The 57,151-nt window shown below is 43.1% G+C and carries 56 protein-coding genes, 11 tRNA genes, 1 pseudogene and 1 riboswitch (1 of these 69 cut by a window edge); of the genes and pseudogenes, 29 read left to right on the top strand and 39 right to left on the bottom strand.

Annotation, left to right across the window (positions count from 1 at the left end; all coding sequences use genetic code 11):
• Nucleotides 1-1,200 carry the 3' portion of a BaiN/RdsA family NAD(P)/FAD-dependent oxidoreductase gene (locus BLR15_RS08725; RefSeq protein ID WP_092986643.1) on the top strand. The gene continues 54 nt to the left of window position 1, outside the view, so the window shows 1,200 of its 1,254 coding nt (coding positions 55-1,254); its start codon lies beyond the left edge, outside the window; it ends in the stop codon at nt 1,198-1,200.
• Between the two features lie 51 nt (nt 1,201-1,251).
• On the opposite strand, the gene BLR15_RS08720 is transcribed toward BLR15_RS08725, so the two are convergent.
• The 5 genes from BLR15_RS08720 to BLR15_RS08700 all read right to left on the bottom strand — a co-directional run bounded on the left by BLR15_RS08720 (nt 1,252) and on the right by BLR15_RS08700 (nt 7,160).
• Entirely contained in the window at nt 1,252-1,578 is a 327-nt protein-coding gene (locus BLR15_RS08720) for an antibiotic biosynthesis monooxygenase (RefSeq protein ID WP_092986641.1), read from the bottom strand.
• Between the two features lie 150 nt (nt 1,579-1,728).
• Complete coding sequence (leuS, locus tag BLR15_RS08715) at nt 1,729-4,143, bottom strand: leucine--tRNA ligase (protein ID WP_092986639.1); 2,415 nt, start codon at nt 4,141-4,143, stop codon at nt 1,729-1,731.
• A gap of 266 nt (nt 4,144-4,409) precedes the next feature.
• Nucleotides 4,410-4,874, bottom strand: coding sequence for a methylated-DNA--[protein]-cysteine S-methyltransferase (locus BLR15_RS08710; RefSeq protein ID WP_218118662.1), 465 nt, complete (start codon nt 4,872-4,874; stop codon nt 4,410-4,412).
• Between the two features lie 5 nt (nt 4,875-4,879).
• A complete protein-coding gene (locus BLR15_RS08705; RefSeq protein WP_092986635.1) occupies nt 4,880-6,430 on the bottom strand; it encodes an ABC transporter permease in 1,551 nt (516 codons plus the stop codon).
• Nucleotides 6,390-7,160 carry an ABC transporter ATP-binding protein gene (locus BLR15_RS08700; protein WP_092986633.1) on the bottom strand — a complete coding sequence of 257 codons (771 nt, stop codon included), beginning with the start codon at nt 7,158-7,160 and terminating at the stop codon, nt 6,390-6,392. The genes BLR15_RS08705 and BLR15_RS08700 overlap by 41 nt, the downstream gene beginning before the upstream one ends.
• Nucleotides 7,161-7,264: 104 nt before the next feature.
• Between BLR15_RS08700 and BLR15_RS08695 the strand changes: the two genes are divergently transcribed.
• Nucleotides 7,265-7,828: a tRNA 5-(aminomethyl)-2-thiouridylate-methyltransferase MnmM gene (locus tag BLR15_RS08695; protein WP_092986631.1), complete on the top strand. Its 564-nt coding sequence runs from the start codon at nt 7,265-7,267 to the stop codon at nt 7,826-7,828.
• A 22-nt stretch (nt 7,829-7,850) separates the two neighbouring features.
• On the opposite strand, the gene BLR15_RS08690 is transcribed toward BLR15_RS08695, so the two are convergent.
• Complete coding sequence (locus BLR15_RS08690; RefSeq protein ID WP_092986629.1) at nt 7,851-8,651, bottom strand: alpha/beta hydrolase; 801 nt, start codon at nt 8,649-8,651, stop codon at nt 7,851-7,853.
• Nucleotides 8,652-8,733: 82 nt separating this feature from the next.
• On the opposite strand from BLR15_RS08690, the gene BLR15_RS08685 reads away from it, so the two are divergent.
• Nucleotides 8,734-9,246: a gamma carbonic anhydrase gene (locus tag BLR15_RS08685; protein WP_092986651.1), complete on the top strand. Its 513-nt coding sequence runs from the start codon at nt 8,734-8,736 to the stop codon at nt 9,244-9,246.
• A 102-nt stretch (nt 9,247-9,348) separates the two neighbouring features.
• A complete protein-coding gene (locus tag BLR15_RS08680; RefSeq protein WP_092986627.1) occupies nt 9,349-10,335 on the top strand; it encodes a proline dehydrogenase family protein in 987 nt (328 codons plus the stop codon).
• A 42-nt stretch (nt 10,336-10,377) separates the two neighbouring features.
• On the opposite strand, the gene BLR15_RS08675 is transcribed toward BLR15_RS08680, so the two are convergent.
• Both BLR15_RS08675 and BLR15_RS08670 read right to left on the bottom strand, forming a co-directional pair.
• Entirely contained in the window at nt 10,378-11,787 is a 1,410-nt protein-coding gene (locus BLR15_RS08675; protein WP_092986625.1) for an FAD/NAD(P)-binding protein, read from the bottom strand.
• Between the two features lie 97 nt (nt 11,788-11,884).
• A complete protein-coding gene (locus BLR15_RS08670) occupies nt 11,885-12,790 on the bottom strand; it encodes a nuclease-related domain-containing protein (protein WP_092986623.1) in 906 nt (301 codons plus the stop codon).
• A 359-nt stretch (nt 12,791-13,149) separates the two neighbouring features.
• On the opposite strand from BLR15_RS08670, the gene BLR15_RS08665 reads away from it, so the two are divergent.
• Nucleotides 13,150-13,374 (top strand): hypothetical protein, encoded by a 225-nt coding sequence (locus BLR15_RS08665; RefSeq protein WP_092986621.1) that lies wholly within the window; start codon nt 13,150-13,152, stop codon nt 13,372-13,374.
• Between the two features lie 72 nt (nt 13,375-13,446).
• Here the strand turns inward: BLR15_RS08665 and metK are convergent, their stop codons facing one another.
• Both metK and BLR15_RS14275 read right to left on the bottom strand, forming a co-directional pair.
• Entirely contained in the window at nt 13,447-14,628 is a 1,182-nt protein-coding gene (gene metK, locus BLR15_RS08660; protein WP_092986619.1) for a methionine adenosyltransferase, read from the bottom strand.
• 87 nt (nt 14,629-14,715) lie between these two features.
• A riboswitch (SAM riboswitch) is annotated at nt 14,716-14,818 on the bottom strand.
• A gap of 76 nt (nt 14,819-14,894) precedes the next feature.
• Nucleotides 14,895-15,650, bottom strand: a complete 756-nt coding sequence (locus tag BLR15_RS14275) for an Ltp family lipoprotein (RefSeq protein ID WP_245696710.1) — start codon at nt 15,648-15,650, stop codon at nt 14,895-14,897.
• Nucleotides 15,651-15,969: 319 nt separating this feature from the next.
• On the opposite strand from BLR15_RS14275, the gene pckA reads away from it, so the two are divergent.
• From pckA to BLR15_RS08630, 5 genes are all read left to right on the top strand, one after another.
• Nucleotides 15,970-17,544, top strand: a complete 1,575-nt coding sequence (pckA, locus tag BLR15_RS08650; protein WP_092986617.1) for a phosphoenolpyruvate carboxykinase (ATP) — start codon at nt 15,970-15,972, stop codon at nt 17,542-17,544.
• A 229-nt stretch (nt 17,545-17,773) separates the two neighbouring features.
• Nucleotides 17,774-19,594, top strand: a complete 1,821-nt coding sequence (locus BLR15_RS08645) for an oligopeptide ABC transporter substrate-binding protein (RefSeq protein WP_092986615.1) — start codon at nt 17,774-17,776, stop codon at nt 19,592-19,594.
• Between the two features lie 375 nt (nt 19,595-19,969).
• Nucleotides 19,970-21,010, top strand: a complete 1,041-nt coding sequence (locus BLR15_RS08640) for a quaternary amine ABC transporter ATP-binding protein (protein ID WP_092986613.1) — start codon at nt 19,970-19,972, stop codon at nt 21,008-21,010.
• Nucleotides 21,000-21,839: an ABC transporter permease gene (locus BLR15_RS08635; protein WP_092986611.1), complete on the top strand. Its 840-nt coding sequence runs from the start codon at nt 21,000-21,002 to the stop codon at nt 21,837-21,839. Before BLR15_RS08640 ends, BLR15_RS08635 begins: the two co-directional genes overlap by 11 nt.
• 25 nt (nt 21,840-21,864) lie before the next feature.
• On the top strand, nt 21,865-22,788 hold the full coding sequence (locus BLR15_RS08630) for a glycine betaine ABC transporter substrate-binding protein (RefSeq protein WP_092986609.1): 924 nt from the start codon (nt 21,865-21,867) through the stop codon (nt 22,786-22,788).
• A 57-nt stretch (nt 22,789-22,845) separates the two neighbouring features.
• Here BLR15_RS08630 and BLR15_RS14060 read toward each other — a convergent pair whose 3' ends face one another.
• Complete coding sequence (locus BLR15_RS14060) at nt 22,846-23,022, bottom strand: hypothetical protein (protein WP_176754110.1); 177 nt, start codon at nt 23,020-23,022, stop codon at nt 22,846-22,848.
• A gap of 32 nt (nt 23,023-23,054) precedes the next feature.
• Nucleotides 23,055-23,519, bottom strand: a complete 465-nt coding sequence (locus BLR15_RS08625) for an NUDIX domain-containing protein (protein WP_092986607.1) — start codon at nt 23,517-23,519, stop codon at nt 23,055-23,057.
• A gap of 79 nt (nt 23,520-23,598) precedes the next feature.
• Between BLR15_RS08625 and yidD the strand changes: the two genes are divergently transcribed.
• Complete coding sequence (yidD, locus tag BLR15_RS08620) at nt 23,599-23,847, top strand: membrane protein insertion efficiency factor YidD (RefSeq protein WP_092986605.1); 249 nt, start codon at nt 23,599-23,601, stop codon at nt 23,845-23,847.
• 20 nt (nt 23,848-23,867) lie between these two features.
• Here the strand turns inward: yidD and menE are convergent, their stop codons facing one another.
• The 5 genes from menE to BLR15_RS08595 are packed head-to-tail and all read right to left on the bottom strand — an operon-like array spanning nt 23,868 to nt 29,909.
• A complete protein-coding gene (gene menE, locus BLR15_RS08615) occupies nt 23,868-25,238 on the bottom strand; it encodes an o-succinylbenzoate--CoA ligase (RefSeq protein WP_092986603.1) in 1,371 nt (456 codons plus the stop codon).
• Nucleotides 25,239-25,281: 43 nt separating this feature from the next.
• Complete coding sequence (gene menB, locus BLR15_RS08610; protein ID WP_176754111.1) at nt 25,282-26,103, bottom strand: 1,4-dihydroxy-2-naphthoyl-CoA synthase; 822 nt, start codon at nt 26,101-26,103, stop codon at nt 25,282-25,284.
• A gap of 11 nt (nt 26,104-26,114) precedes the next feature.
• Entirely contained in the window at nt 26,115-26,900 is a 786-nt protein-coding gene (menH, locus tag BLR15_RS08605; protein ID WP_092986598.1) for a 2-succinyl-6-hydroxy-2,4-cyclohexadiene-1-carboxylate synthase, read from the bottom strand.
• Entirely contained in the window at nt 26,890-28,551 is a 1,662-nt protein-coding gene (gene menD, locus BLR15_RS08600; protein ID WP_092986596.1) for a 2-succinyl-5-enolpyruvyl-6-hydroxy-3-cyclohexene-1-carboxylic-acid synthase, read from the bottom strand. Before menD ends, menH begins: the two co-directional genes overlap by 11 nt.
• Complete coding sequence (locus tag BLR15_RS08595) at nt 28,548-29,909, bottom strand: isochorismate synthase (protein ID WP_092986594.1); 1,362 nt, start codon at nt 29,907-29,909, stop codon at nt 28,548-28,550. The genes menD and BLR15_RS08595 overlap by 4 nt, the downstream gene beginning before the upstream one ends.
• Nucleotides 29,910-30,036: 127 nt before the next feature.
• Between BLR15_RS08595 and BLR15_RS08590 the strand changes: the two genes are divergently transcribed.
• From BLR15_RS08590 to BLR15_RS08580, 3 genes are all read left to right on the top strand, one after another.
• Nucleotides 30,037-30,960 carry a 1,4-dihydroxy-2-naphthoate polyprenyltransferase gene (locus tag BLR15_RS08590; RefSeq protein ID WP_092986592.1) on the top strand — a complete coding sequence of 308 codons (924 nt, stop codon included), beginning with the start codon at nt 30,037-30,039 and terminating at the stop codon, nt 30,958-30,960.
• A gap of 205 nt (nt 30,961-31,165) precedes the next feature.
• Nucleotides 31,166-31,933 (top strand): hypothetical protein, encoded by a 768-nt coding sequence (locus BLR15_RS08585; protein ID WP_092986590.1) that lies wholly within the window; start codon nt 31,166-31,168, stop codon nt 31,931-31,933.
• A 125-nt stretch (nt 31,934-32,058) separates the two neighbouring features.
• Complete coding sequence (locus BLR15_RS08580; RefSeq protein ID WP_092986588.1) at nt 32,059-32,322, top strand: hypothetical protein; 264 nt, start codon at nt 32,059-32,061, stop codon at nt 32,320-32,322.
• A 67-nt stretch (nt 32,323-32,389) separates the two neighbouring features.
• On the opposite strand, the gene BLR15_RS08575 is transcribed toward BLR15_RS08580, so the two are convergent.
• Together BLR15_RS08575 and BLR15_RS08570 are read right to left on the bottom strand one after the other, a co-directional pair.
• On the bottom strand, nt 32,390-32,872 hold the full coding sequence (locus tag BLR15_RS08575) for a hypothetical protein (RefSeq protein ID WP_092986586.1): 483 nt from the start codon (nt 32,870-32,872) through the stop codon (nt 32,390-32,392).
• Between the two features lie 25 nt (nt 32,873-32,897).
• Nucleotides 32,898-34,004: an alanine racemase gene (locus BLR15_RS08570; RefSeq protein ID WP_092986584.1), complete on the bottom strand. Its 1,107-nt coding sequence runs from the start codon at nt 34,002-34,004 to the stop codon at nt 32,898-32,900.
• Nucleotides 34,005-34,171: 167 nt separating this feature from the next.
• On the opposite strand from BLR15_RS08570, the pseudogene BLR15_RS08565 reads away from it, so the two are divergent.
• Both BLR15_RS08565 and BLR15_RS08560 read left to right on the top strand, forming a co-directional pair.
• Nucleotides 34,172-34,828 (top strand): annotated as a pseudogene (locus BLR15_RS08565) (ABC transporter ATP-binding protein); the annotation flags it as partial.
• A 263-nt stretch (nt 34,829-35,091) separates the two neighbouring features.
• Nucleotides 35,092-35,304, top strand: a complete 213-nt coding sequence (locus BLR15_RS08560; protein WP_092986582.1) for a hypothetical protein — start codon at nt 35,092-35,094, stop codon at nt 35,302-35,304.
• A gap of 204 nt (nt 35,305-35,508) precedes the next feature.
• Here BLR15_RS08560 and BLR15_RS08555 read toward each other — a convergent pair.
• Both BLR15_RS08555 and BLR15_RS08550 read right to left on the bottom strand, forming a co-directional pair.
• Nucleotides 35,509-35,579, bottom strand: a tRNA-Thr gene (locus BLR15_RS08555).
• A gap of 105 nt (nt 35,580-35,684) precedes the next feature.
• Entirely contained in the window at nt 35,685-36,917 is a 1,233-nt protein-coding gene (locus tag BLR15_RS08550) for an MFS transporter (RefSeq protein WP_245696700.1), read from the bottom strand.
• A 98-nt stretch (nt 36,918-37,015) separates the two neighbouring features.
• Between BLR15_RS08550 and BLR15_RS14265 the strand changes: the two genes are divergently transcribed.
• Genes BLR15_RS14265 through BLR15_RS08535 form a run of 3 tightly spaced genes read left to right on the top strand, consistent with a single transcriptional unit; the run spans nt 37,016 to nt 37,878 of the window.
• Complete coding sequence (locus tag BLR15_RS14265; RefSeq protein WP_143003947.1) at nt 37,016-37,327, top strand: helix-turn-helix domain-containing protein; 312 nt, start codon at nt 37,016-37,018, stop codon at nt 37,325-37,327.
• On the top strand, nt 37,311-37,595 hold the full coding sequence (locus BLR15_RS08540; RefSeq protein WP_143003946.1) for a hypothetical protein: 285 nt from the start codon (nt 37,311-37,313) through the stop codon (nt 37,593-37,595). The genes BLR15_RS14265 and BLR15_RS08540 overlap by 17 nt, the downstream gene beginning before the upstream one ends.
• Nucleotides 37,573-37,878: a hypothetical protein gene (locus tag BLR15_RS08535; RefSeq protein ID WP_092986574.1), complete on the top strand. Its 306-nt coding sequence runs from the start codon at nt 37,573-37,575 to the stop codon at nt 37,876-37,878. Before BLR15_RS08540 ends, BLR15_RS08535 begins: the two co-directional genes overlap by 23 nt.
• 103 nt (nt 37,879-37,981) lie before the next feature.
• Here BLR15_RS08535 and BLR15_RS08530 read toward each other — a convergent pair whose 3' ends face one another.
• The 13 genes from BLR15_RS08530 to BLR15_RS08470 form a co-directional block, all read right to left on the bottom strand.
• The gene (locus BLR15_RS08530; RefSeq protein WP_092986572.1) at nt 37,982-39,166 is read right to left on the bottom strand and encodes a thiolase family protein; all 1,185 of its coding nucleotides are present in this window, start codon (nt 39,164-39,166) and stop codon (nt 37,982-37,984) included.
• Between the two features lie 33 nt (nt 39,167-39,199).
• The gene (gene fadB, locus BLR15_RS08525) at nt 39,200-41,458 is read right to left on the bottom strand and encodes a 3-hydroxyacyl-CoA dehydrogenase/crotonase FadB (protein WP_092986570.1); all 2,259 of its coding nucleotides are present in this window, start codon (nt 41,456-41,458) and stop codon (nt 39,200-39,202) included.
• Between the two features lie 47 nt (nt 41,459-41,505).
• Complete coding sequence (gene fadE, locus BLR15_RS08520) at nt 41,506-42,711, bottom strand: acyl-CoA dehydrogenase FadE (protein ID WP_092986568.1); 1,206 nt, start codon at nt 42,709-42,711, stop codon at nt 41,506-41,508.
• Nucleotides 42,712-42,763: 52 nt separating this feature from the next.
• On the bottom strand, nt 42,764-44,275 hold the full coding sequence (fadD, locus tag BLR15_RS08515) for a long-chain-fatty-acid--CoA ligase FadD (RefSeq protein WP_092986566.1): 1,512 nt from the start codon (nt 44,273-44,275) through the stop codon (nt 42,764-42,766).
• A 24-nt stretch (nt 44,276-44,299) separates the two neighbouring features.
• Nucleotides 44,300-45,859 carry a fatty acid degradation protein FadX gene (fadX, locus tag BLR15_RS08510; RefSeq protein WP_092986564.1) on the bottom strand — a complete coding sequence of 520 codons (1,560 nt, stop codon included), beginning with the start codon at nt 45,857-45,859 and terminating at the stop codon, nt 44,300-44,302.
• A 655-nt stretch (nt 45,860-46,514) separates the two neighbouring features.
• Nucleotides 46,515-46,602, bottom strand: a tRNA-Ser gene (locus tag BLR15_RS08505).
• 39 nt (nt 46,603-46,641) lie between these two features.
• A tRNA-Glu gene (locus BLR15_RS08500) sits at nt 46,642-46,713 on the bottom strand.
• 5 nt (nt 46,714-46,718) lie between these two features.
• A tRNA-Asn gene (locus tag BLR15_RS08495) sits at nt 46,719-46,790 on the bottom strand.
• A 12-nt stretch (nt 46,791-46,802) separates the two neighbouring features.
• Nucleotides 46,803-46,873: transfer RNA gene (locus BLR15_RS08490), tRNA-Gly, on the bottom strand.
• A gap of 14 nt (nt 46,874-46,887) precedes the next feature.
• Nucleotides 46,888-46,960: transfer RNA gene (locus BLR15_RS08485), tRNA-His, on the bottom strand.
• A gap of 15 nt (nt 46,961-46,975) precedes the next feature.
• Nucleotides 46,976-47,048: transfer RNA gene (locus BLR15_RS08480), tRNA-Phe, on the bottom strand.
• Nucleotides 47,049-47,069: 21 nt separating this feature from the next.
• A tRNA-Asp gene (locus tag BLR15_RS08475) sits at nt 47,070-47,145 on the bottom strand.
• A 16-nt stretch (nt 47,146-47,161) separates the two neighbouring features.
• A tRNA-Met gene (locus BLR15_RS08470) sits at nt 47,162-47,235 on the bottom strand.
• Nucleotides 47,236-47,476: 241 nt separating this feature from the next.
• Between BLR15_RS08470 and BLR15_RS08465 the strand changes: the two genes are divergently transcribed.
• On the top strand, nt 47,477-48,451 hold the full coding sequence (locus tag BLR15_RS08465; RefSeq protein WP_092986562.1) for a tRNA dihydrouridine synthase: 975 nt from the start codon (nt 47,477-47,479) through the stop codon (nt 48,449-48,451).
• 19 nt (nt 48,452-48,470) lie between these two features.
• A complete protein-coding gene (locus BLR15_RS08460) occupies nt 48,471-49,013 on the top strand; it encodes a DUF1697 domain-containing protein (protein ID WP_092986560.1) in 543 nt (180 codons plus the stop codon).
• Between the two features lie 18 nt (nt 49,014-49,031).
• Here the strand turns inward: BLR15_RS08460 and BLR15_RS08455 are convergent, their stop codons facing one another.
• A complete protein-coding gene (locus BLR15_RS08455) occupies nt 49,032-49,760 on the bottom strand; it encodes a MerR family transcriptional regulator (RefSeq protein ID WP_092986557.1) in 729 nt (242 codons plus the stop codon).
• A gap of 142 nt (nt 49,761-49,902) precedes the next feature.
• Here BLR15_RS08455 and BLR15_RS08450 point away from each other — a divergent pair, with 142 nt between their 5' ends.
• The 4 genes from BLR15_RS08450 to BLR15_RS08435 all read left to right on the top strand — a co-directional run bounded on the left by BLR15_RS08450 (nt 49,903) and on the right by BLR15_RS08435 (nt 52,343).
• Nucleotides 49,903-50,487 carry a thermonuclease family protein gene (locus BLR15_RS08450; RefSeq protein ID WP_092986555.1) on the top strand — a complete coding sequence of 195 codons (585 nt, stop codon included), beginning with the start codon at nt 49,903-49,905 and terminating at the stop codon, nt 50,485-50,487.
• Nucleotides 50,488-50,613: 126 nt separating this feature from the next.
• Entirely contained in the window at nt 50,614-50,982 is a 369-nt protein-coding gene (locus tag BLR15_RS08445; RefSeq protein WP_092986553.1) for a GntR family transcriptional regulator, read from the top strand.
• A complete protein-coding gene (locus BLR15_RS08440; RefSeq protein ID WP_092986551.1) occupies nt 50,975-51,655 on the top strand; it encodes an ATP-binding cassette domain-containing protein in 681 nt (226 codons plus the stop codon). Before BLR15_RS08445 ends, BLR15_RS08440 begins: the two co-directional genes overlap by 8 nt.
• Nucleotides 51,642-52,343 (top strand): hypothetical protein, encoded by a 702-nt coding sequence (locus tag BLR15_RS08435; protein WP_092986549.1) that lies wholly within the window; start codon nt 51,642-51,644, stop codon nt 52,341-52,343. Before BLR15_RS08440 ends, BLR15_RS08435 begins: the two co-directional genes overlap by 14 nt.
• Nucleotides 52,344-52,475: 132 nt before the next feature.
• Here the strand turns inward: BLR15_RS08435 and BLR15_RS08430 are convergent, their stop codons facing one another.
• A complete protein-coding gene (locus BLR15_RS08430) occupies nt 52,476-52,817 on the bottom strand; it encodes a winged helix-turn-helix transcriptional regulator (RefSeq protein ID WP_092986547.1) in 342 nt (113 codons plus the stop codon).
• 128 nt (nt 52,818-52,945) lie between these two features.
• Here BLR15_RS08430 and BLR15_RS08425 point away from each other — a divergent pair, with 128 nt between their 5' ends.
• Nucleotides 52,946-53,791 carry a VOC family protein gene (locus tag BLR15_RS08425; protein WP_092986545.1) on the top strand — a complete coding sequence of 282 codons (846 nt, stop codon included), beginning with the start codon at nt 52,946-52,948 and terminating at the stop codon, nt 53,789-53,791.
• Nucleotides 53,792-54,056: 265 nt separating this feature from the next.
• Here the strand turns inward: BLR15_RS08425 and BLR15_RS08420 are convergent, their stop codons facing one another.
• Nucleotides 54,057-55,484: a Na+/H+ antiporter NhaC family protein gene (locus tag BLR15_RS08420; RefSeq protein WP_092986543.1), complete on the bottom strand. Its 1,428-nt coding sequence runs from the start codon at nt 55,482-55,484 to the stop codon at nt 54,057-54,059.
• A 117-nt stretch (nt 55,485-55,601) separates the two neighbouring features.
• Nucleotides 55,602-55,757: a hypothetical protein gene (locus tag BLR15_RS14055; RefSeq protein ID WP_176754109.1), complete on the bottom strand. Its 156-nt coding sequence runs from the start codon at nt 55,755-55,757 to the stop codon at nt 55,602-55,604.
• A 123-nt stretch (nt 55,758-55,880) separates the two neighbouring features.
• On the opposite strand from BLR15_RS14055, the gene BLR15_RS08415 reads away from it, so the two are divergent.
• The 3 genes from BLR15_RS08415 (at nt 55,881) to BLR15_RS08405 (ending at nt 56,569) form a co-directional block, all read left to right on the top strand.
• Nucleotides 55,881-55,955, top strand: a tRNA-Asn gene (locus BLR15_RS08415).
• Between the two features lie 3 nt (nt 55,956-55,958).
• A tRNA-Ser gene (locus BLR15_RS08410) sits at nt 55,959-56,047 on the top strand.
• A gap of 267 nt (nt 56,048-56,314) precedes the next feature.
• On the top strand, nt 56,315-56,569 hold the full coding sequence (locus BLR15_RS08405) for a hypothetical protein (protein WP_092986541.1): 255 nt from the start codon (nt 56,315-56,317) through the stop codon (nt 56,567-56,569).
• Between the two features lie 84 nt (nt 56,570-56,653).
• Here BLR15_RS08405 and BLR15_RS08400 read toward each other — a convergent pair whose 3' ends face one another.
• On the bottom strand, nt 56,654-56,983 hold the full coding sequence (locus BLR15_RS08400) for a hypothetical protein (RefSeq protein ID WP_143003945.1): 330 nt from the start codon (nt 56,981-56,983) through the stop codon (nt 56,654-56,656).
• Nucleotides 56,984-57,151 lie beyond the last annotated feature (168 nt).

The raw sequence follows: 57,151 nt of genomic DNA, 5'->3' as shown, positions 1-57,151 counted from the left end.
GCCGCTTCTGAAAATGGCAAAAAAGTTTTACTTATCGAGAAAAATAAAAAGCTTGGACAGAAGCTGCTCATTTCAGGCGGCGGACGCTGCAATGTAACGAACCGTCTGCCCTACGAAGAAATCATCAGCCACATTCCCGGTAACGGCAAGTTCCTTTACGGCCCGTTCAGCATTTTTGATAATGAAAATATTATTGACTTTGTAGAGACACGCGGCGTAGACCTTAAAGAAGAAGACCACGGCCGGATGTTTCCGGTCACTGACAAAGCAATGGATGTACTGAATGTCTTTTTAAAAGAACTGGATAAGAACAACGTGACAATCCGGTACAGTACTATAGTAGTAAAAATATTGACTGAAGGGAATGCAATTACCGGCGTCCGGCTGAATGACGGGGAAATTATAAAAGCTTCCAATGTGATCATCACCACCGGAGGAAAAAGTGTGCCCAATACCGGTTCCACCGGCGACGGCCACAGATTCGCTACGGAAGCAGGCCATAATATTACAGAATTATTCCCGACCGAGGTGCCCATCACATCCTCTGAGAACTTTATTAAAGAAGGCAGATTAAAAGGTCTGAGCCTCGATAATGTCGCCTTGTCCGTTCTCAGGAAAAATGGCAGGCCGAGAATTACACACCAGATGGATATGATCTTCACCCATTTCGGCGTGTCCGGGCCGGCGGCACTCAGGTGCAGCCAGTTCATATTCAAAGAGCAGAAAAGCCAGAAACGTAAAGATATTGCCATGATGATCGACTTCCATCCAGAAGTGAAAAAAGGCGCACTTCAGGAAAATCTCGATGCACTGCTTAAGGAAAGTCCGGATAAATCCATCAGAAATATACTTAAAGGGATGATGCAGGACCGTCTTGCAGAATTCCTGATTGAATATAATGACATCGACGGCGATGCGACCAGCCATCATCTTAAAAGTGAAGATAAACAGAAGATAGTTGAGTTTCTCAAAGGATTCACATTTAAGGTCGACGGTACACAGTCCATTGAAAAAGCATTCGTCACAGGCGGAGGCGTCAATCTGAAAGAGATCACTCCACAGACGATGGAAAGCCGGATGGTCGACGGCCTCTACTTTGCAGGAGAAGTACTGGATATCCACGGCTACACCGGCGGCTATAATATCACAAGCGCCCTCGTGACCGGATACGTTGCCGGCCACAGTGCAGGTAAATCATAAAAATCACAATAAACCCCGTCACTCACACAATTGAATGACGGGTTTCTGCCGTTACTCTGCAGGATGATGCTGATATGCAATTTCATAAATACGGATTTCATTGTCGATGATCGGATTATCCGCCGGTTTCTCCCCGCCGGATTTGGCATCATGTGCTTTCTGGTTTTTACGGCTGTCTCTCCATGCTTCAAAAGACGCATGATCCTTCCAGTTTGTAGAAATCAGCAGTTCATCGTGATCTTCCGGATTTTCATTCTTCAAAACTTCCATCAGTTCGAAGCCTTCAAAAGTATGGACGGCTTTAGGTTCCTGGAACTTTGCCGCCACTTCATCAATCCGGCCTTTTTTAATGCTTAACGCGTTTACCACTTTAATCATTTTCAATCATCCTTTCGTAAAGGTTCTATATCAAACGATAACATAATCGCAGTGATTTCTTTGATGACAAAAGTTACGAAATTCTAAAAGGTACTGTATATGAGATGTTCGGAAAAATGAAAAAGGCAAGGTCAAAGACCTTGCCTTTTCTTAGTTTGCCACTATATTAATCAGTTTGCCCGGTACCGCAATCACTTTTCTGACAGTTTTATCCTTGATGATTTCCTGGATTTTATCAGTTTCGATGGCGATGCTCTCCAAATCCTCTTTTGATGCATCTGTCGGTACATTCATCTTCTCACGTACTTTACCGTTGACCTGAATGACGATCTCAACTTCTTCTTCAATCAGTTTATTTTCATCGAAAACCGGCCATACTTCGTAGGCGATCGTCCCTCCGTGACCGAGTCTGTCCCACAGCTCTTCGGCAATATGGGGTGCAATCGGTGACAGCATCTTGACAAAGTTTTCAATATATTCTTTCGAAATCTCTTCCTGCTTATTACACTCATTGACGAATACCATCATCTGGGAGATTGCAGTGTTGAAATCAAGAGTTTCGTAATCGTCGGAAATCTTCTTCACCGTTTCGTGATAGACTTTATCGACAGCCGGTGTTTCTTTATTTACAATTTTATCCTGGATCTCACCGGTATCTTCATTGATGATGAGTCTCCAAACACGGTCGAGGAAACGTCTAGAACCATCAAGCCCCGTCGTACTCCACGCGACTGAAGCATCCAATGGCCCCATGAACATCTCATACAGTCTCAATGTATCCGCACCATGTGAATGAACGATATCATCAGGGTTGATGACATTGCCTTTTGATTTACTCATTTTCTCGTTGCCTTCCCCGAGAATCATGCCCTGGTTGAACAATTTCTGGAACGGCTCTTTCGTGTGCACAACGCCGATATCATAAAGTACTTTGTGCCAGAAGCGTGCATACAGCAGGTGCAGTACCGCATGCTCTGCCCCGCCGATGTACAGGTCAACCGGCAGCCAGTGTTTCAGTTTTTCAGGGTCTGCCAATGCTTCATCATTGTGAGGATCGATAAATCTCAGGTAATACCAGCAGCTGCCTGCCCACTGAGGCATCGTGTTCGTCTCACGGCGTCCCTTGACGCCGTCTTCTCTCACGACTTCCACCCAGTCCTGATTGTTGGCAAGCGGTGATTCACCTGTACCCGACGGTTTTATCTCATCCATATAAGGCAGTTCCAAAGGAAGCTCGTCTTCAGGCACTGTTGACATTGTACCGTCCTCCCAGTGGATGACTGGAATCGGTTCGCCCCAGTAGCGCTGGCGTGAGAACAGCCAGTCACGCAGTTTATATGTCGTTTCTTTTCTTCCGAAATTGTTCTCGTTCAGAATCTCGAGCGACTTTTCAATCGCTTCTTCGGTGCTTAGACCGTCGAGTGCTCCCGAATTCACATGTGGACCGTCGCCTGTAAACGCTTCTTCATCGATGTTGCCGCCTTCAATCACTTCGATGATCGGCAGATCGAATTCTTTCGCAAATTCATAGTCGCGCTCGTCATGTGCAGGCACTGCCATGATTGCTCCAGTACCATAAGATGCAAGAACGTAATCAGAAATCCATATCGGCAGTTTTTCACCGTTGAACGGATTGATTGCGTAAGCACCTGTAAAGGCACCTGTTTTTTCTTTCGCAAGATCGGTACGTTCCAGTTCGCTCTTCATCGCCGCTTTATCCTGATAAGCTTTGATTGTTTCTTTTTGTTCTGCTGTCGTGATTTCATCCACAAGTTCATGCTCCGGTGCAAAAACGGCATATGTCGCGCCGTAAATTGTGTCCGGACGTGTTGTAAATGCTGTGAACTCTTTATCCGTGCCTTCAATTTTGAAATCGATATTCGCACCTTCGGATTTTCCAATCCAGTTGCGCTGCATATCTTTAAGAGATTCCGGCCAGTCCAGATCTTCAAGATCTTCGAGCAGACGGTCGGCATATTCCGTGATTTTCAGTACCCACTGGCGCATCGGCTTTCTTACTACCGGATGACCGCCGCGTTCTGACAGACCATCGATGACTTCTTCATTCGCAAGTACTGTGCCCAGTGCCTCACACCAGTTCACCGGCACTTCGTCGATGTAGGCAAGTCCTTTATTGTACAGCTGGATGAAAATCCACTGTGTCCATTTGAAATAATGAGGATCTGTCGTATCGATTTCACGGTCCCAGTCATAGCTGAAACCGAGTTCTTTGATCTGTCTGCGGAAATTATCGATATTCTTTTCGTTAAATTCACGTATATCATTTCCTGTATCAATCGCATACTGCTCCGCCGGCAGGCCGAAAGCATCCCAGCCCATCGGATGAAGGACATTGTATCCCTGCATGCGTTTCATACGTGACAATATATCTGTCGCCGTGTACCCTTCCGGGTGTCCGACGTGAAGTCCGGCTCCGGACGGATACGGGAACATATCCAGCGCGTAAAACTTCTTCTTGCCATATTCTTCATCTGTTTTGAATGTTTTATTATTTTCCCAGAATTCCTGCCACTTCTTTTCAATCTCTCTGTGATTATAAGCCATTATGACCCTCCTATTGTGTGTAAAAAAGTATATAAAAATCCCATGTTTAATAAAACATGGGACGATCTATCTGACCGCGGTACCACCCGCATTCACTTAAAAAGTGCATCTCAAAAATATTCAATTCACAGGATACAGACAAGTTCACGGTCCGCTGATACCGGTTTTCACCGCCACCGGTTCTCTTGAAACAGCATCGCATTACTACTTCTGTACAAGTACTAATATATGTTATTTTTTAAATATTAGCAAGTGTATAAAAACATTTAAATCAATTGCAACCCTTCAATCGTCAGCAATTTCGACTTTTTATCCAGACCGCCCGTGTAGCCGCCGAGGGTCCCGTCACTTGAAATGACCCTGTGGCACGGCACGATGATCGACACCGGATTTTTGCCGTTCGCATTGGCGACAGCCCTTGAATAGTTCGCGCCGCCGCACCTTTCAGCGAGTTCCTTATAACTGATCGTCCGGCCGTAAGGGATCTCCCACAGTTCATTCCAGACTTTCTGCTGGAACTTCGTCCCGCTGTATCTATAATTGACCGGTACTGTAAACTCACTTCTCCGGCCTTCAAAATACTCATTCAGCTGATCGATACAAACATTTATCACTTCAGACCGCTCATCACTCTTTTCAGGCGCTTCTGCATAATCGATCCTGATAATCTCTTCATCCTCATCGACGATTTTCAGCCATCCAACCGGAAATTCCTCGTAAACAACTGCCATTTTCATCACCCCTTATAAACAATCTTCAATCCTCTGTGATATATATTTTTCACCGTTTTTGTCACTATAAAGTAAATTCCCGCACTGAGTGCAAGCATCACCACTCCCATTATACCAGTCATCCGATGATTTATATCACCATCTGCATCAATGAATACATTCGACATGAACCCTGTTGAAAAAATTAAAATCAGAATTACAATCATCATAATGATCGAGGCACCGGTATCCATCCGTTCAGTCGGCTTGTTGGTGTTGACCACCGGGAATTTCGCACCGAACCACATGCCGATAGGAATGACAGCAAGCGCAGTCATCAGTATAAAGACAAGACTGTAGAAAAGTCCGGCTGCGGAAACATCTGTAAACAAAAAGACCCCCAGCGACATCAGCATATAGACCGGAACGATCGTTATGAAATTATATATGAATTTAGAATCCACTATGTCCGCCGCCTTCAGAGGCAATGCCCGCATCATTGAGTAATGTCTCGCATCCCTCGCGGTATTTGAAGCAGAAACGAATATCGAGATGATGACAGTACCCGTAATGGATACAGAGATGATCACCCCGTCCATATTCATCTCAGGATAACCATCGGAAGCCACCGGATTATATGCCACAAAATAAACGACAAACGGAATGAAGTATTGCGGTAAAACTGCCGCCCATTCCTTAAAGTCTCTCAATGTCATTTTAATATCTTTTTGCAACAGTGCACCTTTGACAGAATTAACGTCGAGGGACGTACTGCCTGCTTTCCTGCTGCGCCCTGAAGTGGTGATCCATCCTTTTAAAAATCCATTTTTAACCACCTGTGTCAGACTCACAAAAATGATGATGGATAAAATAATACTTAATAATGTAAATACGGTAAATTCCAGAAGATTCACATTGTAAATAAAGCCCTCATATAACCCTGCAGGATTCGGCAAATACTTGATTACCGTTTCAATATTGACGACGCCAAACGTAATGATAAGATACGGCAGAACTGCCGCAAAACCGCCGATAAACGTCAATATCTCCGATACTTTCTTAGGACTCGCAACTTTTGTCACCAGGAATACAATTATGTAGCTTAGTCCGAGTGTCAGTATACTGAGCAACATGAAATATAAGATTGCTGATACCAGCGGTAAAATGCTCGAATATCTGAAAGTGAATGCTACGCCGACAATCAAACCGATCGGTATTGTGACCGGCAGGATGCCCGTAAACAGCTGCATGATGAATTTCGCCCGCAGCAGTTCGACTGCTTTGACCGGAAAAGTAAGATATAACTGCATGTTTTCATTCATGAACATATCTTTTACTATCCGGTTGACGGTGATCAGCGACAGTATAATCATGATGAGCACAGATATCATCACCATTATGGATGAAAGAATGCTCTCTTCTGCCAATAACAGAAAATTAAACATAGTGATGATGATTAACGGCAGAAAAATCACTGCGAATAAAGCGATGATGACCAGAGATACAATCGTCTGCGTGCGTAAATTTTTTAAATAATTAACCGCCGATTGAATCTCGACTTTCAGAATCGGAAACATTCACTTCCTCCTCCCCGATCAGCGCTAAAAAGACATCTTCAAGTGAACCGGATACAAGACCGCTTTTTGTTCTCAGCTCGGAAAGTGTACCTGTCGCTTTTTCTTCCCCTTCATAAATAATCAATATCCGATCGGCAATCTCTTCTGCGAGCCCGAGTGTATGTGTCGTTAAAAAGACCGTATTGCCGTCATCCACATATTTCTTTAAATAGCTTTTCAAATTGCGGTTACTCTTCGGATCAAGCCCGACGTTCGGTTCATCCATGAAAATGACTTTTGGCTCATGCATCAGAGCACCGGTAATTACAAGCTTCTGACGCATCCCGTGGGAATATTCCTCAACCAATGTACCGAGCGCGCCGCTTAAATCGAACAGTTCCAGCAACTCTTTAGATTTGTCCTCATAATTTTCCTGAGACATTTGATAGACGCTCGCCACAAAATCCAGATATTCCTTGCCTGTCAGTTTCCCCATGATATCCGGCGTATCCGGAACAAAACTCAATTCCCTTTTTAGTGAAACACTGTTTATACCCGGCTGTTGCCCGAGTATTTCAATATCACCGGAAGATTTCTCAGTAAGACCCGTCAGCATTTTGATCGTCGTCGATTTACCCGATCCGTTCGGTCCGAGAAAAGCGAACAGCTCACCTTCGTTCACTTTAAAACTCAAATTGCGTACAGCATGCTTATGGCCGTATGTCTTCGACAAATTGCGCACTTCAATCATATTTACCCTCATCTCCTGACCTGTTACATAAAATGATATATGCCTTATGTCCATTACACAATGCATATGGTAAAATCCATTTATAAAGAAGAGGTGGACCCCATATGCTTGAAAGAATTCTTCCAAAGGCAAAATCACTGATCGAAGAGATCGCAGAAGAAAATGATATTTTGATAGATGCCACATGCGGCAACGGCCATGACACAAAATTCATGGCCGAACTGGCCGGCCCTTCCGGAAAAGTATACAGTTTTGATATCCAGGAAGAGGCAGTCAATAATGCAAAAAAACTGACTGAGGGCATGACCAACATACAATTCATACAAGATTCACATGCCAATGCCGAAGATTACATAGGCAGTAATGTGAAAGCGGCAATGTTCAACCTCGGCTACCTGCCTAAAGGTGATAAATCCATTACGACCAGAAGTGAATCCACTTTAAAGGCGGTCACCCGGATACTCAACACTCTCGTACCCGGCGGCAGAATCGTGATCGTCGTCTATCACGGCCACCCAAATGGCAAAGAGGAAAAAGATGCGCTGTACGATTTCCTCTCCGGCCTGCCCCAGGATGAAGCGAAAGTTCTCGAATACCGCTTCATCAACCAGCGGAATAATGCGCCGTTCATTTTCTGCATAGAAAAAACTCATACTGCCGGGAATTAATCCGGCAGTATGAGTTTTTATTTTATAAAAGTCCGATTCTGAAGAGCTGCGAATCAAAGAATCTTTCAAGGTAATAGTATGGAATTTCAGTGTCTTCCCGCTGAAATATGCTGTGGTCTTCACTGTCCAGCATAATGACATGAAGTTCCCTGCTCATCAATTTTTTAACATAATTAGATGAGATGAAAGGTTCTATGATTTCATTCTCATTGCTGAATATGGCCATGACAGGCACATCAGGGAGCTCATCAATATTTTCTGCAGTGTTCTTCATCTGGTTGATGACGGTCTTATACCAGTGATAGCTCACTTTTTTGACAAGTAATTCATCATTTTCATAACGTTCCAGGTAGTTTTTATCCGAAGTGAAGTATTTCATTTTGATGCCCGGGTTAAACTTCGTTTCATCACTCGTCGCTCTTACACTGGTCATCAATGTATTTTTCCTGTTCATGAATGACTGCTTGAATGACAGTAGCGGATTCAAAAGAATGACACCGTCAATATTTATATTGTGCTGTTTAATCAATTCCAGCGCAATCAGCCCGCCGAGCCCCTGGCCGATGACGAATGTCGGCAGATGATATTCCTTCGTCTTCTCAAACCATTCCAGCACTCTGTCCACATATTGGTAGAAGTCGGTAATGTGCCCCTTGTGCACTCTTGTCGTCTGGCCGTGACCCGGCAGATCGCCTGTAATGACATGATAGCCTGAACTTCTCAATTGACTGATTAAACCGTTGTAATACTCATGATGCTCGAGCATATCATGAATGACGACAACGACCCCTTTCGGTTCATACTCCGTTTCCCATTTCCACATTTAAGGCAAGTCTCCTTCAATCCTTTTGTAATTCTCTATGATATAATTATTATAACAACAAAATGGAGAAAGGATAGTGGAAATGAAACTGAATTATAAGGGAATGTCACCACAAATACATGAAAGCTCTTTTGTAGCGCCGAACGCGACAGTAATCGGCGATGTAACCATTGATGAGTATGCCTCAATCTGGTTCGGCAGTGTTTTACGCGGCGATATTGCACCCATCAAAATTGGTAAACATAGCAATATCCAGGACTTGTCGATCTTACATGAAACACCTGATATGCCTCTCATAATAGAGGACTACGTCACTGTCGGCCACAAAGTGACACTGCACAGCTGTACACTCAGAAATAATGCATTGATAGGAATGGATTCAACCATTCTCGACGGTGCGGAGGTCGGTGAAGGTGCTTTCATCGGTGCCGGCAGTCTGGTCACCCCCGGCACGAAGATTCCTCCGAAGACACTTGCGTTTGGAAGACCGGCAAAAGTGGTAAGAGACTTAACGGACGAGGATATAAGTGAAATGGAAAGGATCAACAACACGTATACAAATCACATTCCACATTATAAAAATGACAATGACTAAAAAATTCAAATTATATCCATAATTTTCTAAAAATGATTGTCTACCTTTTATATAAAGGGGTACAATATATATGTTGAACATTATTAAAGTAGGAGAGGTTTTATGCCAGTATTAAGAGATATTTTCATACATCTTTCAGAGAACAAAATTTTAAATGACACTACCAAAAAAATTGGTTTGAAATTTGGCGCCGATAAAGTGGTCGGCGGCATTAAAGTGGAAGACACGATCGAGCGTATTAAAGACATCAATAACCAGGGTATGAGCGTCACGTTTGATAATCTCGGTGAATTCATCACAGAGAAATCCGACGCATTATGGGAAAAAGGCAACATCATCGAAATGATCAAAGCAATCGATGAGAATAATGTGGATGCTCATGCATCAGTAAAATTATCTCAAATAGGTCTTCATATCGACTATGATTTCTGCCTTGAAAATACACGTGAAATATTGACCGTGGCAAAACAGGCGGATATGTTCGTCAATATCGATATGGAAAACTATGCCGCATACGATGATACAATCCGTCTGATTGATACCGTATTGGAAGAGTTTGATAATGTCGGGACTGTCATACAGTCATACTTATTCAGCTCAAGAGAAGATGTCATCAAATATAAGGACCAGAGACTCCGTCTCGTAAAAGGGGCGTACAAAGAAGTACCCGAAGTCGCTTTTCAGGATAAAAGAGATATCGATGCCGCCTATTTGAGACTCATAAAAACACACCTGCTCGAAGGCAGGGGGTTTACTTCCATTGCGACGCATGACCATAACATAATAGAAGAAACGATTGATTTCATCAAAGAAAACAATATCCCTAATGATCAGTTTGAATTTCAGATGTTATACGGCTTCAGAAAAGACTATCAGAGAAATCTCGTTCAGCGTGGATATAATACAGTCGTTTACGTTCCATTCGGCTACGACTGGTATGCATATTTCATGAGACGTCTCGCAGAGCGTCCTCAAAATATCAACCTTGTAGTCAAAGGCATTACAAAAGACAAGCGTTTCCAGGCCGGCACAGCCATTGCTGCCGGTGCAGCCGCATTGATTGCCGCCTATCAGCTGTTCAGAAAGTAAATAAAACCCTGCTGTCCGTAAAAAAACGGCAGCAGGGTTTTGTCATTGTTCCATAATCCGTTCAACCATCAGCTTCGTATTCTTTACCAGTATATTCACCGTATTTGACATATAGTCGGAGCTGAAAGTCAGATGTCCGATCGCATACATATGATTCAACGTCCCATATCGCGGGCTGATCACCCTGTGCTGTTTATCGACGAGCAATCCGCCGAGTTCGCTTGGCGCAATCAACATACGGTCGACAAGATTCACAATTAAAGGTGCAGGTTCTTGTTCAATATCCTTTATCGGACCTGTCGCATTGATCAGATAATCCACCTTGAATGTTTCATCCCTGTCAGTTTTCACTTCAAACCGTCCGTTTGTTTCCACTGCTTCGATGCCGTCAATGATGCGCACTCTGCCCTCTTCGGCCCAGTCGACCAGCTGACGTGCAACTTCAGGCGGCATCGGCGAGTGATTTTTATCGATCAGCGGATGGACTTCTTTCATGAACTTTCTTTTATCCGATTTTGAAAAGTACGGGAACACTCTGCTGAACAGCGGATTGACAGCGATGATCAAATATTGCAGTTTCCCTACAGCATCGGCATGGAGCAGGTCAAACTTCAAATCTTCCAAAGTACTTTCGGGATGACGATAGAACAGTTTTTCATCCACCCCCTGCTCCGCCATCTCCTTTTTGAAAAGTTCTATGATTTTATCCAGTGAAATCATATCATCCTCTATATATGAATCCACCTCGGCCCCGGTAAAGTATTTTATATTTAGATCATGACTTGTCCCCCTTACCGAAGGCATGTCGCCGCTTCTTGAAAACAAATGAACTGCATCTGCCGACTGTTCAATCATCAAATATCTCACACAGTCGATGGCAGACAATCCGGTCCCGATCACTCCGACCGAGCCTTCAGGATCTGTAATATTTTGATTGAGAGGGTAAGGATTGTGGATGTAATTATCCATGCCCTTCAAATGATACGGGTCGTTGTAGCTCAACTGGCCCGTCGTCAGAAACACAGCATCATATTCATCCGTCTTATAGTCGGATATGACTGCGAAAGTTTCCTTCTCCTCGTTGTATATGACATCTATCACCAGATCATTGATCAGCCGGACATTTGAATGCGCGACGGCTGCACGCCGGAACATATCGGCAGAATAATCACCGAAATGTTTCCTTGAATTAAAATGTTCAACCGGCAGCCCACGGGATACGAGCCACTCGTCAAAACTATAAGGGACATTGGTCATCGACATTTCATCAGAAGGTATATTGAGCAGCAGAACTTCACTGTCTTCGATATACGGCTTTCCCCGCCCCATATGATCCTCCGAATCAAAAATATCAATTCTGTATGACGTATCAAAATTCGTATTATTGACGATATGGTGCAGGACGGCATTGCCGGCGACGCCCCCTCCGATAACAGCTATTCTTTTCTTCATTACTCCGCCTCCGGTATCTTTTCCGTAAAGAATTTTTTATAAAATAAAACCCCATACACGAAGTATAGGGTCATTGAGATGAATCAGCAAAATGAATCTATGGATTCAGTGTTAAAATTGCATCTTCAATTTCTGCCAGGTCTTTGACGGTGTACTGGAATCTGCCGTGGAAAATATATTTCAGGAAAAACTCTTCCAATGCGTCTTTACCGACCAGCACTTTGACATTATCATCAGAGTAATTGGCAATTGAATAATTTCCGCCATCTTTGGGATTGAAGTATATCAAAGGTACAACATCATATTGCAGTTTCAATATATTTTTCAGTTTCTCCGCAGATAATTTTGTCTCGTCAATTATCGGATTATAGTGATTCACAGATATATTTTCAGGATCTGATTTATCAAAAATCAATGTCTGTTCCTGAGTTTTATCCAAATTCAACAGTTCAAAGAAAGACTCGATATATGGCAGTTCTTCAAAATTGTTTTCACTGATGCCGTGAAGGATGTGTCCACTCCAGTATTTTGAATCGATCAGATACAGACCTGTGCGGGTCAGTACGAGATGATCAATTTTTCTTGTGTTTGTAAAGTTGCGGCTTGGAAGATACACATTCGACAATATCAGCATGTCGGCATCGCGGATTTTTCCTTCATCGACCAGCTTTTCTTTCAACTGGATCAGCGCCAGATCCGTCAGGTACTCTCCCTTGTCCACTGTAAACTGATGCAGACTTTCAAGCTTGTTATTCAGTAAGTTTGTATCATTGTGGTATTTTTCATTGAGAGTCGAAACTTCCTTCTTATGAGTCAGATGTTCCTCTTCCCGTTCATTCTCATATTTATCAATCAGACTTTGTTTTTCTTCATTGTATGAGTCCTGAACTTTATTGATATCATTACGATGTTTGAAATAATACACTAGAAATACAATAACCAGAATTAATAATACAGCTGCTACAGCTATAAAAATCGGATTTGTGAAAATCTCAGTGTTCATACGCATATCTCCTATTCCGTTTGTATTTTCGATATCTTTCTCCTCTAATATTATAACAATACTGCGAATAGTTATCGATACAAAAGAAAGGAATTATTTTATCAAATTTTCACACCTTAAAATCCTAAATATTATAAAAATGGCAGAATCGTTGATATGACAGCTTTGAAAGACTTTTTAAATAACATATTACACTTTTGGTTTGCCGATTTTTATACCATATCATTTAATTTTTTCAATATAATATGTTTTAATAATCAACACATGGGTAGTGTTACTATAACTTGCTATATAGAGATAAAGAATTAGCAGGGTTACTCATTAATTATATTAGGAAAATTAATTAGGAGGCTTTTACTATGGAACTTAAAAAATATCTATTGGCAGGCGGCCTTGCATCAGTAATGGTACTTGGTGCATGCGGCGGCGGAGAAAGTGAAGAAGATCCAGCAGCAGAAGATCCGGCAATGGAAGAAGGCGCTGAAGATCCAGCGATGGATGACGAAGAAGAAGAAGATGAAGAAGAAGATCCAGCAATGGATGACGAAGAAGAAGATGAAGAGGAAGAAGACGAAGGTATGTAATCTTCAACCCCAATTTAAAATTAGAAACCCGGAGCAGAATTGCTCCGGGTTTATTTATGTCTTGATTCTTGATTATTGATTTAAAAATGATTTGATTTTTTCCACTTTATCCAGTGCTTCCCAAGGCAGGCTGATATCTTCACGTCCAAAATGTCCGTAACTTGCGGTATCCTTATAAATCGGACGTTTCAGATCAAGCATTTCAATGATACCGTCCGGTGACAGATCGAACAATGCTCTGATCGCTTCTACTATTCTGTTCTCTTCAACTGATGATGTTCCGAATGTGTCAACCGAAATCGATACAGGCTGACTGACCCCGATTGCATATGCAAGCTGGATTTCACATTTATCAGAAAGTCCGCTGGCAACGATATTTTTAGCAATGTATCTTGCAGCGTATGCAGCAGAGCGGTCAACTTTAGTCGGATCTTTGCCGCTGAAAGCGCCGCCGCCGTGCCTTGCATAGCCGCCGTATGTGTCGACAATGATTTTTCTGCCTGTTAAACCTGCATCCCCCTGAGGGCCGCCAATCACAAAGCGGCCTGTAGGATTGATGAAGTATCTGGTCTCTTCGTCCAGCAGCTCCGCCGGAACAACCGCTTCTATGACATGTTCGAGCAGATCATCGTAAATCTGCTGTGTAGATACATCTTCACTGTGCTGTGTAGAAACGACGATCGTATCCACACGCTTCACTTTATTGTTCTCATCGTATTCGACGGTGACCTGTGTTTTACCGTCAGGACGCAAATAGTTCAATGTATCATTTTTCCGGACTTCTGATAGCCGGCGTGATAATTTGTGGGCCAGTGATATCGGCAGCGGCATCAATTCAGAAGTTTCATTGGAAGCGAAACCGAACATCAGCCCCTGGTCCCCTGCTCCTGTCGTAATTTCATCCGTCGTTCTCGTCTCTATCGCGTTGTCCACGCCGACTGCGATATCTTCCGACTGCTCATCAATGCCTGTCAATACTGACATCGTTTTATAGTCATAACCGTATTTTGCATCGATATAGCCGATCCCTTTCACCGTTTCCCTGACGATTTTAGGAATGTCCACATAAGTTTCAGTGCTGATTTCTCCTACAATCATTGCAAGCCCTGTATTTACGACAGTTTCACAGGCAACCCGTGCGTCTTTATCCTGTTTGATAATTTCATCCAGTATCGCGTCTGAAATCTGGTCTGCAATTTTATCCGGATGCCCTTCTGTCACCGACTCTGATGTAAATAAATTCTTTTCACTCATTCTGTATATGTCTCCTTTAAGTTATTCGTTATCTCTTAAAACAAAATAAAGCCTTCTCCCTGACATAGAGAAAAGGCTTCGCTCTTCCCCTTATCGATCAGAATAATCTGCATTCTTTAGCACCTTTCTTTAATAAAAGAGGTTGCTGGGCTTCGACGGGTCTGCTCCCTCCACCTGCTCTTGATAAGAGATAACTTAAATTAAATATACTAGAGTGCGGACGACAATTCAAGGTGTTAATGCCGGAGTTTCATCGATATCCCCCATTAGTCCAGATTATCCACCGCATACTGAGCTTCTTCAGCTGTAAACTGTTCACCATACTCTGAAACCAGCTGGTCATAAACAGCCGCATTCGACATGCTCATCATATCGCGGTAAGTCTCTGCGGACTCAAGTCCATTTGCCTTCCAATCCCATTCTATATTGTCTATGGCATATTGTGCGGCCTCAGGCGGGAAGTTCTCTCCATACTCGGACACAAGCTGATCGTAAATCCCCGCTTTTGACATCGACATGATTTCAGCATATGTGTATGCACTGTCCAAAGCCACCTCCCACTCTCTTGGTACATCTCCGTTTTGTGAAGCTGTTTCCATCTCTTCTTCATCATCGACGTTCTCTTCAGCTGCTTGTTCCTCAGATTCTGTTTCTGCAGAAGACAATTCTTTTTCCAAGTCTGAAACCTGATTCATGAGCGCCTGGTTTTCATCATAGACTTCATTATTTTCCTCTTCCAGGGTTTCAATCTCAGACCGGAGGGCATCATTTTCCTCCTTCATATTTTCGATTTCCATCTCGAGTTCTTCTGCAACATCATCGTTGCCGCTCTGTGATTTCAGCACCTCATTTTCGTCCTGTAATCCGTCAACTTCCTCTTCAAGCTGTTCTTTATCAGATTCAAGCTGTGAAATCTGCTCTGACAATTCATCTGATGATACCGCATCAGATTCCGCTTCCCCGCCGCATGCACCAAGAACCATTACCATCGCAAAACCGACTGCAAATAAAAGCCTCTTCATTTTACTTGCTCCTTTTCTATATATTTACATCTAATTATATACTATTTTCATTTAAATATAAGATAATAGCCCACATTCTTGATAATATTTCACATTTGGTATATAACTCATTCATAATCGCTGCAAATTTTCTGCTTTTTCAAAGATTTTAATCGTGTAAATTAACCACTTTCAACAAGACTGAGCTTAACATTTTAAAATGCAGATAGTATCATTAATCTAAAGTTAATAATGTACTGATTTAATGTGTCACCTCATTTATTAATGTGTTATACTATTTGCAATTGGTACATTAAAATAAACTCCTGGAGGCATACATATGGTCAACCATTCCGATTTAATCTCAAAGTTAGTATCCAAAGATACAACAGAAGTCCAACTTTCTGCGCCACAACTTGTTACCGCTTCATTAAGAAGAGGTGAAGGCGCTTTAACTGATACAGGCGCTCTAAAAGCAGAAACCGGCAAATACACAGGACGCAGTCCGAAAGACCGCTTCATAGTGGAAGATAACGTATCCAGCCACAAAATTCACTGGGGTGAAGTAAACCAGCCGATTTCAGAAGAGATTTTTGATAATCTTTTTGAAAAAGTGATTGATCATTTAAATTCCAAAGATGAAACTTTTGTGTTCAAAGGATATGCCGGTGCTGATGAATCCACCCGCCTGGACCTGCAGGTCATCAATGAATTCAGCTGGCACAACCTGTTCGTTCAAAATCTCTTCATCCGTCCGGACACTAAAGAAGAGGCACTCGGTATCGATCCACAGTTCACCATCGTATCTGCACCGACCTTTAAAGCAGATCCTTCAGTTGATGGCACGAACTCCGAGGCATTTGTCATCGTCTCACTAAAAAAAGGTGTCATTTTGATCGGCGGTACGGAGTATGCGGGAGAAATGAAAAAATCCATCTTCTCCATTATGAACTACCTGCTGCCTGAAAAAGGTGTCATGAGCATGCACTGTTCAGCGAACGTCGGCGAAAACAAAGACGTTGCCCTATTCTTCGGCCTGTCTGGCACAGGCAAAACGACTTTATCTGCAGATCCTCACCGTGATCTGATCGGTGACGATGAGCACGGCTGGAATGACGAGGGTGTCTTCAATATCGAAGGCGGCTGCTATGCAAAAACGATCGATCTCTCTGCAGAAAAGGAACCTGAAATTTTCAGTGCCATTAAATTTGGAACAGTACTCGAAAACGTTGTTCTGGACGAAGAAGGCACCCCGGATTATGAAGATAAAACATTGACTGAAAATACCCGTGCAGCCTACCCGCTCCACTATATCGACAATGCACGCATTCCGTCAGTAGCCGGACATCCTAAGACGATTGTATTCCTGACAGCAGATGCATTCGGTGTCCTTCCTCCAATCAGTAAATTGGACAAAGATCAGTCGATGTATCACTTCCTGAGCGGATTCACATCGAAACTGGCAGGTACGGAAAGAGGAGTAACAGAACCTCAGCCTGTATTCTCTTCATGCTTCGGTTCACCGTTCCTTCCTTTGGAAGCAACGGTATACGCCAAAATGCTGGGCCGTCTCATCGATAAGCACGATGTCAACGTCTACCTGGTCAATACCGGATGGACCGGCGGCGGTTACGGTATCGGTAAACGTATGGATCTGACACACACACGTACTATGATCCGCCGTGCCATCAGTGGTGAACTGGAACTTGGAGAATTTGAAAAAGATGATACATTCGGCCTGAATGTTCCTGTATCCGTTACAGGAGTACCTGATGAACTGCTGATGCCTAAAAATACATGGCTGGATAAAGAAGGCTATGATGAGAAAGCGAATAATCTGAAAGAATTATTCAAGGAAAACTTTGATAAATTCGGAGAACAGTCGACAGAGATTGCTCAAAAAGGCGGATTTTAATAGTTTAATAATTACAATCAACCTTCCATTTAATCTTATTTAAATGGAAGGTTTTCCTTTCTTACTGCCCAGAAATAGGATTCTCCAATAAGATATCAAAGTCTTATAAGCTTTCACCCCTTATTTTTATCTCTTTAAAATTATTAGAAAATTTGAAATAATAGTGTACTTTACATGAGTTTGTGATAACATTTATATGAAAGCGATTTCAAAACGAGGGGAGAATTACATGAAACAAGGATTCAGTATTAGAATGCTGCTTTTATTTTTTACAATGAGCCTGCTTCTTACAGCATGTGGTGACGATCCGCCTGAGCCTGAGACTGGTGATAATGCCGCCGCTGACGATGAGACTGTAGAAAACGATGAATCGGATGGGAATGAACTGTTTGACTATGAGGACTTTCCGCAGACTGTGTCGAATACCGGGGATCCCACAGGTGAAGGTACACTCAATATCGGTTATTCATCCAGTACACCTTTTGAAGGTACGCTGAATTATAATTTTTATACTGGTACACCAGACATGACTATGCTTGGGTTCTTTGATGAATCAGTGTTCACTTCAGATGAAAATATGCAATTTACAAATGAAGGTGCGATTCATTTTGATATGAATGAAGAAGACAGCACTGTAACCTTCACCGTTGCCGAAGACGTATACTGGCATGATGGAGAGCCTTTGACCATCCAGGATTATGTCGCTTCGTACGAAGTAATAGGTCATCCTGATTATGACGGTGTAAGAGGAACAACAGACGGGTTCACTCTTATTGAAGGATATGACGAATATAAATCCGGTGACGCGGATGAAATCTCAGGAATAGAAGTGATTGATGATGACACCGCTGTGTTTACATATAAGGAACTTGCACCATCCCTCACTTCGGGTGGTTTCTGGTTTTATGCTTTCCCGGAACACCACTATGAAGGTGTCGATATTGAAGATATGGCTTCAGCACCTGAAACAAGGGAAAATCCAATCGGTCTCGGACCGTATAAAGTGGATTCAATCGTGACAGGAGAAACGATATCACTGACCAAATTTGAAGATTACTGGAGAGGTGAACCACAGCTTGACGGTATGGAAGTCAGTGTGATTCCGCCCTCCTCCATTGCCAATGCGATGGAAAGTGGTGAAATTGATGTCGCTGCATCATTTCCTTCAACACAATTTCCTGATGTACATGACATGGAAGGTGTCGAATGGCTGATGCAGCTTCAGAACTCTTATGGATACATCGGTTTCAAACTCGGAGAATGGGATGAAGAAAATGGACAGGTGGATTATAAACCGGATGAGATGAAAATGGGAGATGTCAATCTCAGACGTGCCATGTGGCATGCGATTGAACTTGATGCCATGGGAGAAAATTTCTTCAACGGACTTGCTTGGAAAGCATCTTCAGTAATGTCACCTGTTCACGAAGGATTCCATAAAGATGATCTTGATGTTCCAGAATACGATCCTGATGAAGCAAACCGTATTTTGGATGAAGCCGGCTATGAAGACATAGACGATGACGGATTCAGGGAGACACCTGACGGAGAACCGCTTGAAATCAGCTATCTTGCAATGTCAGGCGGTGATGTCGCAGAACCATTTGCAAACTATTTGATGCAGTCCTGGAGAGCTGTAGGCCTCCATGTCAGACTTGTCGATAACCGGTTGACAGAATTCAACACTTTTTATGATATGGTGGAAAACGACGATTCAGATATCGATATTTACGAAGCATCATGGAATGTCGGTACTGACGTAAACCCTGACCAGTTCTACGGTGCCGATGCCCCATTCAATTACACACGCTATGAATCAGACGAAAGTACAGAACTTTTGACTCAGGGTAACTCACAGGAAGCACTGGATATAGATAGACGGATTGAAATTTATGATGAGTGGCAGGAACTGATGATAGAAGAAATTCCGGTGATACCAACGCTGAATTTCTCATACGTCACACCCGTGAGTGAGGATGTAATGAATTGGAGTGAAGAAACAGGATTTGATGAGGAAACACACTTATACAGAGTAGGATTCAGTGAATAGGAATAAATCATACTTTCCTGGCATAACTGAACCGCTGCCCTTCAAGTAGACACTAAAATAATAAAACAATTATGCAACAGCCTGTACCCGAAATCATACCGGTGCCAGGCTGTTTAATTGTTGTAATCGTTTGTGGTTATAGAAGTCAATATACTGCGCGAAATCATAACAGCATTAAATGGAAAATTTTTTATAATAAGTAACCACATTTGCACGGTTACTTTTAAATAGTAATATTTAAATGTTAACTAGTAATTTTTTACTAAGCTGGTTTGATTTATGTATTTCACTGTGTTACGTTAAATAAGGTCAAGAATTAATCACAATATATGTTCATTGCACATAAATCTAATCATCAAGCAAGGAATGATAATTTTGAGTGTTATTGAAATCAAGGATGTCACAAAGATCTTTGGTGCCTACACCAAAGAAGTGGAAGAATTATTACATAAAAATAAAACCAAAAATGAAATTTTAAGTGAAACCGGATCGACTGTAGCTGTAAAGTCAGCGGATCTGACGATTGAGAAAAGTGAAGTTTTCGTTGTCATGGGGCTGTCAGGCAGCGGTAAATCCACCCTGATACGTTTAATCAACCGTCTCATAGATCCAACGACCGGTGACTTGATGGTTAAAGGTAAGAACGTTTCAAAATTGAGTACTTCTGAATTAAGAGAATTCAGAAGAGAAAACTTCAGCATGGTTTTTCAGAGCTTTGCACTGTTTCCTTTTAAAACCGTTTTGGATAATACCGCTTTCGGTCTTGAAGTACGGAATGTTCCAAAGAAAGAAAGAATGGAAAAAGCTGAGCATGCACTGAAACTGGTTGGGCTGGACGGTTATAAAGATCAAAAACCAAGCCAGCTTTCCGGCGGTATGCAGCAGCGGGTCGGCCTTGCCCGGGCGCTTGCCAATGATACGGATATTCTGCTGATGGATGAAGCCTTCTCTGCACTTGATCCTCTGATCAGAAAAGAGATGCAGAATGAACTGCTTCAGCTGCAGCAAAAAATGCAGAAAACAATTGTCTTCATCACTCACGACCTGGATGAGGCGCTGAGTATCGGCGACCGCATCGCTCTGATGAAAGACGGAGAAATCGCACAGGTCGGTACACCGGAAGAAATCGTTACAAATCCTGCAAACGACTACGTTAAAGCATTCGTTAAAGATATCGACCGCTCGAAAGTACTGAAAGTGAAACATATTATGCGGCCGGCAACCCCCCAGGAAAACACCGATGCCAACCCTGCGATTGATTCTGAAGATCTTTTATACAAGTCATATGAATCATTTAAAAACGGCATCACAGAGTTAACAGTGAAGGAAAATGACGAAGTTGTCGGCATAGTGGAGTTTAATAAAGTATTCGAAGTTCTTGCTGTTGGAAATGAGGTGGAAGAAGATGTTAGATAACATACCTCGCCTCCCACTTTCCGAATGGACTTCAGATTTTGTCAGATGGCTCACCAGTGCATTCAACTTCATCTTCGATCCGATAAATAATTATCTGGGCACTTTGATGAACTGGATAATCGCCGGGCTGGAATTCATTCCGCCTGTATTATTCATTCTCATCGTCATGGCGTTATCCGCCATCTTTATGAAGAAAAAAGTGCTCTCCCCTATTCTTATCGGTATTGGACTATTGTTCATATATAACCAGGGATTATGGGAAAATCTGATTGATACGATGACTCTCGTCATCATTGCCGGCTTGATTTCAATCATCATCGGTGTGCCGCTTGGAATTTTAATGTCCAGGAGCAATACTTTTGAGATGATTATTAAACCCATACTCGACTTGATGCAGACGATGCCTGCTTTCGTATACTTAATACCGGCAGTGGCATTTTTCGGTATCGGTATGGTGCCGGGTGTATTCGCATCCGTCATTTTCGCATCGCCGCCGACCATCCGTTTGACAAATCTGGGTATCAGACAGATTTCGGAAGAATTGATTGAAGCCAGTAATTCATTCGGTACAACACCGATGCAGAAATTACTTAAAGTACAGCTTCCTCTTGCCAGACCGTCAATTATGGCAGGAATTAACCAGACGATCATGCTTGCACTTTCCATGGTTGTCATTGCATCAATGATCGGTGCGCCAGGACTGGGCACTGAAGTATTGAGTTCACTACAGAGAGCTCAAGTAGGACCGGGATTTGTTGCCGGACTGGGAATAGTTATCTTGGCAATTATCATAGATAGATTTACCCAGACCAGCAATTCAAATAAATAATATATTTTATAGGAGGAGTTTATTTATGAAGAAATGGCATCTATTATTTTTAACGGCCGTTCTTTCACTTGTGCTGGCTGCCTGCGGCGGCGCAGACGAATCTGACAGTGGTGAAGAAGGCACTGATGAGAGCGCTGAGTCTACAGAGGAAAATGGTTCAGAAGGCAGCAGTGACTTAGGTGAAGAAGACATCACTCTATCTTACGTTGAATGGGATACAGAAATTGCTTCCACTCACGTAATGCAGAAAGTATTGGAAGACGAAGGGTATAACGTTGAAATTACACCGCTTGATAATGCTGTAATGTGGCAGTCAGTTGCTACAGACGAAGCAGACGGCATGGTGGCAGCTTGGCTGCCGCTGACTCACGGTAATCTTTATGAAGAGTACGAAGATCAGATTGTAGACCTTGGTCCAAACCTGGAAGGTGCGGCAATCGGTATGGTAGTCCCTGAAGATTTCCCTGTTGATTCAATCGCAGACTTAAGCGATGAAGCGAACCAGACAGTTACTGGTATCGAGCCAGGTGCTGGTGTTGTACAGGCAGCTGAACGTGCTGTAGGTGAAGATTACGATAACCTCAGCGATTGGGAAGTTCAGACTTCATCATCTGGTGCTATGGCGACAGAGCTCCGCTCTGCAATTGAAAATGGCGAGGAAATCGTTGTTACAGGCTGGTCACCACACTGGAAATTCCAGGAATTCGACCTTAAATATCTTGAAGACCCGGAAGGTACTTTCGGTGAAGCTGAAACGATCAACACAATCGTCAGACAGGATTTAGAGGCAGACAGCCCGCATGCTTACAGCGTTCTTGATAACTTCTTCTGGGAAACAGAACAAATGGAAGAAGTCATGCTTGAAATCGAACAAGGTGCTTCACCTCAGGAAGCAGCAGAAGCCTGGGTTGAAGATAACCAGGATGTAGTTTCAGAGTGGACTGAGTAATACAAGTTAACCCCTTGACATCATTTACAGATGTCAAGGGGCTTTTTATTGTTGAAATCATATTCTTTTCGATTTGATAGTCAATTTCAACTGCTTGAAATCGGATTTTGCATCCATTTTCGATTTGACATGCATTTTGTACTGCTTTAAATCGATTTTCAACGCTGAATTCGATTTGAACAACAGTTTAAACAAGTACAGATCGATTTGACAGTCCCAATTAGATTTGAGCAAGTATTTTTATCCGTTCAAACCGAATAAAAGCCTCACCCGCCACCGAAAAATTCATCTTCCCTGCTCATTTCATACAAATAATGGATGCACTCATCATCAAGCAGCACGCTTCTGTCTTCTTCATGTATTGCTTCAGCGTCATCAAACAATTCTGGCCCGTGCGTCTCAAGGTACTCACATTTAAAGAACAGATCTTTCACTTCGATATAATAGACTGCCTTGTTAAAAGGTTTTTTTGCATGGACGGTGTACGTTCCGACAAATTTCAGGCTTTCGGCGGCGGCACCTGTCTCTTCAAACAGTTCTCTCTGGACCGCTTCTTCCAATGTTTCGCCTGATTCAACCTTGCCGCCGGGAAATTCAATTCCACGTATTTTATGACGGGTAAACAAGTATTGATGATTAAACATTGGAATTGCCAGCACATGTTTCGTATTTTCAACATGCTCTTTTATAAATGTCACTTTTCTGCCTTCAAAATCCGTAAACTCTTTCATTTCATCAACATCCTTTGTTTGCTTAATCTCAATTTACCCGATATCATATGTGTAAATTAATAAAAAACTTGGTGAAACTATGAAAAAAATCCTGATTATATTATTCCGCTTTTATCAGAAAGCCATCTCACCGATGTTCCCGCCTTCATGCAGGTTCTATCCGACATGCAGCAATTACGGCATCGAAGCAGTCCAGGAACACGGGGGGCTGAAAGGCGGCTATATGGCGATAAAACGTATACTCAAATGTCATCCGTTCCATCCTGGCGGCTTTGACCCTGTCCCTCTGAACCCTAAAAACCATATGGATGAAAATAACGGAAAATAGCCCGCACAGCCGGGCTGTTTTTATTTTATATAATGCTCAAAGTTCTGCTGCCTGGATACTTTGCCGGTTGAAGTCATTATGATGTGATCGACAAAATGTATTTCTTTCGGCATTTTGTACCGTGCAAGTGTCGCGTTCAGATGGTTCAATATATCTTCTTCAATGTTCCTATCACCATGCACAAGCAGTACAGGCGTTTCGCCCCACTTCTCATCTTTCACTTTAACCACCACGCAGCCCTCGACACCGTCGACCTCATGTACCCTGTCTTCAATCTCTTTCGGGTAAATGTTTTCTCCGCCGCTGATGATCAGATCTTTACGGCGGTCCAGAATGTATAAATACCCTTCTTCATCTATATGTGCAAGATCCCCGGTTTTGAAATATCCGTCTGCCTGTGCCATCGGTGCATTCAAATATCCCGGAGTCACATTATCCGCCCTGACCAGCAGTTCATCATTATCATCGGTCTTAATGCTCACATTTTTCAAAGCTTTACCCACCGTGCCGTCCAATATTTTTTTATCATGATACGGAATGGAGACGATCTGTGAGCATGTTTCCGTCATGCCGAATGAGTTGTATACAGGCAGCCCGTTATCCAGCGCTTCTTTCAACACCTTCTTAGTCACGCCGGCACCGCCGAGTAAGATGCCTTTCAGATGGCTTCCGAAATCATTGCTGACGGCGATCAGTCTCTCGAGCATGATCGGCACGAGGCTTGTATGTGTCACATCATTCGTTTTCAGTAAAGTAACGATTTCTGCTTCATCAAACTTATCCACGAGAATATTTGTGCATTGGGCGATTACCGACCTGAGTACGATCGACAGGCCAGAAATATGGAAAATAGGGTTGATCTGCAGCCATACACTGTCAGAATCGTAGCCGAATCTGCTTTCGCAGCCTTTTGCCGAAGCATAGTGATTCAAGTATGTCTGCTTCACCGCTTTGGCCCGTCCCGTCGTCCCTGAAGTGAACATGATGGACAAGGTATCTTCTTCTGAAAAACCGGCTTCAAAGTCCACAGGCTCCAGCTGATCGAGCACTTCCAATCCAATGACTTCAAAACCGTCAATCTCAAATGGCTTTGTGGCAATAATCGTCGACACATTGACGTCTTCCAGCTGCACTGTGATTTCACGATTCGTCAGCCTTGTATTGATAAATACAATTTCCACCTTGGCCTGCATCAGCGCATGAATCAGTTTCAACGACTCGAGCGAATTATATATATAGACTCCGATCCGCTTCTCACCAAGTGACTTTATTTTCCCGGCAAGGGAGTGTGCTTCTTCATACAGAACTTTATATGTCATTGTCTCTTCACCGTATTTTACCGCGGTTTTTTCAGGCACATCCTCATATGCTTTTTTCAGCCAGTTTTCCATGTCCTACACCTCAAAAAAACCCATCCGTAAGATGGGTTTGATATTATGGGAATTTCGGGAATTGATCGAAATCCGGTTTCCTTTTCTCTTTGAATGCGTCACGGCCTTCTTTCGCTTCGTCTGTCGTATAGTAAAGAAGTGTCGCGTCCCCTGCCATCTGCTGGAGTCCTGCAAGCCCGTCCGTATCAGCATTCATCGCAGCTTTCAGGAAGCGGAGCGCCGTCGGTGAGTGTTCCATCATTTCCTCACACCATTTGATTGTTTCATCTTCCAGTCTATCCAGCGGTACAACCGTGTTCACAAGGCCCATGTCCAGTGCTTCATCCGCATTATACTGACGGCATAAATACCAGATTTCACGCGCTTTTTTGTGACCGACGATGCGTGCAAGGTATCCTGAACCGTATCCTGCGTCGAATGAGCCGACTTTAGGACCTGTCTGGCCGAATCTTGCGTTGTCCGCAGCGATAGTCAGATCACACACGACGTGCAGTACATGACCGCCTCCGATTGCATAGCCCGCTACCATTGCAACAACAGGTTTAGGGATGACACGGATCAGACGCTGAAGATCCAGTACGTTCAATCTTGGAATATCATCGTCGCCGACATAGCCGCCGTGTCCGCGGACCGACTGGTCGCCGCCGGAACAGAACGCCAGGTCGCCTTCACCCGTCAATACGATGACGTTGATATCCTGATTATCACGCGCGCGCGTGAATGCGTCTATCATCTCTGACACCGTACGCGGTGTAAATGCATTTCTCACTTCGGGGCGGTTGATTGTAATCTTGCCGATACCGTTGTAATATTCGTACTTGATTTCTTTGTATTCTTTAAGTGTTTCCCACTCTCTAGCCATAATTAGCCTGCCTCCTATTTTAAGAACTCTGTTATTATTGTATCAAACTTTTCTGCCGATTCTAAATGAATATTATGCCCGGCGCCTCCGACTGTTTCCAATCTCACCTTTTCTATAGATTCTGCCATCTTTTTATTGACAGCCACAAATTTCCGATCGTCCGAACCGGTGATCAGAAGTACCGGCATTTTAAGGTTTTCAAGCCGTGACCAGTACGACGGCTGCACACCGGTGCCGTATTTAAGCAGGCTGTCCGCCACTTCTTTTGGCTGCTGTCTCTCCCGCATTGAGCGCTGCGCCTTGAAAACTTCCTCTGACAGATGTTGCTGGCTTTTAAATAAACCCATACCTTCCCAGTCGTCGAGGAATTTCTGATAGTCTTCCGTGATTTTCCTTGCCCGCTTCCGGTCAATTTCCAGGCGCTGCGCTTTTTCTTCTTTGTCCGCAAGGCCCGGCGAAGCACTTTCAAGTATTAACGAATGAACTTTTTCAGGATAGAGGACGCCGAATGACAAGGCTGTCCTGCCGCCCATGGAATAGCCAATGACATGCACTTTATCCAGATGCAGACTGTCCAGTATCTCACTTATACCATGTGAAACATCTTCCATATCGTAATCATGCCTGACGCTCCCAGATCCTCCGAAACCCGGCAGATCAACATAGAGCAGGTTATACTCATCGCTTAAATTTTCACCGATACTTTTCATGCTTTCTAAATCGGACATGAAGCCGTGCAGCAGCAGCACGGTTTCTGAATGATTGTCATCTTCAAAATAAAAGTGCATATCAAGTGTCAAAACGTTTCACCAGCTGTGCAATTTCCGACTTCAGCTTCTGATGTGATTCCAGGTTGTCCGTCCGGTCTGTGACTATTTCTATGAGGTTTCTCCCTGAAGCAGGCATTTCAAAACCGTCCATATCATCCAGCGATTCTATTTTTGTATAACTGAAGTCGTAAAGTTTCGCACTGTATTCGAAATCCAGATCAAGCGGTGTGCCGAACAGCCTTTCAAAATGATCTTTATTTTCATACTGCGGCAGGAAGTTGAAGATTCCCCCGCCGTCATTATTGAAGACGACGATATTGATGTCGATATCATTCAGCTTGGACATGATCAGACCGTTCATATCATGATAGAGTGCAATATCCCCGATCACAAGCGTCACTTTGTCTTTTGCCGCCATGGCGATCGCAGTGGAGACGACACCGTCTATACCGTTGGCGCCGCGGTTCGCATACACTCTTTTTTCAAGTCTTGTGTCATAACGCTCGACGTCACGAATCGGCATGCTGCTGGATGCAAATATGATGTCATCTTCCGAACGTCTGAGCACTTCATACATGAAGCGGCCTTCGTCACTGTATGCTTCCATATTGCTGTCTATATACTTTCTGACTGATCTGTCCAGTGTGATGAACCAGTTTTTCAATTGCGGTTGTTCCCCGCTGCCGATCAAGTCTTTCAAAGTCTCAGCGATGTCACCTACATATGTCTCATCCGGCGGGACGGGGAACGTTTTGATTAATTCGAATTCACTGAGCAGTATCTGTCTGACCGGTGAATTGCCTAAAAATCGGTTCGTCAGTTTGGACGTCACCGGCTCACCGACCCGGATGATGCAGTCAAGATTCCGATTGATGAAATCCTGCTGGTCATCAGTCAGGCTTGAAAAAATCAGATCGTGGGCCGTCACCACATTTTCACTGTTGATGCGGCTGTGCTGCCTCGGGTCCGCTACTGTGATGACATTCGGCTGGCTGAACAGGTCTTCCAGATGATCCAAAGAGGCATCCGTCTGTCCCAGAATGACCAGTATACTGCCGTCAACCGGCTGGACATCGTAATGGATTGTTCCCGCCTTGACTTCAATTCTTTTTCTTGTGAATAAATCCGTCCGTGACAAGTCCGGCATCAACGGTTCCCGGATCGGTATATTGAAATGGACCGGACCGAGACTTGTACCGATGAAGTACTGGCCGGCCTGCTTCACTTTCGCAGCGATGAGCCCGGTATAGTCCTGGGTGCCTTCAGCAACCGGCAGTTCGGTGTAATATGAAACGTAATTCCGGTACATGTTCCCCTGGTCTATCGCCTGGGGCGCACCGACGTTCCTGAGTTCCGAAGGTCTGTCTGAAGTCATTATCACCAAAGGGATATGGCTCAGGCCGGCTTCTGCCACTGCAGGTGTATAATTTGCCGCTGCCGTGCCGGAAGTGCATATGAGCCCCACCGGCTTTTTATCCTTCTTGCTCAATCCGAGGCCAAAGAAAGCAGCGCTCCTCTCATCGGGATGGACGTATGTTTTTATATGCGGATGGATTTCAGCAGCGAGTGCCAGCGGTGTCGATCTCGAGCCCGGTGAAATGACCACTTCGTCCATGCCTCTTTCATACAGGCTGTCCATCAGAGTGAATACTTGAATTGTCAGCGCTTCTTGATGATTCACGCTTCCACCTCCAGTACATTCATCATTGGTGTGAATTTGACATCCGTCTCCAAAAATTCCTTATCGGCGGAAGACCCTTTGACGATGCCGCAGCCCGCAAACAATGTTGCGCTCGTTCTCGACAGCAGCATCGAACGGAGACTGACGACAAACTCCGAATCATTGTTCTCGTGAATAAGTCCGATCGGCGCAGCATAGAGCCCTCGCGTACCGTATTCCTGCTCTTTAATATAATTTTTCGCAATTTGTTTCGGCAGTCCGCCGACCGCCGGCGTCGGATGGATTGCCTTCAATATCTCAAAAATCTCTATATCATCATTCAATCTCATTTCAATCGGAGTATGCAGATGGTAAATATACTTGTTCTGCAGAATTTCAGGCACATCATCATATTTGATGACTGAACTGTATGGTTTCAGGTCTTCCACTATCGACTGCCTGACCAGTTCATGTTCATAACGGTTCTTCTCATCATTCAGAAGGAAATCCTGCTGATATTCATTCTCCGCTTCGTCCAATGTACGCGGAGCAGACCCCGCAATGGCATTCGTCCACAAATAATCATCCTTGATTTCGAACAGCCGCTCGGGCGATTTGGAAATGAAGGCACTGCTGTCCTTTTCATAGTAGATCGTATAAGTGCCTGTTTCGTCTTTCAGGCGCTCAATCAGATATAGAGGATCCAGTGAGTTTTTGAATGTAATCAGACGCTGTCTTGCAAGCACAACTTTCATGAAAGTTTCATCATCCAGCACTTCCACTGCTTCATCCACAAGCTTTTTCCATTCGTCAGGGAAAATATCCTTGATGATATTGACCTCTGCCCCTTCATACGTATCAGGTTCTGTTTCTGACAATTCACTGAGTGTTTCCTGCAGCTCTTCAAATGCCTCTGATAACTTTTGTGTATTTTGAGGGAGGGTATAGAACAGCTCCTGCCTGATGAGGTCAAACTGAAATACAGGCAGATGGAATTCAGCCATTGAAAAATCGGACCATTCGTCAGTGGTATCCTTATCATCGAACTTCACACCGCCGAACAGGCTCAGACGGGAAGACAAGTCTTCTGTCAGTGACACCATCTGAATACTGTCAAACAGCTTTTTCTTCTCTTCGCTCAACCGTTTCACTTTGAACCGGTCACGGGAAATACTGGCCCTGTATCCAATACCGACATTATCAAATTTATTATCCTTTGACTGAAACCAGTAGCGTTCTCCAAGATAATCCTTAAAATAAGTGAATATCTGTGCGTGACTGAGATCATATTCACCGATCGGTATATGTAGTGTTATGTATTCTTTATCAGAATCGATGATGACTTCATCGACTGTATCTTGATATTCTGTCAAACTCATTGTTTTACACTTCTTTCTACATAGATAGTCATATTTTATCATTTATTCGCTATACTGTGTATCTTGAGTTATCAATTCCCTATACAAATATGATAAAATTGATGAGTCAATATAAAGTTAAAGGAAGATGATTGTGCAAGGTCCAGATACTCATTCAGGCTTTAAAAAATATATCAGCTTAACCAGACCCCATACTTTGACTGCAAGTTTCGTCCCTGTACTTGTCGGGACGTTCAGTGTGCTGCTGTTTGCACCGATACGGTGGGATATGTTCATCGCCATGCTGATCGCCACACTGCTAATCCAGTCGGCGACAAACATGTTCAATGAATATTTTGATTACAAAAGAGGACTCGACACCCATGACTCGGTCGGAATCGCCGGAGCAATCGTGCGGAACGGCATGTCACCGCAGTCCGTGTTTAATTTTGCAGTCACGTTTTATGTCATTGCCGCACTGATTGGATTATATATAGCATTCAACTCATCGCTGTGGATACTCCTCATAGGGATTATATCAATGGCAGTCGGCTATTTATATACCGGCGGACCGTTTCCGATCTCATGGACACCTTTCGGCGAAGTGTTTGCAGGCTTTTTCATGGGTACCGTCATCATCATGATCACATTTTTCATCCATACGGGTACACTGCACTATTTCCCGCTGCTCATGTCCATACCGGTTGCTATAACGATCGGACTGCTCAACATGGCCAATAATATACGCGACCGGGAAAAAGACAGACAGAGCGGACGAAAAACTTTCGTCATCATGGTCGGCAAACCCTTAGCAGTCATTACATCTGCAGTTCTGCTCTTGTTCTGCTATCTATTTTTAATATGGATTACATTTTTTGAATCCATCGGTTCCATCTTTCTGCTGCTGCCGCTGTTATCGGCACCTGTCGCTTTTAAGACAGTGGTGAAATGGAAAAAAGGAGATACACCGATAGAGTTGATCCCGGCCATGGCTTCCATGGGGAAACTGAATACAATGTTCGGCATGCTCTTATCCATAGGACTTCTCATATATGGCATGACAGGCATCTGATTATTGAACTCTCTGACAGACAGAGAGTTCTTTTTAATGTAACAAATCATATGGTTTCTTCATATTAAAAAGGAATATTTTGGTGCAGATAAGAAAAAATGTAGAAAAATCATTCTTTTTACTTCAAATTTCGAAATAAAAATTGATTATTTGTCAAAATATTATTATAATTGTGATGTATCTATATAATTAGGGGGAACTAGAAATGAGTTTAAAGAAATATTTACTTGCAGGCGGACTTTCTACAGTTCTGATTCTTGGAGCGTGTAACGGGGACGACACTGCTACCGAAGAAGAAACAGATGATACCGCAACAGAAGAAACTGATGACGGTGCTGCTGATGATGCAGCAGATGATGAAGAGGAAGAAGACACAACAGAAGATACTGATACAGAAGATGACAGCAGTGCCGATGATGAAGAAGAGGAAGAAGAAGGCACTGATGATGAAAGTGCTGATGAAGAAAGCGGCGATGGGGAAATTACATATTCAGGCGAATATGGTGACTTCACATTTGCTTCATTCGAACAGTACACTTTAGAACCGGAAGAAGCTGAGGAAGAGGCAGAAGAAGAGGAAGAGGAGGAAGAAGAAGCGGAACCTACAGAACTCGTATTGGTTGAATATGAATTTACCAATAACAGTGACGTTCCAACTTCACCCGAGGAAGCATTCGGTCTTGACCTTGCAGTGAGACAGATGGCTGAAACCGGTGAAAGCACTCTGGAAAACCTGACTATGGACCTGCCTGACGATCACGAAAGTGCCGACCTGGCAGCGCAGTCTGTAGAACTGGTTGAACCCGGTGACTCTGCAACCGCTCTGGTTGCGTACGGCCCGGTCGACACTTCCCTCGAAACAGTGCTGCAAAGCCGGAACGATGAAGAGCTTAACGAAACAATCGAGCTCGAAGGCGGCGACGAAGCAGCAGATGATGAAGAGGAAGAAGACGAAGAGGAATCTGAAGAATAATCTTATTATAGGTACAGATCTGGGTCCGGGTTCTAACATCCGGACCTTTTTACGTTACCATTCTGCTTGCTTTTTCTCCCATGTCTCCTGTTATAATATGTTTAGACCTAAATGGAGGGGTAAATATGTTAGATATTAATCTTAAAACTATTAATGCATCTGAAGAAGAAGTTATCGTAAAAAACCACTCATTTCAAGATGTCGGACAAGCCCATGAATTGTATGATAAATTGACCGAAGAATATGCTGAACAGTCAGTGCCATTCTTTGATAATGATGAAAAGATAATTAAACTTGAATTAAGCAAAGACGGAAAAGATGAAATGGAATCTGAATGTTATCTTGAATACAGTGAAGAACTGTTGCAAAGCTTATATAACAGACTCTGAAACAGTGAAGGACAGAGACTTGTAATAAAGTCCCTGCCCTTTTTTATTGTGCAGAATGACAGTCCGGTCATATTCCAAAGTCAGGACTCAAATTGATATCGATGTCTTCATTTTCTCTCACTGTAAGTTTGATCTCATCAGGCGGTGCATCGAGGTAATATGAATAGGTCATCTCCTCACCAGGCTTTACGACAGTCGTGCCGAGAAAATTCGCACTGAGGAGTCCGCTGATATCACGCACGCGTTTTGAGTCGATATCCACGACATCGCCGCCCTCTTTTTTTGGTGCTCTGAAACCGGGATGATGTCCATTATCGAAAATCTCCCTGCCGTCTGAGTACAGTTGTATTGAATCAATGACGACAGATTGTCCGGATTCATTAAAAATTGTAAAACTGTGCAGTTGTTCATTGTCAAAATCGTCAGTGATGATTTTTTCGTTTTTAACTGCCATCTTTACTTTCGATTTCTTATTCACTCTCATCATCTGGATGATTATACCGGCCGCAAGCAGCAGTGCGGTCAATATAATGATTGTTGTAATATCCATAGTCATTAACTTCCTTTTATACAGACTATTGTAACTTTCCCCGTGCCGCCACTTCTATCTCTTCAAGCACTTCTTTATTTTCAACAAGATATGCTTTGTCATATAAATTAGATACAGGACATATATGATTCATGATAACTTCGACTTTATCCCCTATTTCCACCTGGTCGCTGAACTGCTGGTTATTTATAATGGCATGCTCGTCGAACATCCCGTCGATATGCACATCGTCGAATCCGGCAATTTTACCGAGCCCTGCAGTCGCAGTCAATCCGACTTTTCTATGCTGCTGTGTCAGCCCTTTGGCGCCGACATCCGTAATGACACGCTCACTGGTCGGTTTGCTGATGACTGTCGTGAGCACGGTTGCCGCACATGTATCATTCGTGCCGATGACATTTGCCTGGGAACCATCCATCAATATATAAGTCCCCGGCCGGATTTCTGTGATGCCTTCCGGCAGCTCAAAACCGAGAACGAATGGCGGTGTTGAGCCGATACTGACCACTTCGCATGCCATCCCATGATTACGGGCGATATCTGCAAAGTGCAGCGTACGTGTTGAACTCTCATCATACAGTGCTTTCAGTTCATCAACCGATGCCGCTTTATAAGTATGTCCGTCATGTGAGAATACGCCCTTAAAACGCACATTCATGCTGTCTTTAACCGCATCGAGCAGTTCGATGAAATCATCTTCTTCTATGATGCCCGAACGTTTCTCCCCGACTTCAATCTCGATCAGCACTTCTGCTTTTTTATCCGCCCCTTCGAACACTTCATCTATTTCTTTGACACTGTAGATGCTGTCCACCCCGAAAGATACATTGATGGATTCAGATAACTTTCGGATACGCTCCACTTTGGCCCGGCCGATGACCTGATTCGCAATGAAAATATCATCGATACCCGCTTCAGCCATCACTTCCGCTTCTCCGGTCTTTGCGACGGTGATGCCGGACGCCCCCGCCTTTTTCTGTTTTATCGCAAGTTCCGCCATCTTATGTGTTTTAGTATGTGGACGCAGATCCACTTTATGTTCATCTGCATATTGCTGCATGGCATCTATATTACGATTTAAAATTTTGTTGTCGATCAATAATGCCGGTGTATCAATTTGTCTATAACTCATGACATTCTCTCCCTGTACCGTAATTTCACTACTAATGCTACTATATTATTAATAAACTGAAAAATCTAATTTGAAAGGCTCTTCACTCCAGGCTTCCTTCCATTGCCTCCCAAGTCTGATATAATAGTAACAGTGGAATATTACAAAACTTATAAAGGAGATACTCTATGCTAAGTATTAAAGGTTTAACCAAAATATACCAGGGAACGACTAAGGCTGTGGATGACGTCACGATAGATATCCAGGATGGTGAATTCGTCGCCTTTATCGGAACTTCCGGAAGCGGTAAGACGACTGCGCTCAGAATGCTTAACAGGATGATTGAACCGACATCAGGCACGATTACGATCGATGGTAAAGATGTCAGCAAAATGAATCCTGTTGAACTAAGGCGCAGCATCGGCTACGTACTTCAGCAGATCGGACTCCTGCCCCACATGACGATAAAAGAAAATATCGTCCTTGTACCTAAACTGCTCAAATGGCCGGAGGAGAAAAAAGATCAGAAAGCCCGTGAACTGCTCAAGCTGGTCGACCTGCCCGAATCATACCTCGACCGCTATCCATCGGAACTGTCCGGCGGTCAGCAGCAGCGTATCGGCGTCGTGCGTGCACTGGCGGCGGAACAGAATATCATCCTCATGGATGAACCGTTCGGCGCACTCGATCCGATTACAAGGGATACACTTCAGGACCTTGTCAAGGAACTGCAGCAGAAGCTGAACAAGACTTTTATTTTCGTTACACATGACATGGATGAGGCGATCAAACTGGCGGATAAGATCTGTATCATGTCCGGCGGTAAAGTGCTTCAGTTTGATACACTTGAAATCAAAAGCAATATGCATTTGAGCGGCGGATCGAAAAGTATCGTCGAACATTTCAAAGGTCAGGAAGAGATGGGGCTTTCACATATCTCCATCAACCTTCATCCAAATAATGACCGCCCAGCTATAGAAGTACTGCACCAGTTTATAGAAGAAGTTGCCATTCACTTCTGACATTGTCAATTGAAAATAAAACATGCTTTTAACATTCATCACAACGGGTATAGTATCACTACATCTATTAAATGGAGGATGTTAATATGAACTTTAAAAAGTATCTACTGGCCGGCGGCCTCGCTTCAGTACTCGTTTTAGGCGCCTGCGGAGGCGACGAAGACAGTGCGGAAGACACTGGCGGTGAAGGCGCCGGCGATACAGAAGAAACCAGCGGTGTCGAAGACGAAGAATCATCAGACAGTGCCGGGGAAACGATTGAAGAATCCGGTGAAGAACCTGACAGCTCAGAACAATAATGGTTATAAACGATGAAAAAATGATGATAGAAAGACTGTTATGAAAGTCCCCACTTCATAACGGTCTTTTTTAATTTTAATATCATTTTATTTTTTATATTATTCTCCTGTTATTTGCGGCAGTCGGCAGCTGCTGAAAATTATATTGAATAAAATAAACTCCCGGTGTAAAGTTTAAAAAATTTACACCGGGAGTTTTAAATAAGCCGACAGCGAGAATCGAACTCGCATTTCAGCCTTACCATGGCTGCGTTCTGCCATTAAACTATGTCGGCAATTAAAAATATGTATTTCAGAACATACTTTTATATTATAGCAGATTACTTCCAAATCTGAAAGCCCCGCCGGATAATAATTTTAACCCGGCGGAATCATAATATTTAACTGTCTATCAATTTCTTATCGACCCTGCCGTGCATGAAGTGATATAACACCATGCCTGCTAAAATGACGATGACAAGCAGTAGATACATGCCTCTGTAACCGGATATCGGTATGAGATAACCGAGCAAAAGCGGCCCCAGTCCGAGACCCAGATCCAATGCGATAAAATACGTAGAGTTTGCAAGCCCCATATTTTCACGTGGTGTCATCTTAATGGCCCGCGCCTGGATAATAGACTGGATATTACCGTAGCCCAGACCGAGCAACGCCGCTGCAATCAAAAGAACAATTCCGGCATATGCCTGGCTGATGACAATCATCCCGAACGCAAATGAAATAATTGCCGGATATATGACAACATTTGCGCCTTTTTTATCCATCAGTGGTCCTGTAATCGGTCGGGATAATAGAACGGTGACACCGTACACCAGGAAGAACAGACTTCCTGCCTGAACCAGATTGATTTCCTGAGCATATCCCGTCACAAATGAGAGGATGCTCGAATATGCAAATGCCATGACAAACATGATGGTTGAAACCGGTAACGCACATTTTTCATAGTAGTCTGACAAGCTGAAAGATGCATTTTTAGGTTTCTCCGATTTTGTCACTTTCGGCGGTCTGAGCGTCAGGCTCAGCAGCAGACTGATCGCAGACATGACAAATGAGAATACAAATACGCTTGTGAAACCGATATTCGTTATAAGCATGACACCAATCAATGGCCCGATTGCCGTGGCCATGACTACCGACATGCTGAAGTAGCCGATGCCTTCACCACTCCGGCTTGCCGGAATGACCTGGGCAACTATTGTACCTGTCGCTGTAGTCGCCACCCCTATCATCACACCGTGCAGAAAACGGATAATTATCAGTCCATAAAGACCGAGCGGCAGAAAATATAAAAACGTGACGATAAAAACTAAAGTTGCACCGATCAGAAGCATTTTTTTGCCTCCGGTATAGGCAACCTGCTTACCCGCGTATATTCTGCCCACCAGTGCGCCGATGACAAATATACTGGCAACAAACCCTGCCATACTCATCGAAGCATCATATTCATTCATCGCATAAATCGCCATTGTCACAAGTAATAGGTACATGGACAATGTCAGTGCGAGATTTACGATAGATGTACTTATAAAATCTTTGGTCCAAAGTTTTTCTTTATAATTACTATTACTCAATTGATTATTATCTTCGGTGGATTTTATAATGAACTTAGCCACCCGTGGTACAAAAAACGCCATGTGAATTTCATGTTATATTGAAGTTAGCCAACTTCTCAATAAAGGAATGAAATCACATGACGCAAATTAATGATAACATGCCACGCCGCAAGGGCAAACACTTAACTCGTGATGAGCGGATAGAAATCAAAGTTTTAAAGGAAAAAGAGGATTCGAACCGTGCCATTGCCCGGGCAATCGGTTGTCACCGCCAAACAGTCAAAAATGAACTGGACCGCAGGTCGGTGTCACAAGTGAAGGCACAGAAGCAAAACGGTAAGACATATCGCTATACTCATACGGTCTATTTCCCGGATGCCGGGCAGCGGCAGTACGAAGCCAATCGGTTGCACTGCGGCTGCATGCCGAAATGGGTCGATATCCACCGCCTTCATGGAATGGGCGGATGAAAAGATGCTTGAAGACGGATGGTCGCCTGACGCGGTCATCGGGTATTTGAAAACCCGTTTTCCGTATGCCACAGCCCGACTGCCGTGTACGACGACACTCTATCATTGGATCCACATCGGTATCATGCGGACGAAGAATATCGATCTGCTTGAGAAAGTCAGCCGTGCGCCCAGAAAGACCGGCCGTCACGGGAAAGCCAACAAGCGCAAGCTGGGCACTTCCATTGAAGCCCGGCCGAAACATATTGAAGTTAAAAATATTTTTTGACCGCTGGAGCCAGTACAAAGATGATGAGCGTTGGAATTTCAAAGAACGGATTGCAGATAAGGATCTGTATGCCATTACTGCAGCCAACGATGAACCTTTGAAAGAAGTCACATTGCCACTGATCAACCAGTTTAAAATGATATGTAAGTATATACGGCTGAATTATAAAGGTGAGGCCATCGGAAAAGGCAGCAGACCTTTAGATGTCAAAAATGATTATAATGCTTTGCTACAAGTAGAAAAACTGAAAGAAGAAATCAAGAAAATAAAAGAACTTGAATGATGGTTTATATGATTGCCGCTCCGGGCCGCTCATACTTAAAAACCCATAGCCACTCAGGCTATGGGTTGAAATGAATCACATATATATTCTAAAATTTCACTTCTTATCTTACATACTCAAATATTCCTGCCGCACCCATGCCGACACCGATACACATTGTCACCATGCCGTATCTTGAGTCCGGTCTCCGCTTCATTTCTGAAAGCAGTCTTGCCGTCAGCATTGCGCCTGATGCTCCGAGTGGATGGCCGAGTGATATGGCTCCCCCGTTCACATTCGTCTTCTCAACATCGAGACCTGCTTTTCTGATTGACGCGATTGTCTGTGAAGCGAATGCTTCATTCAGTTCGATCAGATCCATATCATCGACGGTTAAACCGGATTGTTCCAGCACTTCCGGTATCGCATATGCAGGACCGATTCCCATAATTTTAGGGTCGACGCCGACTGCTTTAAATCCGACAAAGCGTGCGATTGGTGTAACACCAAGTTCTTTAACCTTATCACCCGACATCACGACAACAAATCCTGCACCGTCCGTCAGCGGCGCCGATGTGCCTGCAGTCACTGTGCCGTCTGCCTTGAAGACTGTTCTCAGCTTCGCCAGTCCTTCCATACTTGTATCCGGACGGATGTGTTCATCTGTTTTAAATTGCTTTTTCGTCACTACCGGTCCCTGTTCATTATATGACACGTCATTTACATCAACCGGTATGATTTCATCTTCAAATCTGCCTGCTTCAAGAGCTGCCTTTGCACGCTGATGACTTTGTACTGCATAGGCATCCTGGTCTTCTCTCGATACATCAAACTCTTCCGCGACCATTTCAGCCGTCAGTCCCATCGGATAAGATACACCTGAGTCTTTATCCTGGAGCACCGGACTGTTCGTCGGCTCATTACCGCCCATCGGCACCGCACTCATCAGTTCAACACCGCCTGCGACCAGCACGTCAGCCTGCTGTGCCTTGATCTGGTTTGCTGCGATTGCGATCGTCTGAAGTCCCGAGGAACAATAACGGTTGACCGTCTGTCCCGGCACTTCATCCGGCATACCTGCCAAAAGTGCGATTGAACGGGCGATGTTCTGCCCCTGTAACCCTTCTGGAAATGAGTTTCCGACTATCACATCTTCTACAATATTCGGACTGAATTTACCGTCAACACGATCCAGTACACCTTTAAGCACCTGCGCTGCCATCTCGTCCGGTCTGTCGTGGAACATTGCGCCGCCTTTTGCCCGTCCGGCAGCGGAACGTCCGTATGCTACTATATATGCATCCTGCATTTAACTTCATCCTTTCTATGTTCGTGCATCATTTTAATTGCGTAGCGGCTTGCCTGTGTCAAGCATGTAACTGATTCTTTCGTATGTCTTTTCTGTCTGCAGAAGCTCTAAAAATCTTTCTCTTTCAAGCTTTTGCAAATACCTCTGATTGACATATGTGTTACGCGGCAGATCTCCGCCCGATAATACTTCTGCAATTTTCAACGTAATATCGTAATCATGGTCACTGATAAAGTTACCGAGACGCTGAGCATCAAGCGTTCCCTGCGCCAGTGCTTTAAAGTCACTGCCAAGAGCAATGTACTTGCCTTTCGGTTTCGGAATATAGTTCATTTCAGATTCAAGGCGCGCTTTATTTAACGCGGCTTCCACCCGCTTCTCCATATTCAGAATGATTGAATCGGTATCGCGTAAATAACCGTATCGCTTTGCTTCATAGGCATTCGTCGAAACTTTTGCCATACCGATATTGGTCAGCACTTCTGTCATGGACTTCTGCTTATCATCATGTTTATGCGTCGTACTTAATATACGGTCTGACATTTCAGCAAGTCCGCCGCCGCTTGGTAAGAGGCCGACACCCGCTTCAACCATACCGGTGTATGTTTCACTCGCCGCAACAACAAATGGCGAATGAAGGATGAGTTCACATCCGCCGCCGAGGGCTTTCCCCTGCACAGCAGTGACAATGGGCTTTAATGCGTACTTCATTCTGTTGAAACTTTCATGTAGCTGATCGATTGCCGGGCCGACCAGGTCATCCACTTTTTTCATTTCATGCGCTTTTTTCATCATATACAGGTTCGCACCGACACTGAAGTTTCTGCCGTCCGCATACAAAACCATGCTTGAATAATCTTCAGTTTCCAGCAGATCAACCGCTTCAATCAGATCCTTCGCAAAGCCGTCGGAAATAATATTATTCTGACTCTGCAGCTTCAGGAGCAGCTGGTCTTTATTTGCCACAGATAAATTAGAATCTTCACGATTCCAGATTTCACTGTCGATAAATTCTTTGACAGGCGTCACGCGCTCCAGTGACTCATTCACATCGTAAAAAGAATCACTTCTGTTTTCTATCCATTCAGGCAATTCCCCGAGCTCTTCTTTCATACGTTCTTTTACACGTTCAAAGCCCATCATATCCCACAGCTGGAACGGACCTTTTTTCCAGTTGAAGCCCCAAACGACTGCACGATCTATATCTTTATAATCCGACGCCGCTTTCGGTACATTGAGTGCAGAATAATAAAAATTGTTCCTCAATGTTTCCCACATGAATAACCCGGCTTTATCATCGGCATTAAAAATAATATCCATATTCGCCTTTAAATCTTTGCTGAATTTACCGAGAATTTCAAATGCCGGCTGTGACTGCTCGACATATTCATTAGTCTCAGGATCAAAGACTAGGATGCCTTTCTTTTCTTTCTTATAAAATCCCTGTTTGGTCTTTCTGCCAAGAGCACCGTTTTCCATCAGTTTTTCAGCAAGCTCGGTATCATGGAAAAATTCTTTTTCGCCCGGTACCTGCTGCAGTCCCTTTGTCACGGTCACTGCAATATCCAGTCCGACCAGATCGACAAGACCATATGTCCCAAGGCTCGGTCGTCCGATACTGCGGCCGGTCAATGCATCCGTTTCAGTAATTGACAGTCCCTCTTTTTCAGCTCTGTACATCACTTCATTCATCGTCTGTGTGCCGACACGGTTTGCGACAAACCCGGGTACATCGTTCGCAACGACCACTCCTTTACCGAGCTTCTCTTCAGCAAAGTCCTGAGCAGCATTCACAACCGCTTCATCCGTATCTTTAAGCGGGATGATTTCAACGAGCTTCATGATACGCGGCGGGTTGAAGAAATGCATTCCGAAAAATCTCTGACGTTCATCATCGCTGAACACTTTAGAGATGTATTCGATTGGAATACCCGACGTGTTTGTCGCAAATAATGCATCGTCCTTTGCGACTGCCTTCACTTTATTCCACACGCTGTGTTTAATATCCAGTTCTTCTTTCACCGCTTCGATGTATATATCTGCATCATCCTGCTCCTTTAGATCCTCATCAAAGTTGCCGTATGTCAGATTCGGTGCAAAATCCAAATCGAACAGCTGCGGTCGTTTCTTATCTGTAATCATCTCATAAGATTTTCTTGAAATCTTATTCGGATCTTTTTCATCTATAGCTATATCAAGTAATTTCACTTTCAAACCCGCGTTGACGAGCAGGGCAGCAATTTGACTGCCCATAACGCCTGCGCCGAGTATAGTTGCCTTTCTTATCGTCATGAAAAACCCTCCAAATTATATTATCTGTCATGCTGAAAAATGGACGCCTACAGGAATGCAGAATCTCCGGTCAATGCACGTCCTATGACGAGTGCATTGATTTCATGGGTACCTTCATAAGTGTAAACCGCTTCAGCATCGGAGAAGAACCGTGCAATATCATACTCAGCGAGAATGCCGTTTCCGCCTGTGATGCCGCGTCCCATCGATACGGACTCACGCAGTCTGAGAGCATTCATCATTTTCGCCGTCGATGTTGCGACTTCATCATATTCACCGTTCTCCTGCATGCGTGCCAGCTGTGCCGATAACGTCATCGCATGCGACAGGTTTCCCTGCATCATTGCGAGTTTTTCCTGAATCAGCTGATATTTGCTGATTTCTTTACCGAACTGCTTGCGCTGTGTGACATAATCAAGCGTTGCACGCAGTGCACCCGCCATGGCACCAGTCGCCATGTAAGCAACGCCTGCACGTGTAGAGTAAAGAATCTTCGCAATATCTTTGAAGCTGTTAATATTCTGCAGACGGTCTTCTTCCTTTACGGCAACATCTTTCAAATGGATATTCGTATTCGGTATGATTCTGAGTGCGATCTTATTTTCAATCACATCGATATCCACGCCGTCCTGCTCCGGCCGGATGATAAATCCTTTCGGTTTTCCTGTATCCACATCTACGGCAAATAAAGGAATCACATCCGATACATTGGCACCACCGATCCATTTTTTCGTCCCGTTGATGATCCACTGATCACCGTCACGTTTTGCGGTTGTTTCCAGCCCGCCTGCGACGTCAGAACCGTGCTCCGGCTCAGTCAGTGCAAAACATGTTCTCAATTCATGCGACTGCAGCTTCGGTATATAATGTGCTACCTGTTCTTTCGAACCGCCGAACAGAAATGCATTATGGCCGAGGCCCTGGTGCACCCCGAGTACAGTAACTAAAGACACGTCGAATCGTGCCACAGTATATGACATGAAGAACTGGAACAGCTGGCTCGGTGTTTTCGCCCCTTCACGTCCTTCAAACAACAATGGGTTTCTGAAATAGTTCAGCTTCCCCATATCATCAAAAAAGTCTTCCGGCACTGTGGCATTCACCCAGTGGTCGTTGATTGAATCACGGTACTTTGTTTCCAGCAGATCATCCAGCTGTTTTAAAAACTCAACTTCCCCTTCAGTTAATTCTTTTGATACATTCAACAGATCTTCCGGGTATAATTCTTTCAATACTTTATCTTTTTCAGTCATAATGTTCCCTCCGCATTTATGATAACGCTTACAATCATGTTTAGAAATTTCATTAATTCATTTCTTTTTCTTTAGCTTTTTCATTCATCATTCTCTGGATTTCCATCCTGTCCGGCTTCGCCGTAGAGTTTAATGGAATATCTTTCATCTCAAGATAAAGTCTTGGAATTTTATATCCCGCCACTCTTTCTCTTATATGTGCATCCAGAATCTCTTCGTAGTTCTCAGTTTCTTCAGCAAGAACAATCGCAGCAGATACAGATTCCCCGTATTCAGGGTTGTCATAACCGACGACAATCGCTGTTTTTACTATTGGATGTTCTGAAAGTGCAGCTTCAACTTCAGAAGGCAGTACGTTTTCTCCGCCGGTAATGATCAGCTCTTTTTTACGGTTGACGATAAAGATGTCCCCTTCTCCATCTTTTTTTGCAAGGTCTCCGGTTAAGAAATAACCGTCGCGGAATGATTTGGCAGTCATTTCCGGTTTGTTCCAGTACCCTGCCGTGACGTTTTTACCTTTAACCCCAAGTTCACCGATTTCTCCGTCTTCTGTTTCACTGCCGTCATCGTTGAACAGTTTCATATCAACGTACATGATCGGCTTTCCGATTGTCATCGGCTTCACTTTTGAATTGTGCGGTGTATTGACCATCGCAAGCGGTGCTTCTGTCAGGCCGTAACCATTGATCAGCGTAAGCCCCATGCTTTCAAACTTCTTCTGGACAGCCGGCAGCGGTGCCGATCCGCCCTGTATCAGATATTCGATATTCTCGAAGTTTTTCGGATTGAAATTCTCCGCAGCAAGCATGCCGTAAAACATCGTCGGAATCATGATTAAGTAATCCGGTTTGAATTTCGCCATCAGATCATTAATTTCAGCGCCGTCGAAGTATCTGTGAAGAACGAGCGTCCCGCCTGCCATAAGTAGCGGCAGTGCAGTATCGTTCAGGCCGAGTACATGGAACATCGGTGTCGAAATGATAGACGTCTGGTTGGCGTTTGTTTTATATGTCAGTGCTGCATTGATGACGTTCGAAACATATGATTCATATGTGAACATGACCCCTTTAGGCAGTCCCGTCGTCCCGCTCGTATACATCAGAGATGCCAGATCGTCTCTTTCGACATCAACCGTTTCAAACGGGCGGTGATTTTCCGGGCTGCATATTTCATCATATTCCGCTGAATCGATATCCATGTGCAGCAGTTCTTCAGGCGTACCTGTCAGACTCTCTTTATGTCGCAGTGAATAGAAAATCATCTTCACACCGGAATCTTCGATGATGCTCTGGATTTCCATAGGCTTTAAGCGCCAGTTGATCGGCAAAAATACAACACCCATTTTAAATGATGCTAACAATAGATCGAATATCGCTACGTCGTTCGGCGCAAAAATCCCGACAACGTCACCACGTTTGATGCCCTGATCCTTCAAATGATTCGCCAGGTTTTCCGCACGAATATTCATCTCCTGGTATGACCACTCCGTCCCCTTCTGAGGGTCAATGACCGCTGCTTTTTCTTCATCGTAATCCGATCTTGTTTTAATCCAATCATAATTCATTTAAATCTTCCCCTTTGTTAATAGTTATTCTTTGATCGATTGTGCAAGTTTCCCCCATGTTTCATGAAAAATGCCTTTGTCGATGACTTTCAGATTTTCAGATATGACAGGCTTGAAATCCATCTGTGACAGAACATCACGTTCCAACTCAAGACCCGGTGCGATTTCAATCATTTCCAAACCTTCATCAGTCAGCTGGAAGACTGCGCGTTCCGTAACATAATAGACGGTCTGTCCAAGTTCTCTGGAATAAGCAGCATTAAAGTCCAGACTTTTAACATGATCTACAAACTTCTTCGAAAACCCCTCTTCTTCAATATGCAATTCATTATTTTCACAGGCCGACTTCGCCCCCACGACCATCGTCCCTGAAAATATCAATGTTTTAATCGTCTGACTGATATCTATAAATCCGCCGCTGCCATTCATTCTGTCCCCGAACTTCGATACGTTGACATTTCCCGAACCGTCGATTTCAGCAAAACTCAGAAACGCAATGTCCAGACCGCCATTAAAAATAAAGTCCCATGTCATATCATGCCGCATTCTGGCATCAAGATTGTAATTCATGCCGAAGTGATTCCCGCTGCCGATCATACCGCCGAAAATTCCCGTATCGATATTCAATCTGACAAGATCATCAGCACGTTCTTCTCTTAAGACATTGCTCAGTTCATTATTGATGCCGTAGCCGACGCTGACAGCATCCCCCTTTTTTAAAAACTGCGATGAACGTCTTAATATGATTTTTCTGGCACTGAAGTCCAAATATTTCTCTTTCGATTTTACAATTCTGTGGTGGCCGGACAGAGCCGGATCATAATAAGTCTGAATGACCTGTTTATGATATTTTGGATTTTTATTTACAACGACATAGTCGACAAGCTCCCCCGGTATAAAGACCTCATTCGGATTATATCTTCCGCTTTCAATGATCTCTTTGACCTGCACGATGACTTTGCCGTTGTTCTGCCGCGCAGCCGAAGCAGCACTGAACCCTTCACCGAGATGAGATTCATGGGTCATAAAAATATTCCCTTTCTCATCCGCATATGTTCCCCGGAGCAGCGTCACATCAATGGCGGGAAAATTATAATGAAGATATTCTTCATCATTAATTTCAAGCAATGAAACCAGATCCTCCTCAGTGACATCGTTCATTTTACCGCCTGAATGTCTCGGATCCACAACCGTGTTCAATCCGATTTTGGAAATCATTCCCGGCAAAGATGATGAATGATGCCTGTAATGTGTCGCAATAACGCCCTGTGGCAGAAAATAACCCTCAATCTCATTATTCTTGATCGCTTCGATTGTAAACGGTGACGCTATAATTAAACTGGAAATGATTCTTTTCACCATACCCCTTGCTACAAAAGAATCGAAATCGAAACCGTCATCAAAGTCACTGATATCATTTGAAACGATAAAAGTCAGATTATCAGGTGTCCCGTCTTCATCATGCTGTTCCGCCAGGTGCTTTAATATTTCCATCGGCAGGTTGCCGGTGGATAAGGCAGCAACAGCAATAACATCTCCGTTTTTAACAATATTTTTTAAATCTCTGTATGAAATAATCTCCATATCCCAATCTCCCGACATTTAATAAAATTTTCTAATTATAAACATTCCTTTGTTTTCCCCCTTTTCACATTAATAAATGTAACACCACATTTCTTAAATGTAAACGATTTCATTTCAAATAATTCAATATTTTTAAAATTTTAATTTCATACCTAATACTAAGACTTGGTCCTAATAATCAGTGGTCAAACCACTGTCATTAACGTTATATCAAGGGTTATTGTTATTTTTACCTTTTGAAACTTTTGAAATATATTATTTAATTATAATGAAATAAATAAAAGTTGACTTTTAACTCAAAAAATGTCCAAGCACATAAAAAATCACCAGGCACTCACCTGATGATTTAATAATCGGCTTACTATTCTTCCATTACTTCAGATTTTTCATTAAATTTTTACACATATTCCAAAACTCATTCCCAGTCATCTTAAATCGATCATTCTTTGAAATATTTAAAAGGCAATAAAATCAATTGTTTCAAAATCTCCATGTCCTTTAAGTAAGCCACCTGAAAAATTGACACCCCCTCCCCCTTCTTCACCACACATCTGATACGGAACAAACGGATGACTTGTGTTTATTCACTCCATCGTTTTTCAGCCAAATAAAAAATACCCTTGTCAAACCGAAGTTTGACAAGGGTATTAAGTAACGGACAGTTAGGGATTTGAACCCTAGAAACGGGAAAACCGTTTACACGCGTTCCAGGCGTGCGCCTTAAGCCGCTCGGCCAACTGTCCACAATAAAAATAGAAGTGCAATGAGTACACTTCTAATTATGACCCGTACGGGACTCGAACCCGTGTTACCGCCGTGAAAGGGCGGTGTCTTAACCGCTTGACCAACGGGCCAAAAGCTCCACAGGTAGGATTCGAACCTACGACCGATCGGTTAACAGCCGATAGCTCTACCACTGAGCTACTGTGGAATAATAAGTAAAAGCGGGTGATCGGAATCGAACCGACAACATCAGCTTGGAAGGCTGAGGTTATACCATTTAACTACACCCGCATCAAAATATAAAGGGCGGCTGATGGGGTTCGAACCCACGCATGCCGGAACCACAATCCGGTGTGTTAACCACTTCACCACAACCGCCATAAAGGTGCTAAATGGTCCAGGACGGAATCGAACCGCCGACACAAGGATTTTCAATCCTTTGCTCTACCGACTGAGCTACTGGACCTGCATATGTAATTAAAACAAATGGCGGTCCCGACGGGAATTGAACCCGCGATCTCCTGCGTGACAGGCAGGCATGTTAACCGCTACACCACGGGACCACTTCAAATAAAAAAATTGCGGGAGTTGGATTCGAACCAACGACCTCCGGGTTATGAGCCCGACGAGCTACCGAACTGCTCCATCCCGCGGCAATATTATTAGAGCGCTTTTAACGCCTGAATATTATATTATCCTTTTTCCTGAATCTTTTCAAGTATTTTTTACTATATTTTAATGTTAAATTTACACCTTCTTAATGAATAGTGACGATTATCATCCAATTACTATATTTCAACCTACTTTTAATTCTGATATATTCTGGTATAATATACATGTTATTTTAAGACTCATATATCGTTATATATGAAGTCATTGAGAGGATTGTATTTTATGAAAGAAAATTTTTGGCAGGATCTGCCCCGCCCTTTTTTCGTGCTGGCACCAATGGAAGATGTGACTGATGTGGTGTTCCGCCATGTAGTCTCTGAAGCAGCAGCGCCTGATGTGTATTTTACAGAGTTTACAAACTCTGACAGCTACTGCCACCCGGACGGGAAAGCCAGTGTACGCGGCCGGCTGTCTTTTACAGAAGATGAACAGCCGATTGTTGCTCATATTTGGGGAGATAAGCCCGAACATTTCCGGGAAATGAGCATCGGCATGGCGGAAGCCGGATTCAAAGGTCTCGATATCAACATGGGATGTCCGGTCGCCAATGTGGTCGGCAACGGCAAGGGATGCGGCCTGATCCAGCGCCCCGAAGTGGCGGCCGAACTGATACAGGCAGCAAAGGCAGGCGGTCTTCCCGTCAGTGTCAAAACCCGTCTCGGCATGCTTAAAGTGGATGAATGGCACGACTGGCTGAAGCATATTTTGGAACAGGATATTGCGAACCTTTCCATCCACCTCCGTACAAGAAAAGAGATGAGTAAAGTGGATGCACACTGGGAACTGATCCCGGAAATCAAAAAACTTCGTGATGAAATCGCACCGGATACTCTCCTTACAATCAATGGTGACATCCCCGACCGTAAAACAGGTCTGGAACTCGTTGAAAAATATGGTGTGGACGGCGTGATGATCGGCCGTGGCATATTTAAAAACCCGTTTGCGTTCGAAGTGGATCAAAAGGAACACACCAGTGATGAATACCTCGAACTGCTGCGTCTGCACCTTGATCTTTTTGATAAATATTCAGAAATCGTAGAAAGAAGATATATTACACTTCACCGCTTCTTCAAAATATACGTCAAAGGATTCAGAGGCGCCGGAGAACTCAGGAATAACCTGATGAACACAAAGTCCACTGATGAGGCACGTTCATTACTGGATGCATTTGCGCTGCAGTATGAGATAGCAAGATAAGGCCAAGGGAGTGGTTACTATGATGTATGTCGCTTTACTCCGCGGTATCAATATCGGCGGCAGAAACAAGGTCGATATGAAAATTCTTAAAAAGTCATTTGAAACAGCCGGCATGACGGACGTGGTCACTTATATCAATTCAGGCAACATCATTTTTACAAATAAAGACCCTAATACTTTCAAATTGGCAGAAACGCTTGAAGCAGTCATTCTTAAAGATTTCGAACTGGATATAAAAGTCCTGCTCAGAAGTAAAGATGAGATCGAAAATATCATACATTTTCTGCCGGAAAACTGGAAGAATGATAATGACATGAAGAGCGATGTCATGTTTTTATGGGACGAGATCGATGATGAATCCATACTGGAAAATTTAAAAATCCGACCTGATATCGACAATGTCATATACAGACCCGGCGCCGTCCTCTGGTCAGTGGATAAGGTAAATGCTTCTAAAAGCGGAATTTCTAAAATCGTTGGCACAAAAATTTATAAAAAAATGACAGTCAGAAATGTCAACACTGTCCGAAAAATCCACAGCCTGATGCAGGAAGCAGAATAACCCCCCCTTATTCGGGGGTTATTTATTTTGTTCATAATATTCGTTCATCGCACTTTGCATGAATTCAGAAAGACCATCTCCAAATTCATCGATATTTTTTGTAAACCTCTCATCTTCCACATACATATCGCCAAGACTTTTGAAGGCAGCCAGGGAGTATTCTCCCATTTCATTCAGAAATACAAACCATTTATTGATTTCGGACTGCGCCTCTTCACTTGAAGGGTCGGTATGCCTGACTTCTGCAAGGTCTGTTAATATTTCCCTGAATTTCGTTTCCAGTTCTTCTGTGCCCATCTGTCTCATTTTTCTATTGGATTCATCAACTGCCGCATCACCCCACCGTTCCCTCGCTTCCTGCTCGTATGGGTTATTGCTGAAATCTATTCCACTAAATTTATCTTCATTTGTCATTTCTATCTCTCCATTCATGTTTTGAATTGTTAAATCAATTGTGTTTACCATTGCTGAAAGCCGGCTTCTTTCTTCCAGCAGCATCTTTTTTTGCATTAAAAGCGCTTCTTTTTGATCGTAATCCGGATCTGAAACAATCTTTTGGATATTGGCAAGTTTGAAACCGAGCTTCCTGAAAAATAAAACCTGCTGTAATTTTGCCAGATCATCACTCGTGTATACTCTGTACTCATTATTTTCATGCCTGTCCGGGCTGATCAGACCGATTTCATCATAATGATGCAGTGTTCTGATACTCACGCCGACAAGATCAGCGACTTCTTTTGTTTTCATGATCTCACCTCCTCTATATTTATAATTTAGTCCATCACGTTACGTTATGGTCAATGGCTTTATTCATATATTAATTGATATGTATAATTTTCAAAAACTATAATATAATATATGAAACGAACTATACATAAAGGATGTTTATATGAGTCGCAAACGAAATTTTGACCTTAATCAGCTGAATAACCGCCGAAACAGAAGGATGATCAAAAAACTCGGCTGGCCGGGCGTGTTGCTGGTCGTTGTCCTTGTCGCCGTCACCTATTTCTTTTCAGGGGAAGATTCAGATTCAACCGGAGGCTCCGGAGAATATACGCTTGGGGAGTTTCATGAAGTGACCGTGGACCAATTAATTGATGGAGATACCACACGGTTCAATTTCGAGGGACAGAGCGAAAGTTTCAGATATCTGATCATCGACACACCTGAAGTGAATACAGACTCCGGCACTCCCGAACCGTATGCCGTGGAAGCAGCAGACAGGGTCGAGGAACTACTGACAGAGGCAGACACGATCGAAGTGGAATTCGATGTCGGTCCCACTACAGATGACTATGACAGGTTCCTCGCCTATGTATATGCTGACGGCGAAATGATCAATGAAGTGTTGCTCCGTGAAGGACTCGCTACAGTACGTTACGCCAACCCTCCGAATACCAGTTATCTGGAACAGTTCGAAGAGGCGGAAGAACAGGCGAAGAATGACAATGCGGGAATGTGGTCTGAATAGAAAACCTTGAATGACAATTTGTATGTCATTCAAGGTTTTTTTATTTTACCATTTACAAAAGACATTTTACACTGTATAGTTGATTACACAACTAATCAACCAATCATGACAGGCGGTGTTTATTTTGTGAGAACTGTACTTGATGAATCAAGACCAATATTCCAGCAAATCTATGAAATGATTGAAGACGATATAATCGAAGGCGACCTTGAAGAAGGCGATCAGATCCCTTCAACTACAGAACTGTCAAAGTTTTATCAGATCAACCGGGCAACAGCTCAAAAAGGCCTTGCGATGCTGATTGAAGATGGCAGTGCATATAAACAGAGAGGTGTCGGTATTTTCGTTGCTGAAGGCGCCACACAAAATCTGATAGAAAAACGAAAGAAAGAATTTCAGCTGCAATTTATCAAGCCTATGCTTGAAGAATCGAAAAGACTTCGCATGACAAAAGAAGAGGTCATTAAATTTATAAAGGAGGACAATGATGATTAATATAAAAAATTTATCATTCGCGTATGACAAAAAGAACATATTAAAAGATGTGAACTTATCTGAAACAGAACCTTTGATCGTCGGTCTATGGGGACGGAATGGTTCCGGAAAGACGACATTGATGAAAATCTTATCAGGCTTGGAGAAGCCCGGGAGCGGCATTGTTGAAGTGGACGGCGTTGTTCCCTACAACAATATTGAAGCAATGCATCATGTATTATTCATGCAGGAAGACCACCCCTACTCTGATCTATGGGATGTGAACGATGCTCTCGGTTTCGCCAGTGATTTCAACCGTAACTGGGATCAGACGCTCGCCGACGAGCTTGTGTATATTTTCCAGCTTCCGAGAAACCAGAAAATACGTAAATTTTCCAAAGGAATGAATACGATGATCACCATAGTCATCGGACTTGCGAGTAAATCCCCCGTTACGATTTTTGATGAACCTTCAAATGGTCTCGATGCGCATATGAGGAAACAGTTTTATGATATGACAGTACTGGAAGAAAGAAAACTCGGTAAGCAGTTAAAAGTCATGGTTGATGAAGCCTACACCGAAAATTTGAAAATGCGCGCAGAAGCAAACGATCTCACTATAGAAAAGGCACCGTTCCAGGATTATCTCGTAAATTTAACAAAAAGGGAGTCGAATATTAATGCATTCGCTTAAAGGTTCGCTGAAAATTGTTTCAAAAGAAATGGGCGTGACACTCTATATCAATATAGCATTGACAATCGCCTTATTCGCACTTTATCTGTTCATCAGTTTCCGGGCAGATCCCGGTGAGTACCTGGGAGTCATATTCGGTCCGTTTTATGTAATATTTCTTGTCTATCCGTTTATCTTTTTCAAAAGCTACAACTTTATACTTGCCCTCGGCGGTACAAGAAAACAGTTCATTGTTTCATCATTCATATCAACACTGGCTTTTCTCATCTTATGTACCATCATATTAAACGTGCTTCATCTGATCAGCGGGATGACATTCCAAAATGGTCATGTTTTCCACATGGCAGGTATATTGAATGATCCGAACCCGGCAATGTATTTTTGGATCGACTTTTTATGGTTGATTATTTTATCCGGAATCGGCATGTTCGCGCAGGTAATCAACTTCAATCTCGGTACGATCCGCACACTTACTCTGGCAGCAGTGTTGATTCTTGCAGCGGTCACCGCATATTTCTTCCTTGATATAACACCATTATTCGAATTCATCATCATGGATCATCTGTTATTCGTTCATATACTCGCCCTGGCGTCACTAATATTGCTGGTACTGTCAGCATTCATGATGAAAAATGCACCTTTGGAACGCGGAGACAGAAAGCTCTTTACCGCTTCAGCAACAAATTAAACGACTTTGGAAACGTACAAGAAATAGTTCATGAAAAATGCTCTCCCTGCAACAGTCCACTTTAAAGTATCTGTCTCAGAGAGAGCATATATATGCCTTTTAAGGTATTTTGAGCTGATTAATGATAAGATTCTATTTAACCGCTTCTTTGGAGTCTGGATGTTCAATCCAGTCTGAGGACCAATTTTCTATATCCCTTAATACCGGTTCGAGTGACTCACCTTTCTCTGTCAATGAGTATTCAATGACAACAGGTGTTTCAGGATACACATCCCTTTTGATTAAGCCCTCCTGCTCCATATTTTTCAGTCTGTCTGAGAGCACTTTGCCACTGACACCAATTGCAGATTGAATTTCCCCGAATCTTTTTGGAGATTCCAGCATTTGATATATGACAAGCGCAGTCCAGCGCTGACTTAAAATATTAACAGCTTTTTCGAACCGTGGGCACATTTCACCTTGCTTTTGCCTCATGACTATCACTTCCTTTTCATATATTATAACATAAGTACTTATCTTTTAAAAGATTAACTTATTACTTGATTAAATCAATTGGTTAATGTATACTTGATTACAAATAGTAACTAATAAGGAGACTTAATATGAATTTTCATAAAGCACCTGTAAACAATGTTTCAGAAGTAACTATAAATGTAAGTGATTTACAAAAATCCTTGGATTTCTACCAGGAAGTCATCGGCTTCAAAGTCATATCCCAAATAGGCAATGAAGCAGAACTCTCTGCCGACGGAAAAACCACTCTGCTCCGATTGGTCAGACCTTCCAACCCCATGAATCAGCACAGAACAAGCGGATTATATCATTTCGCAATTCTATTGCCGAAACGTTCAGATCTTGCAGCGTTTCTCAGACATCTTTCCACGAAAGATATCAGGCTCGGCGCATCCGACCATGCTGTCAGTGAAGCTTTATACCTGGATGATCCGGACGGTAATGGCATTGAAATATACCGCGACCGTGCACCTGAAGAATGGAGCTGGAATGACGGTCAGGTTCATATGGTCACCGAGCCACTCAATGTACAAGAGGTTTTGAAGACCGAAACCGGCGAGCCGTTTAATGGTCTTCCGGAAGATACTGTAATGGGACATCTCCACCTCCATGTGGCAAATATTGAAGAGGCTGTCCATTTTTATACAAAAGGACTTGGTCTTGACATGATTTTAAGATTTGGTCCACAGGCTGCTTTTTTAGGTTTTGACAACTATCACCACCATATAGCTGTCAACGTCTGGAACGGCGTCGGCGCACCTAAACCGGATAAAAACAGTACTGGCCTGAACTATTATGTGATGAAGTATCATACTGCAGAAGCAGTTGAAAAGACAGTTGAAAACTTAAGGGAATTAGGCTATGAAGTCGAAGAAACATCTGAAGGCTATTTCTCGGAAGATCCTTCAGGCAACAGAGTCTTGATCAGTGAATAATTTTTTTATCAAATAAAGCCAATTTTCAATTGACAACGATTCTCATTTAGAATATAATTCTAATTGAAAATGATTATCAGTTACAATTTATTGGCCCCCCAAAAATTAGTACACATGAGTACTTTCTATCTATAGAATCATTTTCAACTACAATAAATTATATTCGAAATATTAAGGATCAATAGAGCCTTAAATATTCAAAAAGAGGAAGCAAATCTTGATATCAAGATTTGCTTCTTCTTTTATGTTTATCTTAAAAATTGAATCAATATCCTGTCCAGTTGATATTTGCCAGATAATAAAGAATAAAAGCACCGGTGATCATCCATAAAATGAACAATGGGATCATAAATTTCAACCATGAACCGAAGTTCGCCCTTGCCAGCGCAATCGCGCCCACCGTAGCCCCGAGTGTCGGTGTAATCAAGTTGCCAAGTCCGCCGCCAAATCCAATTGCCGTAATCAACACTTGCTGGGTAAGCCCCAACACATCTGCAACAGGCTCCAGAATCGGCACCATCACACCCATCAGTCCGGATCCAGAAGGAACAAGGAAATTGAATATCATATTGATGATGAAAATGACAATGGCAGAAATGCCGAGCGGCAAGTCATCCAGCTGATCCGTCATCATAAAGACAATCGTATTCAGAATCTGTCCTTCTGTCAGTATGACACTGATTGTTGTCGCCAAAATGATGACTATTGCAACAATCACCATATCCTGAACACCTTTTGTAAATGAAGAGATCATTTCATCCACTGATTTTCTCTTGATCAGAAAGCTTAATAGGAATGCTATAAAAAACACAGTGATGAATGTGCTGTTCCCGTATACTTCAGACCAGCCGAGCACTGTATTGCCGATTGCAAGAATAATCGGTGCAATAATCATGATCATCAGGACTGTCACATCCTGCCACGACACACTGTCCACCTTCACTGCATCCTCACTCTCTGTTTCAGAATCCAGTTCTTTCAGCCAATGGTCATTGCTCATCAGACTTTTTGCAGGTTTACTCTCAACCCGTTTTGTATACCACGCAACGTACAGGCCCGTGATGATCAAAAAGATGATGAAAATGATCGTCCTCATACTATAACCCGAAAACAGCGGTGTATCACTCGCAAAAATCTGTCCCAGCATCGCCATTCCAGACGGACCGACTGAAAAGCCCATGAACAGCGGCAAAAATGTCATAGCCAGTGCTGATATGGGATCAAGTCTCAACTGTCTGGCCATGATTACACCAAGTGTGACAAAAACAATCATCATATCTCCGCCGATAAAGAAACCTATGAAACCCATCAGGGTGAAAAGGCCGAGTGATAAAGCCATGGCTCCGATATTCTTATATTTGTATACGAGATAATTGATGATATTCGGTATCGAATCCAGCTGGAATATCGCACCAAAGAAGCCGCCCATGAAAAGCAACAGAACAATGACCGTACTGGCCTGCACTCCACCGTCAAGAATCAGATTCAGCGCCTCGACCGGATTCACCGGCGTCTGTTCTATCGTCCCGTATGTGCCGGGAATCGGATTGCCGTCTTCGTTCGTGTCAAACTGTCCTGCAGGTACTATGTAAGTGAATAAGCAGGCCACCAGCATAAGCGATAACATGATGACAATGACATTCGGCATTTTAAATTTCGATTTTTTCGGTTCATTCGCTTCCGCTTGACTCATAAATGATACCCCCCCTTTAATTCCTACTATAAAAGTAGGATAAAGGTCATGGTATCATATAACTTTCTCAATTAAAATAAAAAGGAACCGCTGAAATTTATTATTATCATCTGGATATTATCTTGTTAAAATATAGTAAATAACATAAAGCCAGCTGAAAATACCGTGTATGATCGCCCACAATATCGATTGATGAAGGCTCCAGGATATCGTTATTGCCAAAACTGTACCGAATCCAACCCCTGTTTTCACGACTGATTTTCCACTTTCCATCACCTTTCACTCCTTTATATTTAAATTGTGTAAATTTATAAAATTAAATTGTGTTTTTATATTGAATTTTATTAACCAAATTGATACAATGATTAATGTTCGGTTGAAAAACAATATTAATATTCCACAGTAGCTCAGTGGTAGAGCTATCGGCTGTTAACCGATCGGTCGTAGGTTCGAATCCTACCTGTGGAGCCATATGGAGATGTACTCAAGTGGCTGAAGAGGTGCCCCTGCTAAGGGCATAGGTCGCATTGTGCGGCGCGAGGGTTCAAATCCCTCCATCTCCGTTATGTACCCTGTAACCTGCGTGGTTATAGGGTTTTTGTTTTCTGTGACCTCTTTTTGACCTCACTTTGACCTTCATAAGCATAAAAACGCCCACTTTTTACGGTGGGCGCTCTACTCCATGACCAATGAAGATTCATTTGAACTACACGATAGACTAAGTATAACATTAATAATTAATTTATTGTAAGTATGAAGTCTGAACATTTCGAATGTGGTTAGTCAGATTCAATATATATAGTAGAATGATTGTAAAGGGAGGTATTCTTATGAAGCATAATGATGGATGGCAACCTTGCCCACGTTGCGAATCGAACAAAGTGAAACAAATCAGTAGATCAATGATGATGTTCGCTATTTGGTGTTTAGGCATCATATTTTTGTTAGTTGGTATCATTTTATGGTTCTTACTACCTATTGCAGGCATACTATTCCTAGCAGCGCCATTTGCCCTATTTGCACCCCGAATGAACCAATGCAAAGATTGCAATTATTCATGGGCTGCCAAGAAACAAAAGGCATAAAAAAATCCCTCCAGTTTCCACACTGTGAGGGATTCAAACAATTATATAGAAGTTCAATATTGTAATTTAATTATAACATACTCACTATCTATACAAACTCATATCAGCCATTTCCAGCAGAACTTTTCCAGCAGCTATTCTTTCGTAACTTTCCTCTTCTTCTATGTCTTTTAAATATAGATAGTAATCAATGATTGGCGAATAAATCTTTATCTGTTCAGTTTCATTATGTTTCACTTTCTGTGCAGATCCCCTCGTATAGTAAGTTTTATAGTCTTTCTTTTTATCAGTCTTTCGACTTGGATATTCCGGGATAACCCTGGATAATAAAGCCATAGATTTGAAAGGATCTAATGGGCATGAGCTATCTCCCCTTGTAGTTGAACTACACTTTAAGACTGCTCCCCTGGCCATGCGAATGAATTTCAAACGCACAAGCTGTATCCATAAGCATCAAATGAATCCATGTAGTAGTGGGTTCTGCAGCCATTGATGTTTATGAATGAATACTCATACGCGAGGTTGAATCCTGTCGCATGTATCCAGGGGTATCCCGGAGTACCCAAGTCTATTAAATAATCA

The organism is Lacicoccus qingdaonensis, assembly GCF_900101075.1.
Taxonomy (GTDB): domain Bacteria; phylum Bacillota; class Bacilli; order Staphylococcales; family Salinicoccaceae; genus Lacicoccus; species Lacicoccus qingdaonensis.
The sequence above is the reverse complement of the archived record's forward strand: the minus strand, read 5'-3'. Positions and strand labels throughout refer to the sequence as shown.

What these genes read in the sequence shown, in the direction of transcription:
- BLR15_RS08720 (WP_092986641.1), bottom strand. Translation starts at nt 1,578, where the DNA reads ATGATTAAAGTGGTAAACGCGTTAAGCATTAAAAAAGGCCGGATTGAT.
- leuS (WP_092986639.1), bottom strand. Translation starts at nt 4,143, where the DNA reads ATGGCTTATAATCACAGAGAGATTGAAAAGAAGTGGCAGGAATTCTGG.
- BLR15_RS08710 (WP_218118662.1), bottom strand. Translation starts at nt 4,874, where the DNA reads ATGGCAGTTGTTTACGAGGAATTTCCGGTTGGATGGCTGAAAATCGTC.
- BLR15_RS08705 (WP_092986635.1), bottom strand. Translation starts at nt 6,430, where the DNA reads ATGTTTCCGATTCTGAAAGTCGAGATTCAATCGGCGGTTAATTATTTA.
- BLR15_RS08700 (WP_092986633.1), bottom strand. Translation starts at nt 7,160, where the DNA reads ATGATTGAAGTGCGCAATTTGTCGAAGACATACGGCCATAAGCATGCT.
- BLR15_RS08695 (WP_092986631.1), top strand. Translation starts at nt 7,265, where the DNA reads ATGCTTGAAAGAATTCTTCCAAAGGCAAAATCACTGATCGAAGAGATC.
- BLR15_RS08690 (WP_092986629.1), bottom strand. Translation starts at nt 8,651, where the DNA reads ATGTGGAAATGGGAAACGGAGTATGAACCGAAAGGGGTCGTTGTCGTC.
- BLR15_RS08685 (WP_092986651.1), top strand. Translation starts at nt 8,734, where the DNA reads ATGAAACTGAATTATAAGGGAATGTCACCACAAATACATGAAAGCTCT.
- BLR15_RS08680 (WP_092986627.1), top strand. Translation starts at nt 9,349, where the DNA reads ATGCCAGTATTAAGAGATATTTTCATACATCTTTCAGAGAACAAAATT.
- BLR15_RS08675 (WP_092986625.1), bottom strand. Translation starts at nt 11,787, where the DNA reads ATGAAGAAAAGAATAGCTGTTATCGGAGGGGGCGTCGCCGGCAATGCC.
- BLR15_RS08670 (WP_092986623.1), bottom strand. Translation starts at nt 12,790, where the DNA reads ATGAACACTGAGATTTTCACAAATCCGATTTTTATAGCTGTAGCAGCT.
- BLR15_RS08665 (WP_092986621.1), top strand. Translation starts at nt 13,150, where the DNA reads ATGGAACTTAAAAAATATCTATTGGCAGGCGGCCTTGCATCAGTAATG.
- metK (WP_092986619.1), bottom strand. Translation starts at nt 14,628, where the DNA reads ATGAGTGAAAAGAATTTATTTACATCAGAGTCGGTGACAGAAGGGCAT.
- BLR15_RS14275 (WP_245696710.1), bottom strand. Translation starts at nt 15,650, where the DNA reads ATGAAGAGGCTTTTATTTGCAGTCGGTTTTGCGATGGTAATGGTTCTT.
- pckA (WP_092986617.1), top strand. Translation starts at nt 15,970, where the DNA reads ATGGTCAACCATTCCGATTTAATCTCAAAGTTAGTATCCAAAGATACA.
- BLR15_RS08645 (WP_092986615.1), top strand. Translation starts at nt 17,774, where the DNA reads ATGAAACAAGGATTCAGTATTAGAATGCTGCTTTTATTTTTTACAATG.
- BLR15_RS08635 (WP_092986611.1), top strand. Translation starts at nt 21,000, where the DNA reads ATGTTAGATAACATACCTCGCCTCCCACTTTCCGAATGGACTTCAGAT.
- BLR15_RS08630 (WP_092986609.1), top strand. Translation starts at nt 21,865, where the DNA reads ATGAAGAAATGGCATCTATTATTTTTAACGGCCGTTCTTTCACTTGTG.
- BLR15_RS08625 (WP_092986607.1), bottom strand. Translation starts at nt 23,519, where the DNA reads ATGAAAGAGTTTACGGATTTTGAAGGCAGAAAAGTGACATTTATAAAA.
- yidD (WP_092986605.1), top strand. Translation starts at nt 23,599, where the DNA reads ATGAAAAAAATCCTGATTATATTATTCCGCTTTTATCAGAAAGCCATC.
- menE (WP_092986603.1), bottom strand. Translation starts at nt 25,238, where the DNA reads ATGGAAAACTGGCTGAAAAAAGCATATGAGGATGTGCCTGAAAAAACC.
- BLR15_RS08595 (WP_092986594.1), bottom strand. Translation starts at nt 29,909, where the DNA reads ATGAGTTTGACAGAATATCAAGATACAGTCGATGAAGTCATCATCGAT.
- BLR15_RS08590 (WP_092986592.1), top strand. Translation starts at nt 30,037, where the DNA reads ATGATTGTGCAAGGTCCAGATACTCATTCAGGCTTTAAAAAATATATC.
- BLR15_RS08585 (WP_092986590.1), top strand. Translation starts at nt 31,166, where the DNA reads ATGAGTTTAAAGAAATATTTACTTGCAGGCGGACTTTCTACAGTTCTG.
- BLR15_RS08580 (WP_092986588.1), top strand. Translation starts at nt 32,059, where the DNA reads ATGTTAGATATTAATCTTAAAACTATTAATGCATCTGAAGAAGAAGTT.
- BLR15_RS08575 (WP_092986586.1), bottom strand. Translation starts at nt 32,872, where the DNA reads ATGGATATTACAACAATCATTATATTGACCGCACTGCTGCTTGCGGCC.
- BLR15_RS08570 (WP_092986584.1), bottom strand. Translation starts at nt 34,004, where the DNA reads ATGAGTTATAGACAAATTGATACACCGGCATTATTGATCGACAACAAA.
- BLR15_RS08560 (WP_092986582.1), top strand. Translation starts at nt 35,092, where the DNA reads ATGAACTTTAAAAAGTATCTACTGGCCGGCGGCCTCGCTTCAGTACTC.
- BLR15_RS14265 (WP_143003947.1), top strand. Translation starts at nt 37,016, where the DNA reads ATGCCACGCCGCAAGGGCAAACACTTAACTCGTGATGAGCGGATAGAA.
- BLR15_RS08540 (WP_143003946.1), top strand. Translation starts at nt 37,311, where the DNA reads ATGGAATGGGCGGATGAAAAGATGCTTGAAGACGGATGGTCGCCTGAC.
- BLR15_RS08530 (WP_092986572.1), bottom strand. Translation starts at nt 39,166, where the DNA reads ATGCAGGATGCATATATAGTAGCATACGGACGTTCCGCTGCCGGACGG.
- fadB (WP_092986570.1), bottom strand. Translation starts at nt 41,458, where the DNA reads ATGACGATAAGAAAGGCAACTATACTCGGCGCAGGCGTTATGGGCAGT.
- fadE (WP_092986568.1), bottom strand. Translation starts at nt 42,711, where the DNA reads ATGACTGAAAAAGATAAAGTATTGAAAGAATTATACCCGGAAGATCTG.
- fadD (WP_092986566.1), bottom strand. Translation starts at nt 44,275, where the DNA reads ATGAATTATGATTGGATTAAAACAAGATCGGATTACGATGAAGAAAAA.
- fadX (WP_092986564.1), bottom strand. Translation starts at nt 45,859, where the DNA reads ATGGAGATTATTTCATACAGAGATTTAAAAAATATTGTTAAAAACGGA.
- BLR15_RS08465 (WP_092986562.1), top strand. Translation starts at nt 47,477, where the DNA reads ATGAAAGAAAATTTTTGGCAGGATCTGCCCCGCCCTTTTTTCGTGCTG.
- BLR15_RS08460 (WP_092986560.1), top strand. Translation starts at nt 48,471, where the DNA reads ATGATGTATGTCGCTTTACTCCGCGGTATCAATATCGGCGGCAGAAAC.
- BLR15_RS08455 (WP_092986557.1), bottom strand. Translation starts at nt 49,760, where the DNA reads ATGAAAACAAAAGAAGTCGCTGATCTTGTCGGCGTGAGTATCAGAACA.
- BLR15_RS08450 (WP_092986555.1), top strand. Translation starts at nt 49,903, where the DNA reads ATGAGTCGCAAACGAAATTTTGACCTTAATCAGCTGAATAACCGCCGA.
- BLR15_RS08440 (WP_092986551.1), top strand. Translation starts at nt 50,975, where the DNA reads ATGATTAATATAAAAAATTTATCATTCGCGTATGACAAAAAGAACATA.
- BLR15_RS08435 (WP_092986549.1), top strand. Translation starts at nt 51,642, where the DNA reads ATGCATTCGCTTAAAGGTTCGCTGAAAATTGTTTCAAAAGAAATGGGC.
- BLR15_RS08430 (WP_092986547.1), bottom strand. Translation starts at nt 52,817, where the DNA reads ATGAGGCAAAAGCAAGGTGAAATGTGCCCACGGTTCGAAAAAGCTGTT.
- BLR15_RS08425 (WP_092986545.1), top strand. Translation starts at nt 52,946, where the DNA reads ATGAATTTTCATAAAGCACCTGTAAACAATGTTTCAGAAGTAACTATA.
- BLR15_RS08420 (WP_092986543.1), bottom strand. Translation starts at nt 55,484, where the DNA reads ATGAGTCAAGCGGAAGCGAATGAACCGAAAAAATCGAAATTTAAAATG.
- BLR15_RS14055 (WP_176754109.1), bottom strand. Translation starts at nt 55,757, where the DNA reads ATGGAAAGTGGAAAATCAGTCGTGAAAACAGGGGTTGGATTCGGTACA.
- BLR15_RS08405 (WP_092986541.1), top strand. Translation starts at nt 56,315, where the DNA reads ATGAAGCATAATGATGGATGGCAACCTTGCCCACGTTGCGAATCGAAC.
- BLR15_RS08400 (WP_143003945.1), bottom strand. Translation starts at nt 56,983, where the DNA reads ATGGCCAGGGGAGCAGTCTTAAAGTGTAGTTCAACTACAAGGGGAGAT.